At 39.5% G+C, this 57,671-nt stretch carries 39 protein-coding genes (2 of these 39 only partly in view); 20 read left to right on the top strand and 19 right to left on the bottom strand.

Translation table 11 applies throughout. The annotated features are described in order from the left end of the window. The 7 genes from D0T08_RS04035 to D0T08_RS04005 form a co-directional block, all read left to right on the top strand. Nucleotides 1-6,175, top strand: partial view of an S-layer family protein gene (locus tag D0T08_RS04035; RefSeq protein ID WP_116981288.1) — the 3' portion only. 8,396 nt of this gene lie to the left of the window's left edge; 6,175 of the gene's 14,571 nt are visible here — the last part of the coding sequence; its start codon lies beyond the left edge, outside the window; it ends in the stop codon at nucleotides 6,173-6,175. A 512-nt stretch (nucleotides 6,176-6,687) separates the two neighbouring features. Further along, nucleotides 6,688-7,038 (top strand): LytTR family DNA-binding domain-containing protein, encoded by a 351-nt coding sequence (locus D0T08_RS04030; RefSeq protein WP_116981287.1) that lies wholly within the window; start codon nucleotides 6,688-6,690, stop codon nucleotides 7,036-7,038. A 102-nt stretch (nucleotides 7,039-7,140) separates the two neighbouring features. Next, on the top strand, nucleotides 7,141-7,458 hold the full coding sequence (locus tag D0T08_RS04025; protein WP_116981286.1) for a hypothetical protein: 318 nt from the start codon (nucleotides 7,141-7,143) through the stop codon (nucleotides 7,456-7,458). A 49-nt stretch (nucleotides 7,459-7,507) separates the two neighbouring features. Then, on the top strand, nucleotides 7,508-17,245 hold the full coding sequence (locus D0T08_RS04020; RefSeq protein ID WP_116981285.1) for a choice-of-anchor Q domain-containing protein: 9,738 nt from the start codon (nucleotides 7,508-7,510) through the stop codon (nucleotides 17,243-17,245). Nucleotides 17,246-17,566: 321 nt separating this feature from the next. Continuing rightward, complete coding sequence (locus D0T08_RS04015) at nucleotides 17,567-19,621, top strand: tetratricopeptide repeat protein (RefSeq protein WP_116981284.1); 2,055 nt, start codon at nucleotides 17,567-17,569, stop codon at nucleotides 19,619-19,621. Between the two features lie 23 nt (nucleotides 19,622-19,644). Continuing rightward, the gene (locus D0T08_RS04010; RefSeq protein WP_116981283.1) at nucleotides 19,645-21,849 is read left to right on the top strand and encodes a tetratricopeptide repeat protein; all 2,205 of its coding nucleotides are present in this window, start codon (nucleotides 19,645-19,647) and stop codon (nucleotides 21,847-21,849) included. A 23-nt stretch (nucleotides 21,850-21,872) separates the two neighbouring features. Further along, nucleotides 21,873-22,220, top strand: a complete 348-nt coding sequence (locus tag D0T08_RS04005) for a hypothetical protein (RefSeq protein ID WP_116981282.1) — start codon at nucleotides 21,873-21,875, stop codon at nucleotides 22,218-22,220. A 101-nt stretch (nucleotides 22,221-22,321) separates the two neighbouring features. Here the strand turns inward: D0T08_RS04005 and D0T08_RS04000 are convergent, their stop codons facing one another. From D0T08_RS04000 to cas6, 4 genes are all read right to left on the bottom strand, one after another. Beyond that, nucleotides 22,322-22,789, bottom strand: a complete 468-nt coding sequence (locus tag D0T08_RS04000; RefSeq protein WP_116981281.1) for a lipocalin family protein — start codon at nucleotides 22,787-22,789, stop codon at nucleotides 22,322-22,324. 24 nt (nucleotides 22,790-22,813) lie between these two features. Continuing rightward, the gene (gene cydB, locus D0T08_RS03995) at nucleotides 22,814-23,848 is read right to left on the bottom strand and encodes a cytochrome d ubiquinol oxidase subunit II (RefSeq protein WP_116981280.1); all 1,035 of its coding nucleotides are present in this window, start codon (nucleotides 23,846-23,848) and stop codon (nucleotides 22,814-22,816) included. Continuing rightward, on the bottom strand, nucleotides 23,848-25,218 hold the full coding sequence (locus D0T08_RS03990; RefSeq protein WP_116981279.1) for a cytochrome ubiquinol oxidase subunit I: 1,371 nt from the start codon (nucleotides 25,216-25,218) through the stop codon (nucleotides 23,848-23,850). Before D0T08_RS03990 ends, cydB begins: the two co-directional genes overlap by 1 nt. Nucleotides 25,219-25,372: 154 nt before the next feature. Next, a complete protein-coding gene (gene cas6 / locus D0T08_RS03985; RefSeq protein ID WP_116981278.1) occupies nucleotides 25,373-26,167 on the bottom strand; it encodes a CRISPR-associated endoribonuclease Cas6 in 795 nt (264 codons plus the stop codon). Nucleotides 26,168-26,447: 280 nt separating this feature from the next. Here cas6 and D0T08_RS03980 point away from each other — a divergent pair, with 280 nt between their 5' ends. The 3 genes from D0T08_RS03980 to D0T08_RS03970 all read left to right on the top strand — a co-directional run bounded on the left by D0T08_RS03980 (nucleotide 26,448) and on the right by D0T08_RS03970 (nucleotide 31,136). After that, the gene (locus D0T08_RS03980; protein ID WP_116981277.1) at nucleotides 26,448-27,185 is read left to right on the top strand and encodes a LytTR family DNA-binding domain-containing protein; all 738 of its coding nucleotides are present in this window, start codon (nucleotides 26,448-26,450) and stop codon (nucleotides 27,183-27,185) included. 37 nt (nucleotides 27,186-27,222) lie between these two features. Further along, complete coding sequence (locus D0T08_RS03975) at nucleotides 27,223-29,871, top strand: TonB-dependent receptor (RefSeq protein ID WP_116981276.1); 2,649 nt, start codon at nucleotides 27,223-27,225, stop codon at nucleotides 29,869-29,871. A gap of 200 nt (nucleotides 29,872-30,071) precedes the next feature. Further along, nucleotides 30,072-31,136, top strand: coding sequence for a hypothetical protein (locus D0T08_RS03970; RefSeq protein WP_116981275.1), 1,065 nt, complete (start codon nucleotides 30,072-30,074; stop codon nucleotides 31,134-31,136). Between the two features lie 52 nt (nucleotides 31,137-31,188). On the opposite strand, the gene D0T08_RS03965 is transcribed toward D0T08_RS03970, so the two are convergent. After that, nucleotides 31,189-31,722, bottom strand: a complete 534-nt coding sequence (locus D0T08_RS03965) for a nuclear transport factor 2 family protein (RefSeq protein ID WP_116981274.1) — start codon at nucleotides 31,720-31,722, stop codon at nucleotides 31,189-31,191. Nucleotides 31,723-32,126: 404 nt separating this feature from the next. Here D0T08_RS03965 and lysM point away from each other — a divergent pair, with 404 nt between their 5' ends. Next, nucleotides 32,127-32,585, top strand: a complete 459-nt coding sequence (gene lysM, locus D0T08_RS03960; RefSeq protein WP_116981273.1) for a peptidoglycan-binding protein LysM — start codon at nucleotides 32,127-32,129, stop codon at nucleotides 32,583-32,585. A 58-nt stretch (nucleotides 32,586-32,643) separates the two neighbouring features. Here the strand turns inward: lysM and D0T08_RS03955 are convergent, their stop codons facing one another. The 7 genes from D0T08_RS03955 to D0T08_RS03925 form a co-directional block, all read right to left on the bottom strand. Next, complete coding sequence (locus D0T08_RS03955) at nucleotides 32,644-35,160, bottom strand: T9SS type A sorting domain-containing protein (protein ID WP_158561185.1); 2,517 nt, start codon at nucleotides 35,158-35,160, stop codon at nucleotides 32,644-32,646. Between the two features lie 161 nt (nucleotides 35,161-35,321). After that, entirely contained in the window at nucleotides 35,322-38,693 is a 3,372-nt protein-coding gene (locus tag D0T08_RS03950; RefSeq protein WP_116981271.1) for a PAS domain S-box protein, read from the bottom strand. Between the two features lie 98 nt (nucleotides 38,694-38,791). Then, entirely contained in the window at nucleotides 38,792-39,802 is a 1,011-nt protein-coding gene (locus D0T08_RS03945; protein WP_116981270.1) for a hypothetical protein, read from the bottom strand. Then, nucleotides 39,799-40,497, bottom strand: a complete 699-nt coding sequence (locus tag D0T08_RS03940) for a hypothetical protein (RefSeq protein WP_116981269.1) — start codon at nucleotides 40,495-40,497, stop codon at nucleotides 39,799-39,801. Before D0T08_RS03940 ends, D0T08_RS03945 begins: the two co-directional genes overlap by 4 nt. A gap of 4 nt (nucleotides 40,498-40,501) precedes the next feature. Continuing rightward, the gene (locus tag D0T08_RS03935) at nucleotides 40,502-41,038 is read right to left on the bottom strand and encodes an RNA polymerase sigma factor (protein ID WP_116981268.1); all 537 of its coding nucleotides are present in this window, start codon (nucleotides 41,036-41,038) and stop codon (nucleotides 40,502-40,504) included. Nucleotides 41,039-41,318: 280 nt separating this feature from the next. After that, nucleotides 41,319-42,185, bottom strand: a complete 867-nt coding sequence (locus tag D0T08_RS03930; protein ID WP_116981267.1) for a hypothetical protein — start codon at nucleotides 42,183-42,185, stop codon at nucleotides 41,319-41,321. Between the two features lie 109 nt (nucleotides 42,186-42,294). Continuing rightward, nucleotides 42,295-42,975 (bottom strand): OmpA family protein, encoded by a 681-nt coding sequence (locus D0T08_RS03925; RefSeq protein WP_116981266.1) that lies wholly within the window; start codon nucleotides 42,973-42,975, stop codon nucleotides 42,295-42,297. Nucleotides 42,976-43,148: 173 nt separating this feature from the next. Here D0T08_RS03925 and rsmA point away from each other — a divergent pair, with 173 nt between their 5' ends. Genes rsmA through dtd form a run of 3 tightly spaced genes read left to right on the top strand, consistent with a single transcriptional unit; the run spans nucleotide 43,149 to nucleotide 45,750 of the window. Continuing rightward, nucleotides 43,149-43,928, top strand: a complete 780-nt coding sequence (gene rsmA / locus D0T08_RS03920; RefSeq protein ID WP_116981265.1) for a 16S rRNA (adenine(1518)-N(6)/adenine(1519)-N(6))-dimethyltransferase RsmA — start codon at nucleotides 43,149-43,151, stop codon at nucleotides 43,926-43,928. Nucleotides 43,929-43,938: 10 nt separating this feature from the next. Then, entirely contained in the window at nucleotides 43,939-45,294 is a 1,356-nt protein-coding gene (gene mgtE / locus D0T08_RS03915; protein WP_116981264.1) for a magnesium transporter, read from the top strand. Between the two features lie 3 nt (nucleotides 45,295-45,297). Continuing rightward, nucleotides 45,298-45,750: a D-aminoacyl-tRNA deacylase gene (dtd, locus tag D0T08_RS03910; protein WP_116981263.1), complete on the top strand. Its 453-nt coding sequence runs from the start codon at nucleotides 45,298-45,300 to the stop codon at nucleotides 45,748-45,750. Nucleotides 45,751-45,919: 169 nt separating this feature from the next. On the opposite strand, the gene D0T08_RS03905 is transcribed toward dtd, so the two are convergent. Further along, a complete protein-coding gene (locus D0T08_RS03905; RefSeq protein ID WP_116981262.1) occupies nucleotides 45,920-47,284 on the bottom strand; it encodes an aldehyde dehydrogenase family protein in 1,365 nt (454 codons plus the stop codon). Between the two features lie 163 nt (nucleotides 47,285-47,447). Beyond that, nucleotides 47,448-48,053: an FMN-dependent NADH-azoreductase gene (locus tag D0T08_RS03900; protein ID WP_116981495.1), complete on the bottom strand. Its 606-nt coding sequence runs from the start codon at nucleotides 48,051-48,053 to the stop codon at nucleotides 47,448-47,450. 122 nt (nucleotides 48,054-48,175) lie between these two features. On the opposite strand from D0T08_RS03900, the gene D0T08_RS03895 reads away from it, so the two are divergent. Further along, on the top strand, nucleotides 48,176-48,547 hold the full coding sequence (locus D0T08_RS03895; protein ID WP_116981261.1) for a helix-turn-helix domain-containing protein: 372 nt from the start codon (nucleotides 48,176-48,178) through the stop codon (nucleotides 48,545-48,547). 10 nt (nucleotides 48,548-48,557) lie between these two features. Here the strand turns inward: D0T08_RS03895 and D0T08_RS03890 are convergent, their stop codons facing one another. Both D0T08_RS03890 and D0T08_RS03885 read right to left on the bottom strand, forming a co-directional pair. Next, on the bottom strand, nucleotides 48,558-48,866 hold the full coding sequence (locus D0T08_RS03890; RefSeq protein WP_116981260.1) for a hypothetical protein: 309 nt from the start codon (nucleotides 48,864-48,866) through the stop codon (nucleotides 48,558-48,560). A gap of 141 nt (nucleotides 48,867-49,007) precedes the next feature. Then, nucleotides 49,008-49,235: a hypothetical protein gene (locus tag D0T08_RS03885; protein WP_116981259.1), complete on the bottom strand. Its 228-nt coding sequence runs from the start codon at nucleotides 49,233-49,235 to the stop codon at nucleotides 49,008-49,010. A 134-nt stretch (nucleotides 49,236-49,369) separates the two neighbouring features. On the opposite strand from D0T08_RS03885, the gene D0T08_RS03880 reads away from it, so the two are divergent. After that, nucleotides 49,370-49,669: a helix-turn-helix domain-containing protein gene (locus tag D0T08_RS03880; RefSeq protein WP_116981258.1), complete on the top strand. Its 300-nt coding sequence runs from the start codon at nucleotides 49,370-49,372 to the stop codon at nucleotides 49,667-49,669. A gap of 155 nt (nucleotides 49,670-49,824) precedes the next feature. Beyond that, on the top strand, nucleotides 49,825-51,963 hold the full coding sequence (gene scpA, locus D0T08_RS03875) for a methylmalonyl-CoA mutase (RefSeq protein WP_116981257.1): 2,139 nt from the start codon (nucleotides 49,825-49,827) through the stop codon (nucleotides 51,961-51,963). A 142-nt stretch (nucleotides 51,964-52,105) separates the two neighbouring features. On the opposite strand, the gene D0T08_RS03870 is transcribed toward scpA, so the two are convergent. From D0T08_RS03870 to D0T08_RS03860, 3 genes are all read right to left on the bottom strand, one after another. Then, nucleotides 52,106-52,705, bottom strand: a complete 600-nt coding sequence (locus D0T08_RS03870) for a hypothetical protein (RefSeq protein WP_147322700.1) — start codon at nucleotides 52,703-52,705, stop codon at nucleotides 52,106-52,108. A gap of 8 nt (nucleotides 52,706-52,713) precedes the next feature. Then, entirely contained in the window at nucleotides 52,714-53,862 is a 1,149-nt protein-coding gene (locus tag D0T08_RS03865; RefSeq protein WP_147322699.1) for a T9SS type A sorting domain-containing protein, read from the bottom strand. Nucleotides 53,863-54,191: 329 nt separating this feature from the next. Next, entirely contained in the window at nucleotides 54,192-55,496 is a 1,305-nt protein-coding gene (locus D0T08_RS03860; RefSeq protein WP_116981254.1) for a TolC family protein, read from the bottom strand. Between the two features lie 454 nt (nucleotides 55,497-55,950). Between D0T08_RS03860 and D0T08_RS03855 the strand changes: the two genes are divergently transcribed. From D0T08_RS03855 to D0T08_RS03845, 3 genes are all read left to right on the top strand, one after another. Beyond that, complete coding sequence (locus tag D0T08_RS03855) at nucleotides 55,951-56,370, top strand: hypothetical protein (RefSeq protein WP_147322698.1); 420 nt, start codon at nucleotides 55,951-55,953, stop codon at nucleotides 56,368-56,370. 211 nt (nucleotides 56,371-56,581) lie between these two features. Next, the gene (locus tag D0T08_RS03850) at nucleotides 56,582-57,451 is read left to right on the top strand and encodes an aldose 1-epimerase family protein (protein ID WP_116981252.1); all 870 of its coding nucleotides are present in this window, start codon (nucleotides 56,582-56,584) and stop codon (nucleotides 57,449-57,451) included. 177 nt (nucleotides 57,452-57,628) lie between these two features. Next, nucleotides 57,629-57,671, top strand: partial view of an alpha/beta fold hydrolase gene (locus tag D0T08_RS03845; protein ID WP_116981251.1) — the 5' end (the start) only. Its footprint extends 722 nt past the window's final position; 43 of the gene's 765 nt are visible here — the first part of the coding sequence; its start codon is at nucleotides 57,629-57,631; its stop codon lies beyond the right edge, outside the window.

Here is a 57,671-nt window from a genome sequence, read left to right as displayed (position 1 = left end):
CCCATCAGTATGTGGTGGAACAAATGGAAAAATAGCTTTTACAACAGCGTTAGGTAATGGATCATATTCGATTACTTTTACAGGTTCAGGAAGTCCGAAAACGATTAATGTGGTGAATGGTACATTTGAGTTAACCGGGTTATCAGCAGGTACTTATAGCGATTTTGCAATCACGACCTCAGGTTGTATAAGTAGGGACGCAACAAGTAAATCTATTGCAGACCCAAGTGCGCCATCGGCACCAGTCATCAACGCACCAGGTCCAAGAGTAGTTTGCTCTCCAAATACCCTTACTTTGACAGCCAGTGGATGTGCCGGAACCATCAGGTGGTCGAATGGTAGCGGTGGTACAAGCCTGACGCTTTCATCGGTTGGTACTTATGCCATCTCAGCAACTTGTACAGTCAATAATTGTGTTTCTAATGCCAGCAATTTAGTAACAGGTTTAGAAATTCTCGCTCAGCCTTCTGCACCAACCATTACAACTCCTAATTCAAAAGTAGTGTGTGCACCAAATACTTTAACTTTAACAGCCAGTGGATGTGCCGGAACAGTGAACTGGTCAACGGGAGCAACAGGTACAAGTTTGGTTTTATCAAGTGTGGGAACTTATAGTATTACTGCCACTTGTACAGTGGGTAGTTGTACCTCTCCATCAAGTATTGCAGTGACAGGTTTGCAGATTGTGACTCAACCATCTGCGCCAATAATTACGGCACCTAATCCAAAAGTAGTGTGTGCACCAAATACATTGACCTTAACAGCCAGTGGTTGTGGCGGAACAGTGAACTGGTCAACGGGAGCAACAGGTACAAGTCTGGTTTTATCAAGCGTGGGTACCTATAGTATCACAGCTACTTGTACAGTGGAAAATTGTATTTCTCTAGCTAGTTCAGCAGTAACAGGTCTGCAAATTGTTGCTCAGCCTTCTGCACCAACCATTACAGCTCCTAATCCAAAAGTAGTATGTGCGCCAAATACATTGATCTTAACAGCCAGTGATTGTGCCGGAATAGTGAACTGGTCAACCGAGGGGACAGGCACAAATATCACACTTTCGAGCGTAGGCACTTATAGCATTACAGCAACCTGTACAGTAGGTAGTTGTACGTCTCCGATAAGTCAGGCTGTAACAGGTTTACAGATTGTTACTCAACCATTAGCACCAACTATTATCGCCCCAACTCAGAAAGTAGTGTGTGCACCAAGTACATTGACTTTAACAGCGAGTGGTTGTGGTGGAACAGTGAACTGGTCAATGGGTGCGACAGGAACAAGTTTGATTTTATCAAGCGTAGGCACTTATAGTGTTAGTGCCACTTGTACAGCGGGTTCTTGTACTTCTCCCGCAAGTGCAGTTGTAACAGGTTTACAGATTATGACACAACCAAGTGCTCCAACTATTGTTGGTCCAAATCCAAAAGTAGTTTGTTCCCCAGGCACATTAACTTTAACAGCCAGTGGATGTGGAGGAACAGTGAACTGGTCAAATGGCGGAAGTGGCACAAGTATTACACTTTCGAGTGTGGGTACTTATAGTATTACTGCCACTTGTTTAGTGGGTAGTTGTACCTCTCCATCAAGTATTGCAGTGACAGGTTTGCAGATTTTGCCTCAACCATCAGCACCAACCATTACCGCCCCTAATCCAAAAATAGTGTGTGCTCCAAATACATTGACTTTAACAGCCAGTGGCTGTGGTGGAATAGTGAACTGGTCAACCGGAGCAACAGGTACAAGTTTGGTTTTATCAAGCGTGGGTACTTATAGCATATCAGCTACCTGTACAGTGGGTAGTTGTACATCTCCGGTAAGTCCGGCCGTAACAGATTTGCAGATTGTAACTCAGCCAAGTGCGCCAACTATCACAGCACCAACACCAAAAGTTGTATGTGCCCCAAACACATTGACATTAACAGCTAGTGGATGCGCAGGCACTGTAAACTGGTCAAATGGTTCATCAGGTACAAGTCTGACGCTTTCAAGCGTGGGGACTTATTCAATCTCTGCTACTTGTACAATCGGCAGTTGTACTTCTCCAGCAAGTACCGCAGTGACAGGTTTGCAAATATTCACTCAACCATCTGCGCCAACTATTACAGCTCCTAATTCAAAAGTAGTGTGTGCACCAAGCACCTTGACCTTGACAGCCAGTAGTTGTGCTGGAACAGTGAACTGGTCAACGGGAGCAACAGCTACAAGCCTGGTTTTATCAAGTGTAGGTACATATAGCATTACAGCCACTTGTACGGTTGGAAGTTGTACATCTCCAGCAAGCTCATCCGTGACAGGTTTACAGATTGTGACCCAACCATCTGCCCCAACCATTACCTCGCCAACACCAAAAGTAGTATGTGCCCCAAATACATTAACCTTGACAGCCAGCGGTTGTGCCGGAACAGTGAACTGGTCGAATGGTGGAAGTGGGACAAGTATCACACTTTCTTCGGTGGGAACTTACAGCATTACGGCCACCTGCACGGTTGGTAGTTGTACTTCATCTTCGAGTCAGGCTGTAACAGGTTTACAGATAGCAGCACCGCCAACGGTTACCATTACTGGAAATATTAATTTATCATGTAATATCGCTTCTGTGACCAGAACAGCTAATGGGAGTGGCTCATCACCTACCTATCAATGGTCAAATGGACTAGGTACTGATGCCACAGCTACTATTTCCTCTCCAGGTACATATACAGTTACAGTAACTAGTGATAATGGTTGTACATCAACATCGACCACTTCGGTAACTCTTGAAAGTTCAGTGCCGTCTGCCCCAACTATCACAGCTCCTAATCCAAAAGTAGTTTGTGCACCAAATACATTGACCTTAACAGCCAGTGGTTGTGCAGGAACTGTAAACTGGTCAAATGGTGGAAGTGGCACAAGTATCACACTTTCAAGTGTAGGAACATATAGCATTACAGCAACCTGCACAGTAGGTAGTTGTACATCCCCTATAAGTCAGGCAGTGACAGGTTTGCAGATTGTAACGCAGCCAAGTGCGCCAACTATAATTGAGCCAACACTAAAAGTAGTTTGTGCACCGAATACATTGACTTTAACAGCTAGTGGTTGTGCAGGAACAGTGAATTGGTCGAATGGTGCAAGTGGCACAAGTCTGACACTTTCATCAGTTGGAACTTATAGTATTACAACCACTTGTACGATAGGCAGTTGTACATCTCCTATAAGTCAGCCTGTAACAGGTTTGCAGATTGTGACTCAGCCATCTGCACCAACCATTACAGCGCCGAATCCAAAAGTAGTGTGTGCACCAAATACATTGACTTTGACAGCTAGTGGTTGTGCAGGAACAGTGAATTGGTCAACAGGTGCATCGGGTACAAGCTTAACACTTTCAAGTGTAGGAACTTATTCAATTTCAGCTACTTGTATAGTTGGAAGTTGTACTTCCAATGCAAGCGCAGCAGTAACAGGCTTACAAATCGTAACCCAACCATTAGCACCAACTATCACCGCTCCAAATCCAAAAGTAGTCTGTGTCCCAAACACATTGACATTAACAGTTAGTGGATGCGCAGGCACTGTAAACTGGTCAAATGGTTCATCAGGTACAAGTCTGACGCTTTCAAGCGTGGGGACTTATTCAATCGCTGCTACTTGTACAATCGGCAGTTGTACTTCTCTAGCAAGTACCGCAGTGACAGGTTTGCAAATCATCGCTCAACCATCAGCACCAACCATTATAGCGCCAACACCAAAAGTAGTGTGTGCACCGAATACATTGACTTTAACAGCCAGTGGTTGTGCTGGAACAGTGAACTGGTCAACAGGAACAACAGGTACAAGCCTGGTTTTATCAAGCGTTGGCACTTATAGTATTACAGCAACCTGTACAGTGGGAAGTTGTGCTTCCCCAGCAAGTTCAGCAATAACAGGTTTACAGATTGTAACACAACCATCTGCGCCAACTATTACATCCCCTAATACAAAAGTAGTGTGTGCCCCAAATACTTTGACTTTAACAGCCAGTGGTTGTGCTGGAACAGTGAACTGGTCAACGGAAGCAACAGGTACAAGCCTGGTTTTATCAAGCGTGGGTACTTATAGCATTACGGCTACTTGTACGATTGGTAGTTGTATTTCTCCAGCAAGTTCAGCAGTTACTGGGTTAGAAATTGTATCCCAACCAAGTGCGCCGACTATTACAACACCAAGTCCAAAAGTAGTTTGTTCACCTAATACATTGACTTTAACAGCCAACGGTTGTGGTGGAACTGTAAACTGGTCGAATGGAGCAACAGGGATAAGTTTGGTTTTATCAAGCGTGGGTACTTATAGCATTTCTGCAACCTGTACAGTTGGTTCTTGTACAAGTGCAGCCAGCCAAACGGTTACAGGCTTACAGATTGTGACTCAACCAAGTGCGCCAACCATTACCGCTCCTAATTCAAAAGTAGTATGTGCACCGAATACTTTGACCTTAACAGCTAGTGGTTGTGCAGGAAAAGTTACTTGGTCAAATGGCTCATCTGGAACAAGTTTAACACTTTCAAGCGTGGGTACTTATAGCATTACGGCTACTTGTACAGTGGAAAATTGTACATCTCCAGCAAGTCAGGCAGTGACAGGTTTGCAGATTGTGACTCAACCTAATGCGCCAACCATTACCGCTCCTAATTCAAAAGTAGTATGTGCACCGAATACTTTGACCTTAACAGCTAGTGGTTGTGGTGGAACTGTAAGCTGGTCAACAGGAACAACAGGTACAAGCCTGGTTTTATCAAGTGTGGGTACTTATAGCATCACAGCTACTTGTACAGTGGGAAGTTGTACATCTCCAGCAAGTTCAGCAATAACAGGTTTACAGATTGTAACACAACCATTAGCGCCAACCATTACCGCCCCAACTCAGAAAGTAGTATGTTTACCAGGCACTTTGACATTGACCGCCAGTAGTTGTGCTGGTACAGTAAATTGGTCAAATGGTGGGAGTGGTACAAGTTTAACACTATCAAGTATTGGCACTTATTCAATCTCAGCTACTTGTACAATTGGTAGCTGTACAAGTGTGGTAAGTACAGTTGTAACAGGTTTACAGATTACATCTCAACCTATCGCTCAAGCAACTAATACCGGACCTTATAATATAGGTCAAACGATTCAATTAAATGCATCTGGCGGTACCTCTTACAATTGGACAGGGCCAGCTTCATTTTCCAGTTCGATTCAAAATCCTGCTATTCCTAATGCAATAGAGAGTAATGGTGGAATTTATACAGTCACTGTTTCTAACAATGCCTGCTCTGCTACCGCTACAACTCAGGTTATTGTCAGTGGTATAGACCCTTGTATACAGGTGGTTGATTTGCAGTATGTAAAATCAGGAGACCCTTACCAGAATATGTTCTCCTTGAAAGATGGCATGATTATCCAGCAAATTCCTGAACAGGTCTCAATTATTGCCAAGCCCATATGTCCAACTACTTCAATTGGAAGCGTTGATTTAACTATCACAGGCCCTGAAATTAACTGGACTATCTTACAGAATGTAGAACCTTATGCAGTTTTTGATAATTTGGGCGTCAATGTATATGGTCGCAACCTGATACCAGGTACTTACACGATGACCGTAACAGGCTATACAGAAGATAACCGGATAGGAGGAACAGTCTATGGCCCGGTGGTAACAACCTTTACAGTGGTGGGTACAATGGCCGTGATTCATGCACCGACTGTTCCTAATAACCGTTTGTGTGCTGGTAGTACAGTTGATGTGACCTTCGGGACAATAGGTGTATTCGACTCAAGTAACAGGTTTAATATTCAATTATCAGACTCAACAGGTGGCTTTACAAATCCTATTATGATTGGAACAACGTCTATAGCCGGAACCATTACCTGCCAATTACCACAGAATTTATCATCGACCGGCCGTTATCTGATTCGGGTAGCTTCCTCTAATCAAGTGGTTGCCAGTAATCCAACCTTGCAATACTTGTCTGTTGTGCCAGCTACGAAGAGCCTGACAGCAAATGTCAATACAGGTACAATTACCGAACAGGCATCTATACTGATTAATGCAAACAATAAGATTACTTCTCCAGCGAATGTGACATACAATTCAGGGAAAGCTATTTTATTAAATCCAGGATTTGAATCAAGAGAGGGTAGTGTTTTTAAAGCCCAGATACAGAGTTGTAATAATTGATATGAAAACTTAACGTTTTTTTCTGAGGCAATTCAAAAGACAGAGTTTAGTAATTTTTATCTTGCTAGACTCTGTCTTTATAATATGTAATGACACCCTATGAATGCAGACGACATTGCAGACGAATTTCTTTTACTAAGCTTAACTTATTTTACTTTTTTCTTGTGTCAAGAAAGTTCTGTTTCCCGGCGAGGTCACTCTTCATTAAGAATAGAAGTTTCCTGAACTTTAGATGCGGGCGGGACATGCAGTCCGGGGACACCCCGTCACAATCACAATATATATTACTTCCACAATAGCTAATTCAGATCTATAATCAGAACAAGAAAGGGTTTATAAAATTTAAGCCACTTTCGCTATTTATCTCCGTTTATTCATATTTTACCTTGTAAACGAAGTTTTCTTCTATCTCAAAGTTCAAAATGAGTAAGAGAATGTTCAAAATGCGCTAACCCTCACCAGGGGTTGCGACGTAGTTTTGTCTCAATAAATCATCTATTGAACTTTCTACCATGAACAACGAATTACTTATTACCATTGACAAACACCTGACCATCCGGTCGAGCCAGATATTAATGCTCAAAGCAGATATTAATTATACGCACATCGTAATGGAAGATGGCAGTTCTGTACTTTCTTCCCGAACACTCGGAATCTTCGAACGACGTTTATTCAATCAATCTTTTTTCAGACCTAATCGCTCCGTTATTATCAATCTCAATTACATCGTTGATTTTCAGCAAGAGGCTTCTACTATCAGAATGGAAAACGACGAATCTATTACTATTTCAAGAAGAAGAGTAAAGGGCTTTTTGAAAAAATCCAGAAATATCAGCTATACAAATAAAGACCTTTCGTGGTAGAAAGATTTGGAGGGATTTCCTGATGAAGTTTCTCTGATAGATTTCTCTCCTCTTTTATCCTGTTACGGTCTTCAAAAAATATACAAATTAAGTCATACTACCATGAAAAAACTTTTATGTATTATTCTGATAAGCATAATCACTTATGCTATTGCGCAGGAGCCTGAAAAAATAGTCCAGAATTTAACTTCCAACAATCACTTATGGGTAGCTTCTCACACTCAAGCCCATATGATATGTGGCACCTGGATAATGCCTGAAACGAAAAATACCATGTGGACAGTAACTATTGGCAATGATATATATACAGAGCAATCGCTGCCAAATACAACAAGGACTTATCGGTTAGATGGAACTACCTGCGATAATCTTGCAATAGCTGAGATTCCTAAAAGGCCATATACGCCTGAGCAAATGTAGCTATCTAAAAATATACTCATTCTTACATGACTTTAAACAATTTCTACCAATGAAAGTTGCAAGTTTTACCATCAAAAAAGTATTAAAAAATCTTTATCTATTACTTATTCTGTTCTGCTTAAAATTAAGCTCTATACAGGCCCAATGTACGGAGGCAGAACTTGCTACATCTTATGAATCTAATAACGGAGGTAAAGGTGTTATGTTTAATATTGTTACAGGAGCCAATCCTGTAACAATCACAAGTTTTGATGTAAATCTCATACTAGGAAGCGTCGGACAGTATGAGATTTATTACAAATCCGGCACTTTTATAGGCTCAGAAAATAACGCTGCCGCGTGGACGTACGCAGGCATAACTTCTATGACTCTGTCTACAGGTCTTGATTACCCTTCACCAATACCTCTGGCACTCAATATTACTATACCTGCCAATTCTACTTATGGCTTTTACATTACAACTACTGATAATAGTAGCACAGCTGGGGTTCGCTATACTAACAACTCTTCTCCTACTACAATTATCGCCAGCGATGCCAATATTTCGATTATTGGTGGAAAAGGAAAGGCCTATCCATTTTTTACGACATTTGAAAACAGGTCTGTTAATTGTACACCCCATTATATTATTGGTAGCCGACCTGATGCCCCCACAAGTGTTTCGGTTAGTCAAACTTCTGTTTGCAGCGGATCTGATGTATCATTATCTGCTACTTGTGCATCAGGTACAGTAAAGTGGTATAATCAGGCATCTGGCGGAACAAGCATTGGCACAGGAAGTGGGCTTGTTCAAAATCCAACCAGTAACACAACCTATTATGCTGTTTGTGAAAGCGGCAGTTGTGAGAGTATCAGAGTAGGCACCAGTCAGGTAACTGTATCAGCCACAACTTTCACGGTTTCAAACCTGAATAATTCGGGCACAGGTAGTTTAAGACAAGCTATTATTAATGCCAATGCGAGCACTTGTGGCAGTATTATCAATGCCACAGGCATTACAGGTACTATTAATTTGTCAAGCGCATTACCTGTTATTAATGCCAATACGACTATCAACGGGCCAACTACAGGAAATCTGATAATTACCAGAAATAGCTCCAGTAATTTCAGAATTCTGTCTATAAGTTCGGGTAGAACGGTAACTATTAATGACCTGATACTTACTAATGGAAATGATAATCAGGGAGCAGGTATTAATAATGCAGGGAATCTGACCTTAAACAGGTTAATTATTGCTGGAAATACTTCCACTGCCAATCAGGGTGGGGGGATTCAGAATGATGCTACGCTGGTGATGAATAATTGTTTGCTAGCGAATAATGGTAATTACAGTTATGAAAGCTATGGCACCACCAATGTTTTTAACAATTGTACGATTTCTGGTTATGTACAACTTAGTGGTGCTAACGCAACTTTAACACTAAAAAATTCTTATTTACAAAGTATGCCTGATGACCGTAAACTGAATCCGGCATCAGCTAATTATTTATTTGAAAACTCATTCTCACCACTACCACCACCTGCCGGAAGTTTTATCAATGAAAAGGCACAGTTTATTAACCCTGACGATGCGGATGGTGCGGATAATATTTACAGGACAGCTGACGATGGATATAATCTTTTAAGCTGTTCTCCGATGATTAATGCCGGAAATAATAGTGGAGTAACCGGAACTGATATAGCTGGTAATACCCGCATATTTAATACAACTGTTGATATAGGTGCCTATGAATTTCAGAATACAACTTTTATACCTCTGGTCAAAGCAGCAAGTCCCTATATTAACTCAGAGACAGAAATATGTTATTTTAGTTCATCAGACTTAACGGCTAGTTGCCAGACCGGACAAGTGCAGTGGTATAATGGAAATACTCTTTTAAGTACAGGTACCTCTTTTAATGTACAATCTCAACTTCCGGTACAGAGGTCTTATTTTATTGATATTTATTGTTCCTCATCAGATCCCTCATGTCAGAGTATTAAACAGAATATTCCTGTTTTTTTGCCAAATCCTCCCTCTAATGTAAGAGCAGACAAACTTGTGTATTGTGCAGGAGAGAATATCGTATTGCAGGCAAGCTGTGATAATAATAATACCGTTAGATGGTATAATCAGGCAAGCGGTGGGAGCATAATAGGTACAGGAGGGAGTTTAACCATAACGGGAGCTTCAGCCTCTGCTACTTATTATGCGGGCTGCCTTGTCGTTAATTGTGAATCAGTCCGTAAACCTGTTCTTGTAAAAGTAGGTACACCTACCCGCAAATATGTAAAGTATAACGCCGCTGGTACTAATGATGGGTCAAGTTGGGCAAATGCTTATACCACACTTCAGCCTGCGCTGGATGCTTCCTGCGATGGAGCAGAAATATGGGTGGCTAAAGGTACTTATTACCCGACAACTATCCCTTTCGATAGCATAGGTAATAGACACAGGACATTTTTTTATACAACAAATTTGCAGATATATGGCGGATTTGCCGGTATTAACGAAACTTCACTTGCCGAAAGGGATATAGAGGCGAATCCTACAATTCTGAGTGGAGACTTTAATAATGATGATGTTATCTCAGGCGAGGGAAACACACTCAGCATTACAAATAATGATGAAAATGCTTATCACGTGTTGCTAATTCTGGCAAATCCTTTGGCCGGAATAATAGATGGGTTTACGATAAAAGGAGGTAATGCGGATAACACAAGAGGGACTGCACTAAGAGAGGGTGGAGGACTTTGGTTCATTAATTATACCGATTCTCCTGCAGGAGAATATGGGATAAAACTCAATAATATCATTTTTACCGCAAACAACAGTAGCTACGAGGGCGGAGGAATGTTTAGTGTAGGAAGAGCACAAATCACTCATTCAAAATTTATTAAAAATAGTGCATTTGCGGGTGGTGGGTTAGACAATAGGGAGGTAGTGGATATATCTGATGTAGTTTTCGAAGGTAACCACGCCTCGTCTAAAGGAGGAGGATTAAGTGTAAACTCCGCCCAGGTTAGTCTCAATAGAGCGTATTTTAAAAATAACTATGCGCAACATTTAGGCGGGGCTTATTCACACGAAGGAGGCATTGGAAGTGTCAATAATGTAGTGTTCACTGGCAACTCTGCAAGTTATGGAGGTGCTATTTTCAATAGTGTTAGTTATTTAACTATTACGAATAGTACTATTGCACACAATACAGCTACGAATGGCGGAGGATTGGTTTATAGTAATTCATCTACAGACAGCCTCAGAAATACAATTGTATGGGGTAATACGGCTTCTACTTCGACTAATAATGTGGGTTACTTCGAACATCCTTTTGTTACTTTGGATAATGGAACGCCAACACTTACCCCAATCAATTCATTGATTCAGGGATTTGGAAGCGCCAATGGTAATATAGATGCCAATCCTCAGTTCAGGAATGAAAATGATGCCGACGGTACAGATAATACTTTATTTACGATCGATGATGGATTTAATCTGACTAAGTGTTCACCAGCCATCAATGCCGGAACTAATACAGGTGTTCAACCAACAGATATTCTCAACAATCCTCGCCCTTATACCGGAGGAAATGTCGACATTGGTGCCTTTGAATATTCAGTGATGCCACTTGCTACCAATGTATCAGCCAGCCAGACAGCTGTTTGTGTGCCTACTACTATTGCTTTAACGGCTTCTTGTGCAGTGGGTACTGTAACCTGGTATAATCAGGCAATCAGAGGTAATGCTATTGGTACAGGTTCACCATTAAACCAGAATGTTTCTGCTACAACTACATTCTACGCTTCATGTAAAGATGCCTGTGATGAAAGCAGCAGAACAGCCACCCAACAAGTTGTTTTCGGAGGTATTGCTGCCCCAACAATCACTGCCCCAAATCCAAAAGTAGTTTGTGCACCAAGTACATTGACATTAACAGCTAGCGGTTGTGCAGGAACAGTGACTTGGTCAACAGGTGCATCGGGTACGAGTTTGACGCTTTCTAGCGTAGGCACTTATTCTATCTCTGCAACTTGTACGGTTGAAAGTTGTACTTCTCAAGCAAGCGCAGTTGTCACAGGTTTACAAATCGTCAATCAACCATCAGCACCAACGATCACAGCACCGAATCCAAAAGTGGTGTGTTCGCCAAGCACTTTAACCTTAACAGCAAGCGGATGCGCAGGAACAGTAAACTGGTCAACAGGAGCATCAGGCACAAGTTTGACTCTTTCGAGTGTCGGTACTTATTCGATAACTGCTACTTGTACAGTAGGCAGTTGTACATCTCCTGCAAGTACTGCAGTGACAGGTTTACAAATAGTCACTCAACCATCAGCACCAACGATTACCGCCCCGAATCCAAAAGTAGTGTGTGCACCAAGTACTTTGACACTAACAGCAAGCGGTTGTGCAGGAACAGTGAACTGGTCAACAGGAGCATCAGGCACAAGTTTGACTCTTTCGAGTGTCGGTACTTATTCGATAACTGCTACTTGTACAGTAGGCATTTGTACATCTCCTGCAAGTACTGCAGTGACAGGTTTGCAAATCGTTGCTCAACCATCAGCACCAACCATCACAGCCCCGAATCCAAAAGTGGTGTGTTCGCCAGGTACTTTAACACTAACAGCAAGCGGTTGTGCGGGAACAGTGAACTGGTCGAATGGTTCATCAGGTACAAGTCTGACACTTTCGAGTGTAGGCACTTATTCAATCTCAGCGACTTGTACAGTTGGAAGTTGTACTTCCCCTGCTAGCAGTGCTGTCACAGGTTTGCAAATCGTTGCTCAACCGAACGCACCAACGATTACCGCACCGAATCCAAAAGTGGTTTGTGCGCCAAGCACTTTAACCTTAACAGCAAGCGGATGCGCAGGAACAGTGAACTGGTCTAATGGTTTATCAGGAACAACTCTGACTCTTTCGAGTGTAGGCACTTATTCAATCTCAGCCACTTGTACAGTAGGCAGTTGCACTTCCCAAGCAAGCGCAGCCGTAACAGGCTTACAGATTGTAGCTCAGCCATCTGCCCCAATCATTACAGCCCCTAATCCAAAAGTAGTTTGTGCACCAAGTACTTTAACACTAACAGCAAGCGGTTGTGCAGGAACAGTGAACTGGTCGAATGGTTCAACAGGGACAAGTCTGACACTTTCGAGTGTGGGCACTTATTCAATCTCAGCCACTTGTACAGTAGGCAGTTGTACATCTCCTGCAAGCGCAACAGTGACAGGCTTACAGATTGTATCTCAGCCATCTGCCCCAACCATTACCGCACCGAGTCCAAAAGTAGTGTGTGCGCCAAGTACTTTAACACTAACAGCAAGCGGCTGTGCAGGAACGGTGAACTGGTCTAATGGTTCATCAGGTACAAGTCTGACACTTTCGAGTGTAGGTACTTATTCTATTACGGCAATCTGTACAGTAGGCAGTTGTACATCTCCTGCAAGTACTGCAGTAACAGGTTTACAGATTGTAGCACCGCCGACGGTTTCCATTACAGGAAATATTAATTTATCATGTAATGTGGCTTCGGTAACCAGAACTGCCAATGGAAGTGGGACGACACCTACTTATCAATGGTCAAATGGATTGAGTACTGATGCCACAGCTACTATTAGTACTCCAGGAACCTATACAGTTACGGTAACTGGTGATAATGGATGTACAGCAACGGCTACAACTTCAGTAACTATTGAAAGTTCAGTGCCGTCTGCCCCAACGATCACAGCACCCAATCCAAAAGTAGTATGTGCACCAGGTACTTTAACACTAACAGCAAGCGGATGCGCAGGAACGGTGAACTGGTCTAATGGTGCATCGGGTACGAGTTTGACGCTTTCAGGTGTAGGCACTTATTCAATAACTGCAACTTGTACAGTTGGCAGTTGTACTTCCCCAGTAAGCGCAGCAGTGACAGGTTTACAGATTGTTACACAACCATCTGCCCCAACGATTACCGCACCGAATCCAAAAGTGGTTTGTGCACCAAGCACTTTAACACTAACAGCGAGTGGCTGTGCAGGAACAGTGAACTGGTCAACAGGTGCATCGGGAACAACTCTGACACTTTCAAGTGTTGGTACTTACTCAATATCGGCTACATGCACAGTTGGATCTTGCACAAGTGTCGCAAGTCAAGTGGTAACAGGCTTACAGATAGTCAATCAACCATCTGCCCCAACCATTACCGCACCGAATCCAAAAGTGGTTTGTGCGCCAAGTACTTTAACACTAACAGCAAGCGGTTGCGCTGGAACAGTGAACTGGTCGAATGGTTCATCGGGTACAAGCTTGACACTTTCGAGTGTAGGTACTTATTCGATAACTGCTACTTGTACAGTTGGAAGTTGTACTTCCCCTACTAGCAGTGCTGTCACAGGTTTACAAATAGTCAATCAACCGAGTGCGCCAACGATCACAGCACCTAACCCAAAAGTGGTTTGTGCACCAAGCACGTTAACCTTAACAGCAAGCGGCTGTGCAGGAACGGTGAACTGGTCGAATGGTTCATCGGGTACAAGCTTGACACTTTCGAGTGTAGGTACTTATTCGATAACTGCTACTTGTACAGTAGGCAGTTGTACATCTCCTGCAAGTACTGCAGTAACAGGTTTACAGATTGTTACACAACCATCTGCCCCAATCATTACAGCCCCGAATCCAAAAGTGGTTTGTGCACCAGGTACTTTAACTTTGACAGCAAGTGGTTGTGCGGGAACAGTGAACTGGTCGAATGGTGCATCGGGGACAAGTCTGACACTTTCGAGTGTAGGCACTTATTCAATCTCAGCCACTTGTACTGTTGGCAGTTGTACATCTCCTGCAAGTACTGCAGTAACAGGTTTACAAATAGTCAATCAACCGAGTGCCCCAACGATTACCGCACCTAATCCAAAAGTGGTTTGTGCGCCAAGTACTTTAACACTAACAGCAAGCGGCTGTGCAGGAACAGTGAACTGGTCTAATGGTTCAACAGGGACAAGTCTGACACTTTCGAGTGTCGGTACTTATTCTATATCTGCTACTTGTACAGTAGGCAGTTGTACATCTCCTGCAAGTACTGCAGTAACAGGTTTACAGATTGTTACACAACCATCTGCCCCAATCATTACAGCCCCGAATCCAAAAGTGGTTTGTGCACCAGGTACTTTAACTTTGACAGCAAGTGGTTGTGCGGGAACAGTGAACTGGTCGAATGGTTCATCAGGAACTAGCCTTACTCTTTCGAGCGTTGGTACTTATAGTATCTCGGCTACTTGTGTGGCAGGAAGTTGCACATCCCCTGCGAGCGCAGCAGTAACAGGCTTACAGATTGTATCCCAACCAAGCGCACCAACGATCACAGCACCGAATCCAAAAGTAGTGTGTGCGCCAAGTACTTTAACACTAACAGCTAGCGGTTGTGCGGGAACAGTGACTTGGTCAACAGGAGCATCAGGGACAAGTCTGACACTTTCGAGTGTAGGCACTTATTCAATCTCAGCCACTTGTACAGTTGGTTCTTGTACGAGTGTTACTAGTGCTGCTGTCACAGGTTTACAGATTGTTACACAACCAAGTGCTCCAACCATCACAGCACCAAATCCAAAAGTAGTGTGTGCGCCAAGCATTCTAACTTTGACAGCCAGTGGTTGTGCAGGAACAGTGAACTGGTCGAATGGTTCATCGGGTACAAGTCTGACACTTTCGAGTGTAGGCACTTATTCAATCTCAGCCAGTTGTACAGTAGGCAGTTGTACATCTCCTGCAAGTACTGCAGTAACAGGTTTACAAATAGTCAATCAACCGAGTGCCCCAACGATTACCGCACCGAATCCAAAAGTAGTGTGTGCACCAAGTACATTGACTTTAACTGCCAGTGGCTGTGCAGGAACAGTGAACTGGTCTAATGGTTCAACAGGGACAAGTCTGACACTTTCGAGTGTCGGTACTTATTCTATATCTGCTACTTGTACAGTAGGCAGTTGCACATCCCCTGCAAGTTCCGCAGAGACAGGTTTACAAATAGTCAATCAACCATCAGCACCAACGATTACCGCACCGAATCCAAAAGTGGTTTGTGCACCAAGCACTTTAACACTAACAGCGAGTGGCTGTGCAGGAACAGTGAACTGGTCAACAGGTGCATCGGGAACAACTCTGACACTTTCAAGTGTTGGTACTTACTCAATATCGGCTACATGCACAGTTGGATCTTGCACAAGTGTCGCAAGTCAAGTGGTAACAGGCTTACAGATAGTCAATCAACCATCTGCCCCAACCATTACCGCACCGAATCCAAAAGTGGTTTGTGCACCAGGTACTTTAACACTAACAGCAAGCGGTTGCGCTGGAACAGTGAACTGGTCGAATGGTTCATCGGGTACAAGTCTGACACTTTCGAGCGTTGGTACTTACTCAATATCGGCTACTTGTACAGTTGGAAGTTGTACTTCCCCTACTAGCAGTGCTGTCACAGGTTTACAAATAGTCAATCAACCGAGCGCACCAACGATCACAGCACCGAATCCAAAAGTAGTTTGTGCACCAGGTACTTTAACACTAACAGCAAGCGGTTGCGCTGGAACAGTGAACTGGTCGAATGGTGCATCGGGTACGAGTTTGACGCTTTCAAGTGTAGGAACTTATAGTATTTCGGCTACATGTACAGTTGGCAGTTGCACTTCTCCTTCAAGCGCAGCAGTGACAGGTTTGCAGATTGCAGCTCCACCTATAGCTCAAGCAACTAATACCGGACCTTATAATATAGGACAAACGATTCAATTAAATGCTTCTGGTGGTAATTCTTATAGCTGGTCAGGCCCTGCTGCTTTCAGCAGCATAAGTCAGAATCCTACTATTGAGAATGGTTTGGCAAGTAATGGAGGGATTTACACAGTTACAGTAACTAATGGTGCTTGTTCAGCTACTGCTACTACTAATGTGATTATCAATGGCATTGATCCTTGTACACAGATTATTGATTTACAATATGTAAAATCAGGTAACCCGTATGAATTGATGTTTTCTTTAAAAGATGGTATGGTGATTCAGCAAATTCCAGAACAGGTATCAATCATCGCCAAGCCTATTTGTCCGACTATTCCAATAGGAAGTGTTGATTTGACTGTCACAGGCCCTGAAATCAACTGGACAATTTTGCAGAATGTAGAGCCTTATGCGGTTTTTGATAACTTAGGAGTAAATGTGTATGGTCGTAATTTAATACCGGGTACTTATACCATGACCGTAACAGGCTATGCAGAAGATAACAGAGTAGGGGGAACAGTCTATGGTCCGGTGGTAACTACCTTTACAGTAATAGGCACAATGGCAGTGATTAATGCTCCAACTATACCAAATAATCGTTTGTGTGCAGGTAGTACGGTTGATGTTACTTTTGCTACCACAGGGTCATTCAGCCAGAATAATACTTTTAATATTCAGTTATCTGATTCAACCGGAGGGTTTACAAACCCAACGCTGATAGGAACAAGTGCAACAGCAGGAACAATTACTTGCCAATTACCACAGAATTTAACAGCAACCGGAAAATACCTGATAAGGGTAGCATCATCCAATCAGGTGGTCGCCAGTAATCCAACCATGCAATACTTGTTAGTTACCCCTGCAGTGAAGACCCTGACAGCTAATATTAGTACAGGTATAATCACCGAGCAGGCATCTCTACAAATTAGTGCAGCTAATAAGATTACGTCTCCGGCCAATGTTACCTACAACGCAGGCAAAGCTATCATCTTAAACCCTGGATTTGAATCTAGAGAGGGTAGTGTCTTTAAAGCACAAATCCAAAGTTGTAATTAAATAAATAGAAGAGGTTGGCTTCTGGTCAATCTAAAATATCGAGTTTAGTAGAGTAAAATTTACTAAGCTCGATATTTCATTCTTTTCAAATTTTCTTATCTACCTCACAAGTTTACTGTAAGAATTTTTTTATTAATGTATTTAATAATAAATAGGCATCGGTATCAATTTTTTTTAGGTACCTTAGAATAAGTATTTATTGTATTTTCAATTATTTATCTTCTCCTTTAGTTCCTCATACCATTGTCTTCCTTCTGAATTCTCGATAAGTAATGTTTTTTATTTTTTGAGCTGAAAATAAACCTCTTTTATAAGCAAGCAATGAAAAATATTCTATTCATAATCTGTATTCTCTTTTCGTTTGGTTCGTTGGCGCAAGGGCAAAAAATTGATGCTACAATAGCGGGTAATAATAATATAATTAAGGTTCTGCAAAACAGTAAAAGCAAAGATCAGAATACTGGTATAAATGTAAAAGGGAGTAATAATACTGTAATAGTTATTCAATATGATTTAGATAAAACGGCTGATTATCAGAACTTCATAACTTATCTTACTATTAATCTGAAAGAAGTAAGAGTTGCAAACGATGTTGCCGCCTTAACTCAGAAGAATACTGAACTTATAAAAGCCTTAGTGGCTAAATCTAAGGAGTCCGGATTCTTTGATCCAAACAAGTTTTTAGCAGAATTTGATAACTTGAAAACAGAAAATAATAAACTCAAAAATAAAGTTGCAATATTAATTAAACAATCAAAAGAGCCTGAATTTATTGCTGTATTAAGAAAAGCTAATACGGCATTGGAGAGGTTCGACCATAAAGCATATCAAGATATTTTACAGCAATATAAGGTAAAGAAAAAGAAAGAAATAGCCAAAACAAGCTATTTGCAAGCACAGGATAGCCGAATAACATTTTTATTTGATTCTGCATTAGTGCAGATAGATGAAGCCTTGGTAATTGAACCAAATAATCCAGGCTATTTGACAGAGAAAGGAGATATTTATTATCAAAAAGGAGAATTCAGATACGCTTTAACATACTATCAAAATGCTTTGAAGGTTAGGGCAGAGAAAGCAGAAAACGAAGACCTGGATGTGGCAAAATCTTATAACAATATTGGTCAGGTTTATAGTAATTTGGGCGAGCTTGATTCTGCTTTGTTATTTTATGAGAAAACTTTGGCCATCTATAAAAATAAGCAAACTGATGATCAATCCATCGCAAATGCTTTCAACAATATAGGCTCTGTTTATAATGAGAAAGGAGAGTTTAATAAAGCTTTAGACTATCACAAACGAGCATTGATAATTGAAAAAAAGAATTCTGCTAAAGAAAAGGAAAATATAGCAATTTCGTATGGTAATATGGCAATGGCTTTTAATAACAAAGGTGAGCATGATAAAGCAATTGAGTATCTTACAAAAGCCCTGACAATTCAATGGAAGGTATTTGGAAAAGGACATCCTGATTTAGCTATCTCGTATAATAACATAGGATTTGTTTATAAAATCAAAGGAAATAATGCTAAAGCCTTAGAAAATTATAAAAAAGCAATGTCGATAGAAGAAAAATTGCTAGGGCAGGGCCATTTAAATACTGGTATTTCTTATCATAATATCGCAGGGGTTTACAGTGATATTAAAGAGTACAGCAAAGCAATAGAGTACTATGAAAAAGCTTTGAAAATACGGGAATTTACATTAGGAGAAAATCATCTGGATGTAGCTGCCTCCAGTAATAATATTGGATTAACGTATAGCAGGAATGGAGAATATAACAAAGCCTTGAAAGAGTATCAAAAAGTTTTATTGATACTAAGTAAACAACAAGAAAAACATGAATCAGAGGAGGCTACAACATATAACAATATTGGTTTACTTTATGACAATAAAGGAGATTACGAGAAAGCTATAGAGTATTATCAGAAAGCCTTGGAGATTCGGGAAAAGATTTTTGGTAAGGAACATCAGCCTCTGCTTGACCTATATAAATCTATCGGGATGGTATATATAGCAAAGGGTGAAACAGAAAGAGGAAAAGAATGGTTGAGTAAGTCTTCGTTTGTTAAAGAAACAGATTCCAACAAGGCCATATTGCTCAATAGCGAAGGTATGAATGCCTTCATAGTAAAGCAATATTCTGCAGCTATCCGGTTTTATGAATTCGCATTAGAGTATCTGGAAGAAAGTCATGCCCCCCGTACAGGCCAATTATGGGTTATTTTTTATAACAACCTTGCCAAAGCCTATTGTCAACAGGGCAATAAAGATAAGGCTTTGTCACTATTTGAAAAAGCTATCGACTTAGGTACGCAAAATGCCCTGAATATAGAGCAAGTAGTTAATAATTACGAAGAATGCAAGAAGAAGTAAATAATTGAATATAATTGAGCTTTATGAAAACTAACCTCTCTATACTCTTTTTCATCCTCTCTTTTTGCGCAAGGGCACAATCGCTTGTGAAAGAGCAAAAAGCTGACATAAGAGTTACCGGGAATAACAATGTAATCAAGGTTATTCAGGGTAACATAATTAAAGAGTATGACTTAAATAAAGATCGAGACTATCAGAAGTTTATTTCTTATCTACTGGGTATTCCACAAATGGCTAAGGACTTAAAAAGTATTGAGAGACTGATAAAGAATACTAATCAAGGCTTGAATAAAATAGATCGGATTTTTAATGAAACAAACCAGCTAGTTATAGGCTTAATAGACAAATCAAAAGAATCGGGCGTATTTGATCCCACTAAATTCCTTAAAGAGTTTGGTAAGTTAACCGTAGAAAACAGTAAACTTAAAGAAGAGGTTGAAATCTTAAGAAAGCAAACGACTGATACAGAGTTATCTGAAGTATTATTGAAAGCGAATAGAGCATTAGATAAATTTGATAATGAGACTTACCAATACATTTTAGAGGAATACAAATTAAAACGTAAAGCAAAAATTGCAAAAGAGAAAAAAGAGATAGCACAGTTGAGTTATCTGCAAGCGCGGAATAACAGAATAAATTATTTATTTTCTAGAGCATTAATGCAAATAGAAGAATCATTAACCCATGAACCTGGCAATACATATTATCTGGCAGAAAAAGGGCTTATTTATTATAAGCGAGGAGAGTATGATGAAGCCTTAGTATATTATCAAAGAACTTTGGGGATTCGTGAAAAAGTATTAGGCAAAGAGCATCCTGATGTGGCTAGTTCCTTCAATAATATTGGATTGGTGTATAAAGATAAAGCAGAGTATGATAAAGCCTTAGAGTATCTGAAAAAATCTCTGGAAATCCGCGAAAAGGTATTGGGCAAAGAGCATCTGGACGTGGCTTGCTCTTATAGTATGATTGGGTTAGTTTATAGTGAAAAAGGAGCATTTGATAAAACCCTGGAATACTATCGGAAGGCATCGGTGATTGAGGAAAAACGCTTAGGTAAGGAACATCGTGATGTGGCAGATTCTTATAAAAATATTGGATTAGTTTACAAAGATAAAGGAGAGTATAATAAAGCTTTAGAGTATTTGCAAAAAGCGTTGATAATTCGTGAAAAATTGTTAGGCAAAGAGCATCCTGATGTAGCTAGTTATTATAATATAATCGGATTGATTTATAAGGATAAACGAGAATATAACCAAGCTTTAGATTATTTGCGAAAAGCGTTGATAATTCGTGAAAAGGTATTAGGTAAAGAGCATCCGGATGCTGCTACTTCTTACAATAATATTGGACTGGTTTATGAAGATAAAAGGGAGTATGACAAGGCGTTAGATTACCTTGAAAAAGCATTAAGAATCCGAGAAAATGTGTTAGGCCAAGAAAATCCGGATGCTGCCGATTCGTACAACAATATAGGCCTAATTTATTTATATAAAGCAGAATATGGGAGGGCTTTAGAATATCACCAGAGAGCATTGATAATCCGAGAGAAAGCTTTAGGAATAAACCATCCCAATGTAGCGACCTCGTATAAAAATATCGGATTAGTTTATAAAGATAAGGGAGAGTATGATACTGCTATAATTTATCAGAAAAAAGCCTTAATGATTCGGGAAAAATCATTGGGTAAAGAGCATATTGATGTGGCTAATTCTTATAACAATTTAGGCTTGATATATAATGCTAAGAGTGATTATGATAAAGCGTTGGAATATTATCAAAAGGCGTTAATAACTCGAGAAAAGATATTAGGCAAGGACCATCAGGATATAGCTAATTCTTATAATAACATTGGCTTTGCTTATATAGCCAAAGGAGAAAAAGAAAAAGGAGAACAGTTTCTAAACCGAACTTGGTTTGCAAAAAAAAATGACTATGAAAGAGCAGAAATGATAACCAAGGCTGGTATAAAAACTTTTAAATCACATCAGTATTTGGCAGCTATTAATTACTACGAATTCGCTCTGGAAGTAATAAGGAATAGCAAAAATTTCCAAACAATCAAATTACAAGTTAACCTCTATCAAAACCTTGCTGAAGCCCATTGTTATCAGGGCTTTAAAGATAAAGCACTGCCATTTTTTAAAAAAGCTATTGCGCTTGGTAAAGAAGCTGGCATAGATATAAGTGGTGTAATTAGTAACTATGAGGAATGTAATAAGAAGTAAAACTATCTAAATTTTTATAAAATATGAAGAATGCATTTATTAGTTTAATTTTTTTATTAATCAGTTTATACTCTGTAGGGCAAATTTCTGAAATTACATCTGATACATCAGGTAAAAATAAGTTAAGAGTTCATCAAAGCGGAAAAGATAGTATTCAGAAGTCGAAGATTCATCTTAGTAAAAGCGATAGTAATGATATACAGGTTGTACAAGGTGCGCCAATTTCGGAAGAAGCAAACGATAGTGGGAGTTTTTCAGATTGGGTAGGTAAAACGGATAATCTTTTTAAAATGCTAATAACAGTTGGATCTTTTATTGGCTTAGCTTGGGGTGGATGGACAGCCTGGACCAATAGGAAAAAGACAAAATAAAGCAGATTTAAATATTCAGGATTTAATCTTAAAGTCAAAATCACTTTAAGATCAAACCCTGAATATTTACTATATAAATAATTTATTGAATTATGTTCTGATTATTTTCTCTTTACCTTCTTAATACTTTTCAGGTATCTTTTCAATTCTATATCTTTCTCAATCAAACCAATGATTTCTTTCATGGTATTATCAGAAATCTCAGGTGTTCTACTAATAATATCTACACCCTCAGGAGTGAATAAAGTCTTTGAAAAGACAATCACCGCCCATTGGCCTTTTGGGTCTATTAGAGCCACCCGCCATTGGCTTTTCAATAAACCTAAAATGCCTTTTCCTCTCCAGGTAAAAGCCGCGCTATCTTTTTCGTCCTGGTAGTCATAGCCTATGATAGTTTTCTCTTTACTTTTTTTGAGATACTTTACTTCATCTAGAAGTACTTTTTCACCTTTGTGGGTGGTAATGGTATAATTGAAAGTTGGATTGGTTTTGTCGCCTTTCAGCCACATCGGGAAATTAGTGTAGCAAATAAACCAGGTGCCTACCAGAGTTGTGAAGATACTGTGCATGAATAGGTAATTTTTTAATTTGGATTAATAACTAGCATCATCCAGTTTTACTTTTCCTCTGAATGTCCAGAAAACGAAAGTGGTATAAGTAGCTACAATAGGCACACCTATTACGGCGAATAACAGTATAATCTTCAAAGATTTATCCGTTGATGAACCATTATGCACCGTTATGCTATAAGCAGGGTCAATGCTTGATAAAATGATATTTGGAAAAAGTCCAACTGCCACTAATACCATCAATAAAGCCGTAACAACTGCCGAAGAAATAAATGCATAACGATATTTACGTTTAGTGATTTGTCGGGTAATATTAGCAACCGCCAGAATAGCTAAAATCGGAAAAGCAAACATATAAGGTACTTCTTTATACCGCTCGGCCATATGGGGTACATATAGCAATGTTACTACAGAAGTAACCGCAAACATTAATACAAAAAAGATGGTGGTGTTTTTAACTATCACCGTCAATTTAGCATATAATCGGTTTTCAGTCTTCATCACCAGATAAATAGCCCCGTGCATCATAAATAAAGATAACGTTGTAAAAGCTATCAGAATGGCGTAAGGGTTAAAGAAATCGCCTAAAGTACCTCTGTAAACAAAATTCTCGTCGAGCGCTAGGCCTTGTATAATATTGCCCAGTATAAGTCCTAGAGATAATGTCAGAATAATGCTTGATACACTATAACTAATATCCCATGTTTTGCGCCACCAGAGCATGGGCTCTTTTGACCGGAACTCAATAGAAATAGCCCTGAAAATCAGCATAACCAGAAATATCATAAAAGGCTCATAGAAAGCTGAAAAAATAGTAGCATATACCACAGGGAAACCCGCAAATAAAGCTCCGCCACCAATCACCAGCCAAACTTCGTTGCCATCCCATACAGGGCCAATGGCATTGAGTGCTTTCCGTCGACTTTCTTCTTTATTAAAAAATAGATGCAATGCGCCTGCGCCTAAGTCAAACCCATCCAGAATGGCATATCCGCTGAAAATGCCACCAATTACCAGAAACCACCAGGTGGCCAGATTGAGTCCAAGTATTGTTTCCATTATTTTATAATCGGGTTATCACGTTTTGAATACTCAGGAATCAGTTCATCATTGCCTTCCAGCCCGTGTTTTATTTTCTTGTTGAGCAGATACAAAAACAACGCAAATAACAGGGCATATACTAAAGTAAACATAATTAACGAAAAGAGTACCTGTTCAGCCTTAAGCGATTGCGACAGAGCGTCAGAAGTTCTTAATAAATTATATACTACCCAGGGTTGCCGCCCGACCTCTGCTGAATACCAGCCCAATTGATTGGCTACCTGAGGTAACAAGACAGACCAAGCAAAAATATGCATTAGCCATCGCTGCTCAAATAATTTGCCCCGCCACCATAGAAAAGAAGCCAGTAGGGTCAGTCCGATTAAAGCCATGCCAATCGCCACCATTATATGAAAGGTCTGAAAGACAAAATTTACTGCCGATGGCTGGTCATCTTTTTTGAAAGCGTTCAAGCCCTTAACAGGTGTCTTGGTATCATTATGCACCAGAAAACTTAGTCCTTTGGGAATGCTCACACCTGTTACTTTCTGATTTTTTTTGTCAACCCAACCCATCAGATATAAATCGGCTATACTTGATGAATCAAAATGTCCCTCAAAGGCAGCTAGTTTGGCAGGCTGATGTTTGGCTACCCCAACTGCTGAATGATGCCCCGTAAATAACTGTAAGAGAGAAGAGACGGTGGCAACAACCAAAGCTATTTTAAAACCAGGCTTCGCAATATCCAGATGTCGCCCACGCAGAATATAATACGCGTTGACACTCAAGACCAGAAAAGAACCCGCCAGAAATGCCCCGATGAGCACATGCGAAAGCCTGTCCATGCTTGATGGATTAAATACCATTTCCCAGAAATCGGTGATTACAGCACGGGCTTTCATTCCCTCACCCTCAATTTTATAACCTGCAGGGGTTTGTTGCCAGGAATTGGCTACCACAATCCAGATAGCTGAAAACATAGAACCTAAGGCCACCATCAGCGTAGCAAAGAAATGCACCCGTGGACTCACCCGATTCCAGCCAAAAATCAGGATCCCTAAAAAGCCAGATTCCAGGGCAAAAGCAAAAATTCCCTCTGCTGCCAGAGCACTCCCAAAAATATCACCAACATAGCGTGAATAAACTGCCCAGTTGGTGCCAAACTCAAACTCCATCACGATGCCTGTAGCCACACCAATACCAAAAATGAGGGCAAATATGCGTATCCAGAAACGGGTCATTTGTTCGTAGATAGGTTTACCAGTGCGCAGGTAAAGCCCCTCCATAATAACCATGACCACACCTAAACCGATACTTAAAGGAGGATATATATAATGAAAGGCGATAGTAAACGCAAACTGTATGCGAGAAAGCAGTTCAGTATTCATAAATCATTGTGTTAGATGTAGCGAATTTCAGCCCCAGATGAATATGAATCAAGGAAAATCTACTTTATTTTCAATAAGAAAAAATCTTAGCCTTTAGGCATATATTTATCATATTTTGAAGAATTTTTTCAAACATTTGGGTGTTTTATAAGTTTTAGCCCACTATTTCGCAGAACCCGCAACCCTCTGAACAATAGCGGCCAAAGCCACCCAGATAACCCACTTCTATTACCTCCTTTGGACCTGTTAAGGTGAACGTAAAATCTCTATACCCCTTTATTGTTGTTTCTGCTTTCTTATTCTCCTTGATGGTTATTTTTCTTGACTTCATCTTCGAACTCTCTAATAACTTAAAATGAATTTCCTGGTCAATCAAATTGGTATCTATTATCTCATTTCGTTCTTTAAGAATACTCAGGTATTTATCAATCAAACCCGAAACCAGCAGTTGTCCGAATCGGGGGTCTGTAGGTTCGAGATATTGGTCATTATTGTCCTTTTTTTCGGCCACAACCATTAGAGATGTGGCTTTGAAATGTGTGGTTGTATGATGAATAAAAGCCGGTTTAGTTTCCAGGCTCTCGACCTTAAACGAAACCTTGTATTCATGATTAAAAATATCGACAGTTTTTTCGTGTAAGAGCCCGGCAATGAATTTTTCAGCAATCTGGTCGATGTAGAAAGAGATTGTCCATTGTATAGTGGGCGAAATAATCTGAAATCCTGAGCCGCCATTCTGATAGCTGATTTTGGCCTGCAAATCAGAAAAAGTAAAGTGCTTGAAAGTTTTTCCTTGTTTGATAGGAAACCCTTTCTCATGTAGAAAATTAGAATATTGAGTATCAGCTTTGGCAATGACACCGTACAGCCATGACGCAAGTGGATAATGATAGTTCCACATGAGATGAGGGGTAGCTGTAAGTGGTTTTAAGGTAAGTATTAGTCGCATGCAAAAGGTTTCGATAGTGAATCGGGGCCTAAATGTAGATGGGGTATTGACGAAATGGAAATTTTAATGGATAAATTTATTTTTCGGTCACTTTTTTAGTTCAATATTGCTAGAAGTAATGATTTAGGGCAGAAACAACAGATATGTAGACAAATTTTGAGTGATATATCAGTAGTAGCGTTATTCTAATTTGTTCTCTGTAATTTTGTGACGCAAATTTTTTTTCGCCAAGACCGAGATATTTCGCCTGAAAGTGGAAATTCCAACACCGAAATAGCCGATGACTATTCTGATTGTAGAAAAAACAGAAGAGAATGTGAAGCTGATAGCCGAGTTATTAGCCGAATATTATCCGATGTCAGAACTGGTTCATTGCCAAAGCATTCAAGAATCTTTGGCTTATCTGGCTATGCATGAGGGTGTGGGTTTAGGTTTTTTTGAAGTAGAACTGAAAGATGGATTAAGTTTTGAAATTTTTCAGCAGATAAACATCGTATTTCCAGTCGTATTTATGTCGGCCTACGACAAATACTGGTCACAGGCCATGCCACTAAATGCCATTGATTATTTGAGGAAACCTATAGAAAAGACCGAGATAATCAGGGTATTAGATAAATACGAAACTTTGAGAAAGCATTTTCTCCTAAACCTTAAGAGCCCTGATTATAAAACGCTTCCTGCCAAAGACCGATTAATTGTGAAGAAAGGCACAAACTATTACGTCCTGAAAACGGATGAGGTAGGCTTTATCTACACCGAATCAAGAGTGGTTTTTCTTATAGATAAAACAGGAGAGCGGTACATTATAGAAAAGAACCTGAGCGAACTGGAATTGGAATTGCCTGGCCGACAGTTTTTCAGAGTAAACCGAAAATTTATTGTAAGCATTGATGCCATCAGAAGCTTTAAGCCCTCATTCAAAGGGAAAATCGCTTTAGAACTCATGCATCTGTCAAAAGCCGAAGTAAGTATCAGTCAGGAAAACGCAGCACAATTCAGGAAGTGGATTGAAGGTTAAGACAAAACAAAACCATTATATAAACCAAAAGAAAACCATGAGAAGAAAGCTTTACTTAATCGCTTGTTTAGTCACACAATGGGCATGGGCACAAGAAACTCCAACAGATAGTGCCAAAGCATTGAATGAAGTAGTGGTGTCGGCATCAAGAATTGAAGAAAGTATTTTTAAAGCTCCCGTATCTGTTACTAAAGTATCTGCCCTGCAACTGCAACAATCGCCCGGCATAGAGTTGATTTCTTCTTTATCCCGCTACAAGGGCATTGATGTAAGCCAATCGAGTTGGTTTGTAACAAGTTTAAGTACCAGAGGATTCAATAGTTCAAAGGCTGAACGCATTCTGCAATTGGCCGATTACGTTGATTTTATGTCTCCAACTTCTTCTTTATACGGAGGCAACTGGATGGGTACACCTGATTTGGATATAGATAATATTGAAGTAATCTACGGAGCAAACTCGGCTCTCTATGGCTCGGGTGCTTTCAATGGCGTGATATTGATGCACTCAAAAGACCCTTTTAAACATCAGGGATTAGCCGTTTCGGTACGTGGTGGTTCAAGGTCATTATTAGACGGACAAATCAGATATGCCCAGACATTCGCCAAGCGTTTTGCCTTTAAACTGAATGCCAATTTTACCCAAGGGGAAGAGTTTTTGGGTGAATCAGACGCCGCCATTAAAGCCGTAACAGCAGGTGGATTGGCTGGCTCTGATGCAGCCAATAATGCCTATGGCTCACCTTTCGGTTGGAATAAATTGAATTATTTTGGCGATGTAGGCTCAACGGTATCAGATCCAAAATACACCCAATACAACAATAACCAGCCTTACCGTATTTATATGCCCGGTTTCAAAGAGGGAACTATTATTGGTACTAATGCAGGAGACAATTTTATCAATCTCAATACTTTTCAAGCGGGTAGCATACGTCTGAACCCATCATTGCATTTCAAGATAAACGAAAAAACACAGGCTTCTTATGAATATCGCTGGTCGATGGGAAACGGTATTTTTCAGAGTACCAGCCGCTTTGCCTGGCGCGAAATGCAATATGATTTGCACAAATTTGAGATAAAGCATAATCGTTGGTTTGTGCGGGCCTATTCCATGTTTGATTATGGCGGGAAAGCCTACGAGATAGGAGGGGTAGCCAATGCCCTGCAGAATGTACGCATGACTGACCCAAAAAATGGTAACTTCCCGACTATTTCGGCCAATTATTTCAATGCCTGGAATCAGATATTTGCTGCTGCACGTGGTAGCGGCTTTGGTGGAGGTAACTTATCAGGAGTTTATACGCCTGACCAGATAAATGGAGGTATTCCAACCGCGTTTTCAATACCTGTTATTCAGGGTGGGCAATCTATTCAGGATGCGGCTAAGTTAGCTTTTAATCTTACGCAAAACCTGCAATTGAGCCCAATGCCTGCAGGAGCATCTACTTCACAATTCGACCAGATAACGGATAAAGTAGCGAATGGGGTGGGCGATTTAGTGATTAATGGCTCAACCGTAAAAGGTGCAGCTTTTGCCAATACCGCCCGCTATACCGATTTATCTGCCCAAAGAGAATTTAAATTTAATACAACAGATATTGTAGTAGGAGGAGCTTATCGTAGTTATTTGCTGAAATCAAATGGCACTTTGCTTTCTGATGGTAATTTTTCACCATTAACCGGAGAAAAAAGAGATGGTATTACCAATTGGGAATCGGGTGTTTATGGACAAATCCAACAAAAGCTATTAGATGATAAGCTAACCTTAGCGGCCGCAGGTAGGGTAGACCTCTTCCAGAATTTTGATACCAAGTTTTCACCACGTATTTCGGCGGTTTATTCGGTAGGTCGTCATAATTTCAGGGCTAATTTTGCTACGGCTTTCAGAGCTCCAGCACAGCTTGACCAATATATTTACCTTGATTATGGCAGCATCTTGCTGATTGGGAATGTTGAAAACGGTTTTAAAGGATTAAATTCAGCAGGTACACAGCCTTATGAAGTAAAGAAACTGGCACCTGAAAAAATGAATAGCTGGGAATTGGGTTATAAAGGATTATTGACCAAAGATTTACAGATAGACCTGAGCTATTACCGCAGCTTATATAATGGTTTTATAGGCATTGTCCGTTTTCAGGGACGTGAAGATGGAAAAGCACCAGAAGGTAACTTCCAACAAAAAACAGGTGATTGGGCAAAAACTGCACCCGACCGTACGAGAGGAAGATTTATCCAGACCTGGGCAAACTTTGATAAACCTGTTACCACGCAAGGGACATTTATTAGTCTTGACTACCGCGTAAACAGCAAACTCAATGTATATGGCAATCATACCTGGGCTAAAATCTCAGATATCAAAGACCTGATAGCGGGCTTCAATACACCGGAACATAAGTTCAATATAGGGGCCAATGGCTTAATAACGAAAAACTTCTCATATTCAGTGAATTATCGTTGGAGTAGCACTTATATGTATTTTATGCCTTTCGATGAGGGAGAAATAAAGGCTTATGGTACGCTAGATGCCCAGTTGAATTATTATCTGAAAGACTTCCATTCTACTATAAAAGTAGGTGGCACAAACCTCACGAATGCCAATGCCATAACAGTCTATGGCTCAGCACCTATCAGCCGTATCATCTACGCCGGAATTGTTTGCGACCTGAATTTCAATAAAAGCAAGAATTAATCGTTGAGAGTAGGAGTTGAGTGATTGAGTGATTGAGTGATTTTGAATTAGGGAACAGAAGTCAGTATTTGCTGGTTTTATAATTAATCGTGTTACATTGTATTTTGCGAACATGTGACAAATTATTCGCTAATTAACTATTAGTCATTCATGATTAATCACTAAATCACTCATTCGTTCAATTACTCAATTATTTATCCATGCGCACGATTGCCATACTAGCCTTTTGCTGGGCTATTATGCCAACAGTATTGGCTCAGCATTCAATAACACTACGCGATACACGGATTGATATAAAACCCGTTGGCTACCATATTGCCGATGTGAAAGACGGACGACCTCAGAAAAACGGCATTGGTACCATCATTACCTCTCTCAACGATAAATCTTCTATTACTATTACAGGTGGTGTGAAGAATGGTATACAGAATTTTATTGCTAAAAATCTGGCGAAAGATGTAAATACTGTTCCGATTCTGTACAATCTAAAAACATTGACAGTCGCCGAATCAAGAAAAGAAGGAGCAGTCAATGGCAAAATGACACTATCCGTAAGTTTTGAGCGAATCGGGAAAAACGATACGGTTGCATTGGTTACTTCTGATGTGTTTATGGATTATAAGCGGTCGATCGTCGCTTCGCCTAATATGAATAACCTTGAATCGGTACTAAATCAACTAATTGTGCAGACACTCGACTACTTTACTGATTGGATGCAAATCAACAATGAAAAGCATGAGGCCTTAAACAAAGGAGTTGAGATATTTATCATGCCAGATTTTAAAAAGAATGATAAGGATACTATCTATTATGAAACCAGAAAAATAAACTGGGATGATTTCAGGGGTAAACCTAATTCCATGAGATATGGTGCAGCTATTTTCAGCAATTTCGGTTATCATTCTTCTTTTAAAGTATCCAAAGGATTAATTCAGGCTTTTGTGGAGACCCGAACTTATATGGTAAGAGGCATGTCGTGGGCTAATGAGTCGGCTAAAACTGATTATTCACTGGCGCATGAGCAATTGCATTTTGATATTACCAAATTGGTGGTAGAACGCTTCAAGAAAAAAGTAAAAGCCATGCACGCCGAAAGCATAGAAGACCTGAATAGTATGATTCAGTATGAATATCTGGAATCGTACAGAGAAATGAACCGGCTACAAAAAGAATACGACGACGAATCCCGCCATAGTCTAGATACTTTCAAACAAGCCGAATGGGTCCAGAAAGTAAAGATGTGGTTGAGTGAGGTAGTGGGGTAAAAAAAGAAGCCTTTCCAGAAAGAAAGGCTTCTTTTTTTATACTTAAATCTTCTCACCAACCATCATCAGATGGTTTTGGTTTGGCGGCTGGTTTTTTTCCGGCTGGAGTGTTGCCCGCTTTTAATGTGCTTGCGGCAGGAGCGGCAGTAGTGCCATTGGCAGCTACTAAGGTGCCTTTATCAACTTTTGAGAAGACACGGCTAACAATCTTCCACTCTCCGTTTATTTTTAATAGATTCAGAAAATCTACGTATTTAAAAGTATCAAATTCTTCTTCAGTTACTGCTGTTCCGGCTGTTCCGGCGTAGCTGTAGCTTACAATATTACTCTTCCATTTAGCACCTCCGGCAGGTACCGATGCAATGAATCTTTTTACCGGAATTTCGGCGATGCGCCCGTTAGATAAGCTACGTAAATTGGCAGCATAGTGGAACGCACGGTTCAGTTTAGCTGAGTCACCCGAGGCACCACCATCTAAATAGTTGTACAGAGTTTCTTTGATAGCGTCGTCGTCCGATTGTGCACTGACTTTCACTGAAAAGCCAAGCATTAGTATACATGCGAGTAGTAATTTGTTACATTTCATCGGTATAATTGTTTTAATCTTCTCCTCAAATTAACGAAAATAATACGGGAGTATTGCAAGCTTTTTTTGCATTATTTGCGAATTTCTTAATATATTTTTAATGTAATTCACTATATACGAAACTAAGCTATACCGACTCAATGCTTATAAATCACTTAAAAATCTACGATTTCTGTGGTATTATATCCTTTAATAGAATTTTAAAATGAAATTTTAAAAATAGTTAAGTATTTCTGTTACTTTAGCAAGCGGATACGTCTAAAAACCGACTACCGATGGAAACCAGATTCAAAATCTATTGATACTCAAATAATTATTCCAATTTTTGTTGCAGGTAGCAGGATTTTGATACATTTGCAGTGCTTATTATTTATCTAATCATTAACAAAAAAACAATTACGAAAATGGGATTAATGTCATTTTTTAAAGGGGTAGGTGAAAAACTTTTCGGCCACAAAGAAGAAGCAGCACCAGTTGAGAAAAAAGAAGAACTGAAAGCCAGTGTTCTTTTAGCTCACGTTCAAAAACTTGGCTTGTCTTTTAATACATTAACTATTAAAACTTCGGGTGATACTGTAACTTTAGTAGGTGATGTAGATACACAGGAAGAGTCAGAGAAAATTGCTTTGGCAGTTGGTAACGTTGAGGGTGTACACGTAGTTGACAACCAGTTGACTGTAACTACTCCTGAACCGGAGGCACAATTCCATACGGTAGAAAAAGGAGATACTTTGTCTAAAATCGCTAAAACTTACTACGGCGATATGATGAAATACCCTGTTATTTTTGAAGCTAACAAACCGATGTTGACTCACCCGGATAAAATTTATCCAGGTCAGGTATTAAGAATTCCAGCTCTTTAATATATGAGAAAGGCCCTTTTCCAAGGGCCTTTTCTATGTTTATACTTCCTGACAAATTCTATTTATCTATTATTACTTTTCTGTTGATTATCTTTTCTCCTACTTTAATTCTGACAATATAATTACCTGTATTATAAGGGGCCAGATCAATAAATTCCTGCTTGCCCTGATTAACTTTTGAAACATTTTGTTGCAATACTTTGCCTGACATATCTACCAGAGAAATAACAGAGGTAGCAGGCTGAGATGAAAGAAACTCTACCGTGAGTTGCTCACGCGCAGGATTCGGGAATAATCTGATGCCATCTTTCACAGTCTCTTCCGTTGCCAGGGGCTCCAGAATAATGATTCGGGCACTACCAGATACTACTCCTGCGCCGCAGGTATTTTTTACTTCAGTAAGCTGGTAAGTAGTAGTTGTAGCAGGTTTTACGCCCAATACAAACGGATTGGCGCTGATAGCAAAGTTTTTTCCGTTTGATAACGTCACTGAGGCAGGGAAGCCTCCGGTAATATTTACTTTCAATGCCGTGCTATCCCCTAATAATATTGTATTATCTCCGCTCAGAATTGCCGTTGGAACTGCCTTGATATTTACATCTACGCGGGCCTTATTACTCTCACAACCATTGCTATTGGTCTGGGTTACGTAATAGGTAAACGTACCCTCTTTGGTAGTAGACGGAACCAGCGAATTATATGATTTCAAATCAAATTCATCGACATACCACTTGATATTTGTGCCAGTTGCCTTTAGAACCTGAGGCGTACTATTCTGACAGATATTAACTACCGGACTAACAGACGGTGGATTAGGTGGAGAAACAATGGTTAAGGGCCCAATAGCCGCACTGAATAAAGGTGAATTTTTAGCCACTACTTTCAAACGATAACCCGAACCTGTTTTGAAATCAGCAGGAATCTGGGCTGAAAGATTGAACAAGGAAACCTGCGTTGGTAAATCAACGAAATTTTGTCCGGACTGGTCAGAAATCTGAATACTCAATTGGCTGTCGAAAGATAAACCTCCGGTAACACTTATTGCAAGTTTGACCGATTGCCCCTGACAAATGGTTGTATTATTTAGGCCTGTAGCACTTATTTGTGGTTGTGCAACTGTAATAGCTACTCCACCATTTCTTTGGCCGTCGCCACACATATTACGAACAGACGACACGGCAAAAACCGTAGTCTCATTCAATGTTTTACGAAATATATGAGTAGTCTGGCGTGTATCTTTCATAGAAGTGCCATCTGATAGATCAAAAGACCAGGTTCCGCTACCTCCTAAACTAAGGGTGAAATCAACCGTTTCTCCTGCGTTGATTGAAGTTTTATTTGGAATGAGATAGGCAGTAGGGTAGGTACGAATCGCAAAACCTTCGCTGATTGGGCTCATCGTTTGAGGGCCTGTAGCTGTTAATCTGATATGATAACTTTCGCCCTCAGGTAAATCATCTGGCAGTTTTAACAGGACTTTACTGCCACGTCTTTTCGATTCAATGGCTTTGTAGTTTTTACCCAATCCATCTGATAGTTCAACATTTATCTGGTTATGGTCTTCAAATAAACCCTCTAAGCCATAACTCACCTGTACCGAATCTCCTACACAATACACATCCTTATTCAAGCTCTTGATAGAAACAAAATTAGAAGAACCTTGTCCGACAATCTGGTATTCAGCTGACGGAGAAAAGCGAGTACTAAACGACGCCTGCATTTTTAGGTATTGTTGTTCTGTAAAAGCACTCCCGCAATTCTGATAATAGGCCATGAAATTATTCGTGGCCGGTGCAAATCTATCTCCATTGGCATCAATAACTGTTGATGGGGCAGGGTCAGTACAATTAAATGCAGAAGAAATAGGCAATCTCTCAAATGGGTCGGCCGGGGTATCAGATATCTGGTCACCTGCTATGGCACTATTTGAACCTGCTCCTCTGGTAACTAATTCCCGTTGTGATATTACGGGGCTATTGCTATCCTGAAAGGTATGTAGCAAACCAAAATAATGACCTAATTCATGCAGGAAAGTTTTATTTTTAAGGCTCTGAATATCGTCGGTTGTACGCTCAAAATACGAGTAAAATACACGGTTACTACTGGAAGCTAAACTTGGCAAGGTTGCATAGCCGCTTAGTACAGTTAAATCGTTCAGGCTGATATTTTTGGCAAAATAGATATTGATGGCATTCTGCACATCATATTTTTTACGGAGCTCAACCTCATCTTTTATTTTAAACTCAAAGTATTTATCATCTTTAATCGGATATACCTGATTATTGAGCAGGTATAATTCTACATTGACATTTTTCAGGTAAGTATTGGCGTGAGCAATGATTTCTCTTATATCTGCCTCATTCAATACAGAAGCAGCAGGCGTGCTAATGCCCGAAATGATATTGACCTTTATGGCGACTCTATAGTTAGTAATACGCGCTTTGCCGGAAGATTTTTGCTGAATAAATTGCTGATATTGAGATAAAAGAGCCGTTTTTTCTTTTGTGGATGGTGCAGGCATACCACAAGTCCACTGGGCGAAAAGATTCTCACTTTGCCCAAGTAAAAATAGCAAAATTATAAAAGGCCAATGGGTCTTCATTCTTAAAGATACACTCTTCAATAGCGTTAAAAACAATTACGGGATTCAGGTAATTGGAACCGGGTACTGTTCAGGCTGAATTGGCCAGCCTGGATTATATGCGTGCAGCAAAAGTAGATTGACTTAAATAGTTGCTATGCTAATACCTTATGATATTCTGCGCGAAATTTAGCAAATTCTTCTTCTAAAACCATCATTTTTTCGATGAAATGCGTTAAATCACCTGTTTTTGACGGCACTTCTATCAATTTAGTGATTTCGTGTATACGTGATAAGCCAATTGTACCTGAATTGCCTTTCAAAGTATGCAATTCGCTCTGGATAGTTTTTACGTTATCAGGATAAGCTTCTTTGGTATTTTGAATCTGTTCCAGTGCCTCTGTCTCGAAATCTTCAAATACGGTCAACAGCATTTCTTCACCTACCATCTCCTTTAATTGGTTCACCACTTCCATATCAAACATAGGCATATCGACAGGCACACTAAAATCAAGTGTAGACTGACTTTTATTCACTTCAATAGTTTCAGACACAATCTTTTCTGTCACTTGCTGAAAAGGTACATGGGTTGTTTCTGGTTTAGCAGTTGAATTTATGATAGGTGAAGCACTATTTGCTTCTCTTCCCTCTGTTTTCACCAATTCATTTACCTTTTGTACCAGAACAGCAGCTCTGATAGGTTTGGGCACATAATCATCCATGCCCTCGCTTAAGAAACGCTCACGGTCGTGTTGCATCGAATAGGCCGTCATAGCCACTACTTTGGGTAAAGAAGTGCTATATAACGCTCTCATTCGCTTAGTAGTTTCGATACCGTCCATCTCCGGCATCTGAATATCCATAAATATCAAGTCGAAAGATGAATCATCACCAAAAATTTCAATGGCTTTGGCACCACTTTCGGCAGTGGTTACCTTGCAACCAGATTTCTGCAATATCTCTGAGGCCACTTTCCTGTTTACCTGATTATCGTCTACCAACAGGATTTTAGGCGAATAGGTATGGAAGAAATTGGTCAGTTGAATTTCGTTTTCACTGGCTTCTGATACGCTCGGACTGATGCTTGTTGAACGTACCTCAATCGTAAACCAGAAGGTACTACCTTTACCCTCGTTTGAAACAACGCCCATATCTCCTTTCATCAATCGGCATAATTCTCTTGAAATAGCCAGACCTAAGCCTGTACCACCGAATGATTTTTTGGTAGAATTATCTAATTGCTGGAATGCGCCAAACAAAAGTTTCTGGTCTTCTTCTGAAATACCGATGCCCGAATCTTTTATTTCTCCTTTTAAAACATGGATTTTGCCATTAGAAGAAACCTTTGATAAAGATACAATTACACTTCCGTTCTCGGTAAACTTGAGGGCATTAGAGGTCAGATTCGAGAAAATCTGCAATAAACGGGTCTGGTCTGCTATCAGATAAGCAGGTACATCTTCACCGATTTCATAGGTCAAACGATTGTTTTTCTCAATGGCACGTTGGCGGAATAGGGCTACCAATCGTTCCAGTAACTCCTTAATATCAAGCGGGGCATTGTGCAAATCCATTTTACCTGCCTCAATCTTCGAGAGGTCAAGAATATCATTCAGAATCGTCAATAAAGTCTCTGACGATTTCTTAATGGTTTGCACATAATCTCTTTGCTCAGGATTGAGTGGCGTTTCGTACATCAGGTCAATCATCCCAATCACTCCATTCATTGGTGTACGAATCTCGTGACTCATATTAGCCAAGAAGCGCTCTTTTACTTTCAATGAGCGTTCTGCTTCGTCTTTAGCAATCAGTAAATCTTCATTGGCATTCTTCAATTCCGAAATATCACGTGCTACCCCTTCCACCTCTACCGGTATCCCCTTGGCATCTTTAATCATCCGGATATTGAGCATAAACTGCCGCAATTCTCCATCCTTTCGCTTTACTACTACCTCAAAATTAGTAATACTACCAGCTTTCAGCAGTCCTTTGATATTCTTTGAACTATCAACCGCATTTTCAAAAAATTTATCCACCTTGTTCCCCATTACTTCTTCAACGGTATAGCCTGTGTGAGCTAAGACTGATGGAGAAATCATGCTGATATTTCCGGCCAAATCGGTACGGTAATAAATATCAATGAATGATTCAATCGTATCACGGAATTTCTGTTCGCTTTTCTGGAGGGTAATGGTAGAATTTTTCTTCTCGGTGATATTCTGCGCAATGCCCGAAATCTCTTCAATCTGTCCGGTTGAGGATGATAGAATGGGGTTCAGATAAAATTCATACCAATCATCGCCACCGTCTATTTTACCCCAGTGCATTTCAAAATATTGGGGTTTGCCTTTAAACGCCTCATTGTATTTCTCTCGGAGAATCGGCCGGTCTTCCGGTGCTATCAATCGCCAGCCGATTTTCTCGGTACTTGAATTGAGTTGCGGAGGAAAACCCAGATTTTTCTTAATCAGTTCTTCATAATTCTTGTTAAAAGAACTTAACTGACGTTTCAGGTTAACCGTCCAGATAACATGCGAACTACTATCAAAAACGGCATTCAGACGGGAAGTCTGACGAAGCAAATCTTCCTCATTTTGCTTTCTAACCAAGGCCGCAGCCACCTGACCCGAAATAAACTCTAATAATTCTAAATCTCTGATATTAAATTTATTACGGTCGCTATACGATTGTACACCAATAACCCCGGTGGTGTTGGTATCTACTTTCAGCGGTACGCACAGCATAACTTCCGGTAACGATGAACCGTAGAGTGTTAAACGTTCGGTTTCTGAGAGTTTCTCAATATCTTCTTTATAAAGAAAGAGCGGTTTATTTTGCACCATTGAGTATTCAATGATACCATTGCCCAGTTTACGGCGCAAAAAATTATCACTCGTTTCGGCATACTCATCCACTACATAAGGGTAGTAAATAGTGCCGTCTTCCGGTTCAAAAAGTGCTACGAAGAAGTTGTTGGCCTGTATTTTCTTTTGCAGTTCTTCATGTACCTGAGTCAGAAAATCTTTGAGGCTAAGGGTATTAAGGTTAAGCTGCGCAATAGTATAATACAATTGCTGAGCTCTTTCAGCCCGACGGCGTAGCGTAATATCTCTGAATAAACAACGGAAAGCGGTAGGAACGCCATTTTCAAAGCGACAACTGATGTCTCCGGAGAGGTAGACACGTTTGCTCTCTTTATTGCGCATCACGGTCTGGTAATCCACAATTTGTTTATCAGTCTTTATTTGCTCAAGGGTATCGAGCATATCTTCGGCAAATTGGGGGTGCAGAATATCCTGTAAAGAAAGTCGGGCCAATTCTTCGCTGGTATAGCCTAATACTTCTCTGAAAGCCTTATTTACAAACAAAAACCGGCCACTTAATGAAATTAGCATAATAATTTCGGAAGTATTATCAACTAAATCCTGTAATTGGTCTATGGCATCGCTATGTTCAGCTTCTTCGAGCTTACGTTTGAGTTTTTCTATCTCAAACAATAATTCTTCCTGGGATTTCTCAACCGTCATCGTTCTGGTAGTATTTATACAAAGCCAAATCTACAAAGAAAGATGAAGATTTTACGAAACTGATTAAGCTAATCTTATTTATTTACCGAAGCGTAAACCTAAGGTATAAGTAGAAGCACTGATTTGGCGCGGACTATCAAAAGGGAGTAGATATTCGTCTGTGCAGAGGTAATGACAATATTATTAGGCATCATCTGGAAAAATAAATTAATAAACTTGTATCCCACATTGGCTATGAATCCGGTTTGCAGTGTTCTGTATTTGATGGGTACAGGTGCTCCGTGTTCGAGATATAAGAATTTGCCGTTGGTGGCTATTTTATTATTCATACTGTTTAATCCTGCAGCCATTTTTACCCCAACTCCAAAATTAAAAGTTCGCTCTCCTTTTCTATTGATAAAAGTAATGCCCAGTAGTGCCTGTAAATAGAGATTTGCTGAATTTACTTTGGCTGTAGGATACTCTTTGGCTTCATAATAAGTGGGTTCTTCTTTCTCAGTCTTAGGGTCAAGAAGCATGCTGGAAACCCTTTTGATTCTTAGTTTTGAACCAAGTAAATCGAATCCTGCACCGTATCTTAATGAAATCGCTGTTCGTCCTTTTACAGCCAGGGTTTTATCAAAGAATCCACCTATACCCACCATTACGGCTCTTTCGCCTTCTATTCTGAAAAAGTCTTTTTTAAGTGTATTATCACTCGCTTTATAATTATTCCCTGCGAAATGACTATCGTAATATGGTGTACCAACACCCGACCGCACCCAGGTATTAGTAATAAATGCCTGATTTGCGCCTATAAATAAATTCAGGTTCATTTTGTTGAACCATCTTTTGGGTTTAACAGCTGTATTGGCATCACGATTTTTAAATTCATCTGCCTCTTTCAATGTTACATCTTCACTCAACGAAAAGTTTTTTTCAGAGCGTTTTTTCAGCTCTTTAAATAAAAGATTCAAATCATATTTTCCGATTTCCTTAAAATCTTCCGGTTTATCGGCATAGAAAACGATTTTTGCTTTTTTCCCGATGCGGGCAATGAGAGAATCTTCTTTAGCGTAAGTGGCAGAGGTTATCAGAACAGTTACAATTAACAGAAAGAGCTTTTTCATGGTTTAAGCGGCTTTGAACTTATTATTTTGGTTGTGTCATGAAAAAAACTCCTTTCGAGATAAGCCCATACATTTCTCGGTTCAATATTCAGTTCGCGCAGGTCTATTTTTCCCTCAGTATTGAAATGCTTGATTTGCCTTAATGCCCGCTTGGCAAAGGACTCACGTTCCATCATTTGATCAGGAATAACCGGGAAATTCAGTGAAGTAACGCGTTGCGCTTTAAAAACAACAGGATACTGAAGTATATCTTTAAAGTTTGTGGATTCAATAGGTTTAGCAATAGCACTGAGCGTTTCCACATCAGTGCTTAGTAATCTTTCATTTAATTCATACGATTCAACACTATCTTTCATTACTGCAGGGGGAATAGTGCTGTTTTTAACAGGCAAAACTTTTGGAATAAGTGTCTTTGTCCGAATAACAATTTCGGGCGTAAGTTGAGGGGTGGAAGTAGCGGTACTTTTAGTCGTAGCAATATCTACTGGTGGAATAGTGGGCGATAAAAAGAAATAAAACGATAAACCTATAGCTATACTGGCTGCTGCCCAGTATAAGGCAAGGATGTTTTTACGACTTTTTTTTTTGTCTAATTTTCCCTCAACACGTTTCCAAAGATCTGAATCGTTGAAAAAAAGGTCAAGGTCGCTCAAGTTGTCAATTTTACTCTTAATGTCTTTTTCTTCTGGTGTCATTTGGCTACACTACTTTTTTCGTTATAAGCGTTTTTTTTAGCAGCATTTTGGCTTTAAACAATTGCGAGCGCGAAGTACTTTCGGTAATATTCAATATGTCGGCTATTTCCGTGTGCGAATATCCCTCAACGACATACATATTAAAAACCGTCCGGTAACCATCAGGAAGCGATATAATGAGATCGAGTATTTCCCTACCACTCATGTCATCTTCTATACCAATGTCGGTTGCTTCCACTTCATTGTCTGCCTCTAATGCCTGAAAAAGAAAACTGCGGTTTCTCCTCAATATCTTTAGTGATTGATTCACTACGATACGTTTCATCCAGGCTTCTGTTTGTGCATCTGACTGGTAATCAAATGTTTTCAGCCCCTCAAAGATTAGTGTAAAAGCTTCTAAACAAGCATCTTCAGCGTATTGTCGGTCGTTGAGATAACGAAAACCCAAGCGCAGAAAACTTTTAGAAAACAAATCAAATAATGCTTTCTGTGCTTTTCTATCCCCAACTTTACAATGCTGTATAGTTACGTTTAAATGCATTTCTATTGACAATAATCCGGATACCTGGGCAAACGTTGCCTGATGAAATAATTTTTTTATTTTTTTTAGATGGGTGGGATTTTGTGTGTTGGTGGATGCTATTATCTAATATAATAATTCATTTTCGTAGAGACGACATGCTGGCGTCTCCATTGGCCTTTGAATATAAGATAAACTATCTATTAATTTTATCTGGCCAAACCAAATTTATTGGATTGGATATGCCTTAGGAGACGCCAGCATGTCGTCTCTACGTAATAGGTTTTTATTTTTAGTAGACTTATTCACTAACCACCAACGCCAGTTTGTTATTATCTTTATTCACGGCCATACGGGTAATTTTCGTGAGCATAGGCAACTCTTTTGTGTCAATGACCTGCCACACTTTGCTTGATTGGGGTTTATAGGCATACAGCTTTTCGCCGTCGCTGGTTAGAATATAGCCATTGGCAGTCCAGCATATATCTTCTGACTTTCCAACTGTATTCACAATCTTACTTACGGCTTTTGTAGCAGGGTCAAACTGATTAATTACCCATTGCTCAGGATTCGATTTATCTATAAAACTAAAAGCCTGCTGACTCGGGATTTTGTGTAGCGAACGTCCGGGTTTTGGGGCAATAATGGTGTTCTCTTTCGTTGAAAGATTATAATAATGCAAATTGTTTGTTGAATCTGCCAGTACGAATAATAGCAGGCTACTGGCATCAATCCATGTGTGGTATCCTACTTTCAGGTTATTAATCAGAACTGTTGCTCGGCCTCCACCAATCAGATATTGTCCTAAATCCTGTTTTCCATTATCACGTTGAATAATACAAGAAAAATAATATTCATTGGGGGTTATAGTAGGAGAATACTCTCTTTCAGAGGTATTGGTTATCTGGCGGCTAATGCCTTTTACATAATCGTACGACATAATATCTGTGCGCCCGCTATCGTTGGCCGAAGCATAATAAACAATAGGCAAAACCGGATGAAATGAGGGTTGATTATCGTAGCCTTTATGATTAGTAATGTTGACAGGGTTCGATAAGGTGAATTTGCCGTTTCTGGAATTTATATCAAACAAGTAGATTTCTGAACCTCCCTGAGCTAAGCCTGTGAATGGGAGTAGTAGATATAAGATAGTAAGGATTCGTGTCATTAGGTATAAGAAAAATCAAATTTACCACAAAAATCGTTATTCCGAAAACAAAAAAATCGGAGCAGCCAAGTAGCCACCCCGATTACGGTTTTGGTAAGATAGTTATATATTATCTTATTGAACCTGTATTTATTATATATTCCCGAGTGTCGTTATCGGCTACTATGATAAAGTCAACTCTTCGGTTTTTATCTCTGCCTTTATAATTTTTATTTGAATACTTAGGGATTTTCTCTCCATATCCGTCAACTAAGAGTCTTTTTTCATCAACACCTGCACCTTTCAAATAATTAGCTACCTGAACCGCACGCATTCTTGACAATTTTTCATTATGCGCTTTGCTACCTGTAGCATCTGTATGCCCGTTTACTACAACATAAGTATTAGGCATTTGTCTCAAAGAATAAGCTACTCTTCGCAAATCTTCTTTGGCTTCTTCGTTAATCATAAAGGAATTAACATCAAAAAGATTGCCTTTATTCATGGTTACGATGAGCCCTTCGTCATAAATCTCTACCATGGCTATGTCACCGAGGTTTTCGTTCAATGCAGGTACATAATCGGCCATCATTCTTTTAATTTCTTCTCCTGATGTTCCCCCTAAGGATACTGTCGAAATAGCGGCTTGTTCGTCATGTGGCGGTGTCATCATAGTAGTCTGATTATCAGAGTTAACAGTCATATCTCTTCCTGACATTCCACCTGTTGATCTACAACTCATATTGGTATAACTAACTGCTGCTAATGCAGTAGCTAAAAAAAGCGATTTTGAAACAATGTTACGTTGCATGGCTATAAAGTTTTTGGTAATAATTTATTAATAGTGTCAAAAAAGCTGTTCCAAATGTTGTTTTTGTATAGAAAACCGTAAAAAATACCAGAAAGTAGGAATAAAATGTAGAGAATATTCAACAAAATCGATTATTTGAATGTCATTACAGGAAGAAACAGCTAATTTTGAGCATGCAAAAAGTCAAACCTAAAAAACATCTCGGGCAACATTTCTTAAAAGATATGAACGCCGCTGAACGGATTGTGAATTTGCTTTCACTCCATAAAAACTATACAAAGGTTCTGGAAATAGGCCCGGGTATGGGTGTATTGACTCAGTTTTTATTGAAAAAGACTGATTATCAGACCTCTGTTGTTGAGATTGATACCGAATCAGTAACGTATCTGAATACCCATTTCCCTGATTTAGGAGACCGTATTTTTTCAGAAGATTTTCTGAAAATGGACTTATCGAACCTAAAAGGATTCGACAGCACAGAGCCAATTGCTATTATTGGTAATTTTCCTTATAACATTTCCTCGCAAATATTCTTTAAAGTATTAGAGCATAAAGATACCGTGGTGGAAGTGGTGTGTATGTTGCAGAAAGAAGTAGCCAAGCGCATTGCTTCGCCTCCCGGAAATAAAGATTATGGGATTTTAAGTGTACTCCTACAGGCCTATTATGATATCAAGTATGAATTTACGGTTTTGCCAGGTGCATTTAATCCACCGCCGAAAGTTGATTCGGGAGTGATAAGTGTACGCAGAAATGGGGTTGCTCAATTAGACTGTAATGAGAAAAAGTTTTTTCAGGTAGTAAAGGCAGGCTTTAACCAGAGAAGAAAAACTCTGCGCAATGCTTTAAAACCAATTGGATTGAATTTTGAACATGAATTATTGAATAAACGTGCTGAACAATTAGGTGTAGCAGAGTTTGTACTATTGACAAAGGCATTTACTGAAAACTAAACGGGTAGATATGACTACTTTTGAGCTAACCAGAGAGTATATAGAAAAACTAGAGGCTGCCATTGAGCAGAAGGATGAAAAACTGCTCAAAGCCGAAATGGACGAGTTGTACCCGGCCGATATTGCCGGGGTGATACTCGAACTCGATGGTGAGCAAGGGCATTATCTGACTACATTGCTTGATACAGAAACAGGGGCAGAGATACTATCGCATATAGAACCGGAAACCCGCAAGAGTTTTATCAAAGAACAGTTCACGGTTGAAGAAATTGCCAAATATGTAAACCTGTTTGATTCGGATGATGCTGCTGATTTGCTGAACGAACAGACGATTGAGGTACGAGAGAAGGTAATTGCCTTATTGGACGACCGCGAACAAGCTCGGTTTATCATCGATCTGATGTATTACCCCAAAGACATTGCCGGGGGCTTGATGCAGAAAGAGTTGGTAAAGGTAAATTCTAACTGGACGGTGAGTGAGTGTGTGGAGGAGATCAGGAGGCAGGCAGAAGATGTAGAAAAGGTATTTGCCATTTATGTAGTTGATGATGACCAGAAATTGCAGGGGATAGTATCCTTGAAGCAGATTGTACTGGCTCGAAAGAATACCAAGATTGAGAATATTCTCGACGATGATATTGTATTTGTAGAAACCACAGCGCCAGCCGAAGAAGTAGCCGACAGAATGCAGAAGTATGACTTAGAGGCGATTCCGGTAGTGAATACTCTGGGAAGATTATTAGGAAGAATTACAATCGATGACGTGGTCGATTTTATTACGGAGAAAGCCGAAGAAGATATTCAGGTGATGGCCGGTATCACGGGAGAGGCCGAAGAAGATGATAGTGTTTGGCAACTGGCAAAAGCCCGCTTACCCTGGTTGGTGGTTGGTGTAGCCGGTAGTTTATTGGCTGCAACGGTTATTAAAAGTTTTGAAGCTGAGTTTCAGAAAGTAGCGGCTTTGGCTGCTTTTATTCCGATTATGGGTTCGACTGGTGGCAATGTAGGTATCCAGACCTCTTCACTGATTGTACAAAGTTTGGCCGAAAAAACAGGGATTACTACCAGCTTATGGCAACGTTTGTTGAAAATTATTTTGGTAGCGCTTGTCAATGGTCTGGTAATTGGGGCATTGGCTGGTGCCTATATTTATCTCATAGGCGAGCCAGACCTTTTTCTTGTGGTTTGTTTTTCTTTATTATCGGTTGTGGTATTAGCCTCTTTTATGGGCACGGTTACCCCACTTTTATTAGATAGATTCGGGATTAATCCGGCCATAGCCTCTGGGCCTTTTATTACTACTGCCAACGATATCATTGGTATTGGTACATATTTAATTATTGCAGATTTATTGCTACATCTCTAAATTATGATTGCAGTTATACAACGCGTAAGCCAGGCCTCAGTAACGATTGACAGCGTCGTAAAAGGACAAATCGACACTGGTTTTATGATATTATTAGGCATTACTCATACCGATGCTCAAGAAGACCTGGAATGGCTTTCGAAGAAAATAGTCGGCCTACGGATATTTGGCGATGCTGAGGGGAAGATGAATCTAGATATATCAGCAGTGGAGGGAAATATCTTATTGATTAGTCAGTTTACTTTGCATGCAAACACCAAGAAAGGTAACAGACCTTCATTCATTGAAGCGGCTCGCCCAGAGGTAGCTATCCCTCTTTATGAAAAAATGATTGCTCAATTAACACAGGATTTAGGCAAACCCATTGAAACCGGAGAGTTCGGTGCTGATATGAAAGTTTCCTTATTGAACGATGGACCAGTGACTATAATTATTGATTCTAAGAATAGGATTTAGATAATCTAAAAACCACGTAGAGACGTAATGCATTACGTCTCCATTGGCCTGATAAAATCAGAAATTTCTTTTATGTTTTCAAAACCTCTAGCCAAAAACATTTATTGGGTTAGATAGACCTCTGAAGACGCAATGCATTGCGTCTCTACAAAACAACAAATAAATCTTCCTACCCCCTCAAATGCCAGGCCTTGGGCTTCACAAATGCCCTGATACCTGCATGTGAAAGTGTCGCACCAAAACCTGAGTTTTTGCGGCCACTCCAGGGTAAGGGAGCAGAAACGCGGTCGCAGCAATTCCAGTAGCCAGTTCCGGCATTTACCTGTTTTAATATTTTCTCTGCACGTTTCTTGTCTGCTGTGTATACTGCCGCTGTTAAACCATATTCAGTATCCTGCATCAGTTTAGTAGCTTCTTTATCATCTTTTACCTTCATGATACCAATGATTGGCCCGAAAGATTCATCTTTCATGACACTCATTTTATGGTTAACATCTACCAGAACCGTTGGCTCAAAGAAATACCCTTGTCCGGCCAGGCTTTTGCCACCAATCAAGAGTTTTGCCCCTTTTTTCAAAGCATCCTGCACCTGATTTTCGAGAAATTCTAACTGAGATTGGCGGCTCAAAGCCCCGATATACACACCGTCTTCTTTCGGCTGACCAATTTTATAACCATTCACCTCTTTCACAAATTCTTCTACATATTGGTCGTAGACTTTCTCATGTACATAAATTCGCTCTACTGCACAACAACTCTGGCCATTATTATAAAATGCGCCATCGGCCGTTCCAGCCGCTATGCCTTTAATATCAGCTACGTCGTCAGCCACATAAAGTGGGTCTTTACCACCTAATTCTAATTGACAAGGTACCATTTTATGTGCCACTTTTTCATAAATAGACAGCCCGGTACGATATGAACCTGTGAAGAAGTATCCATCTAAAGGGAGTTCTAATAGTTGTTCCCCAACTTCTCTTGCACCGATAGCTACCTGAAAAGCATCTTCGGGTATGCCTGCTTTTTTTAGGTATTTTTCAATTTTTTGCCCTGTTAAAGTCGAAAATTCAGAAGGTTTATAGAAAACTGCATTTCCTCCTATTAAAGCGGGAATAAACACGTTTACACCAACTAAGAATGGATAATTCCAGGCAGAGATATTACATATAACTCCAAGCGGCTCATAAGAAATTCTTTCAGTCAGATTGTCCTGACGGGTTACTACCTCATCTTTCAGGTATTTCTGAGAGTTTTCTACAAAATATTTGATTCTTGCTCTGGCGCCATTCACTTCGTTGCGGGCTTGTTGTAATGGTTTGCCCATTTCAGAAGTAAGCGTTGCCGCTAATTCTTCTATGTTTTCAGCGATTAGTTCTGAAAACTGAGCAATAATGCTGATTCGCTTTTTTAGCGGGACTCTTGCCCAGGCTTTCTGTCCTTTTTGCAGGGTTTTCAGTTTTGCCTGAAGACTTTCAGCATTATCTTCAACAAGCGTAGTAATAATTTCTTCGGTAGCCGGATTTATAACTTGCATATACTCTGATGAAACAAATGGATTGTGGGTGATATTGATAAAGCAAATCTACAAAATAATACAGTAAAAGATAGTATTCAGACTACTAACAGCTAAAAACAGAAGAAGGTTGCCTGGCAACCTTCTTCTGTTTTTACTATATATTTTGGCTCTATCACAATCATCAATCAATCGCAATACTTTCCACGCCCTTTGCAAAGGCTGTTTCTTTGATTCCGGCAATTCTTAAGCCCTCTGCCCGAATAAAGGTAACATCTGTAATACCGAGAAATCCGAGTAAGAATTTCAGGTACGGACTCACAAAATCAAATGATTGAAATTCACCCTCTGAATAAACCCCGCTGGATGAAGTGGCAATATATGCCTTTTTGTTTTTCAGGAAACCCTCAGGTTTACCCTCTTCATTATATCTGAATGTGATTCCTGGTCGGGCAATATGGTCTAAATAGGCTTTCAGGGTAGAAGGAATCGCAAAGTTATAGAAAGGTGCACCAATCACATAAATATCTGCTTCCTGCATTTCTGCAATGGCTTCATCTGAAATCTTAACAGCTTTTTCCTGCTCAGTTGAGCGGTTTGCGGCAGGCGTAAACCAGGAACCGATTTGTAGCTGGTCTAAATGTGGAAATAGATTGTTTGTCAGATTTCGTTCGTTCACAATGCTGTCAGGATACTTTTCCTGAATTTTTTCAATGATGGCATTTCCAAGTTTTTTGCTGACAGACGCTTCGCCTTGCGGGCTTGAAATAATGTGCAGTATTTTTTTCATGAGTTTTATTTTTCTTTGGTTTAAGAATTTTTTTGATGGCACAAACTTATGTATATTTGCTAATAAAAAGTTAGTAGTAAACAAAAGGTTAGTAGTAACAATTTTATTAGTATATCAGGAAAATGGGAGAATTATTAGCTAAAACAGTAGCATTTACTGAGCTGCAGTGTGGCAAAAATCTGGATGCCGCAGAAGATGCCTTATATGTGGTGGGCGGGAAGTGGACATTGCGGATAATGATTGCGCTACTGAGCGGGCACACCCGTTTCAACGATTTGCAACGGACGCTGAAAGGTATTTCGGCAAGAGTACTTTCGGGCGAATTGAAAGACCTGGAGATAAATGGTCTGGTAAAAAGGGTGGTTGATGCTAATCAGAAACCTGTGGTAGTTGAATATATGCCCACTGAATATAGTACATCATTAAAGGGTATAATTTCTTCTTTGACAGAGTGGGGTATCAAACATAAGAAGAAAATTACCTCTCAGGAATAGTCAATACTATTTAAGAGTCTTTATTATTTAATAAATAATCAATAGCATTGTTTATTTCATGAAATACTACGCCTTTTTTTATACTAGACCGTGGAATTTTCTTCACATAAATCTTATTTTCCCAATCCATATTCTCGATTATCGCAATTCTTAATTGCTTATCTCCATAAAATCCAACATCAAGACTCTTATTTCCATACTTAATAAGAAGTATATCTTCCTTTAAATAAAAAGAATCAATAGAGGTGCCAGTAAACAGATATGGTAAATCATTAAATTCAACCTGTCCACCTTTAAAATCAATAGTCGGTTGTTCCATTATATCTTGTTCTAAAAATCAATACAAGTTATCAAATAAAAATAGTATTTTAACTTTATTTGCTCCTCAAAACTTTCACCGGATTAGTCTACGCCACTTTCATCGAGTGTCGATATTGATAGCATAACCAGAAAACCCGGCTCAAAAATAGATAAGGTTGCCCGTGTTTGTGCCCATCACTTTGCGGATTCTGATTTCTTTCAGCAGAATTTCGGTACTGAAAGCCAGCATACCAAATAACTCTTTAGTGAAATAGTGATAGCCTGTATGGAAAGGAAATATTTTAGTAATAAGAGGATTACTGAATCTGTAAATGTTACCTCCATAACTATCAATAAAAAATCCTTTAAGAAATTTTAACAATTTCACAGCGTTCTAAAACTTTTAAACGTCTTATGTTTATAAAGACTGACTCGTTTAGTTGAGGCTTGCGAAAAAGGCAAGCGTATTAGCGTGGCAGGCTTTAATTATAGAAAAAGCACACTTCATTAACCACAAACTGTATGCGTTACGTAAGAAAAATAACTCCCGATCAGGTGGAGTTTCTGAGAGAAGTGTCTCGTCGTAGTCGTAATTACCGAGAACGTGAGCGGGCGAAAGCCATACTTTTAAGTTTTAAAGGGTATAACGTAACGACATTGTCAGACATTTTTGAAGTGAGTAGGGCAACCATCACCAATTGGTTGGACGCTTGGGAAGCAAGAGGAACGAAAGGTTTAAAAGATTTACCCAAGCAATCGCATAGTGTTCCTTTAGGAGAAGTGAGTAGAACGGCAAGAACAAAGGAGCTTATTTATCATTGAGAAACTTTTGAAACAAATCTACTTCTATTTTTATTAAAGTTTGTCTCTCTTAGAGGCAAACTTTTTTTGTTATTGCCCCTCGTAAATTTGATGAATCTTATTGCTTTCTTTTCAAAAAAGAGGATATTTACCACTGCAATTGTATTCAACAAATTATGAAACCTGATTTTTCTAAAATCAATCTTTTTGAAAAAAAGGAAAATACTTCTGAGTCAAACGGAACGAATACGCCTGTTTTCAAAACAGCAGAGGGAATAGGTATTAAGCCCAGATTTACGGCAGCCGATATCAAAGATGCTGAACATCTCCATTTTTCTGCCGGAATTCCTCCATTTCTGAGAGGGCCTTATAGTACTATGTATGTGATGCAACCCTGGACAATCCGTCAGTATGCAGGTTTTTCAACAGCTGAAGAATCGAATGCTTTTTATCGCAGAAATCTGGCAGGTGGGCAAAAAGGCTTATCAGTCGCCTTTGATTTGGCGACACACCGGGGCTATGATTCAGACCACCCTCGTGTGGTGGGCGATGTAGGTAAAGCAGGTGTGGCCATTGACTCGGTGGAGGATATGAAAATCCTTTTCGACCAGATACCTCTGAACGAAATGTCGGTTTCTATGACCATGAATGGGGCTGTATTGCCCATTATGGCATTTTATATTGTAGCGGCCGAAGAGCAGGGGGGGAGTCCTGAACAATTGTCAGGCACTATACAGAATGATATTCTGAAAGAGTTTATGGTGCGCAATACCTATATTTATCCACCTGAGTTTTCAATGCGCATTGTGGGAGATATATTCGCTTATGCTTCCCAATTTATGCCCAAATTCAATTCAATCTCTATTTCTGGTTATCATATTCATGAAGCAGGCGCGCCTGCGCATTTAGAATTGGCTTATACTTTAGCTGATGGTTTGGAATACATCCGCACAGGCATAGCCGCCGGAATGGATATTGATGATTTTGCCCCAAGGTTATCATTCTTCTGGGGTATTGGTATGAATCATTTCATGGAAATTGCCAAGATGCGCGCCGGACGTTTGCTATGGGCGAAAATAGTAAAACAGTTTAACCCTAAAAATCCTAAGTCTCTGGCTTTACGTACCCACTGCCAGACTTCGGGCTGGTCACTAACCGAGCAAGACCCATTCAATAATGTAGCGCGCACGGTCATTGAAGCAATGGCGGCAGCGTTGGGACATACGCAATCATTACATACTAATTCATTAGATGAAGCCATTGCATTGCCAACTGATTTCTCGGCGCGTATAGCGCGTAATACTCAATTATATATTCAGCATGAAACCGAAATCTGTCGGGTAGTTGACCCATGGGGAGGTTCTTATTATGTAGAATATCTGACTAAAGAACTGGTAGAAAAGGCCTGGGCATTGATTGAGGAAGTAGAAGCTTTGGGCGGGATGACCAAGGCCATTGAAACAGGCCTACCCAAAATGCGCATAGAAGAAGCTGCAGCGAGAAAACAGGCAAGAATTGATTCAGGTAAAGATGTGATTGTGGGTGTTAATAAGTACAAGACTAATACTGAAACCGATATAGAACTGCTTGAAGTTGATAACCAGAATGTGCGGAGAAAACAGATAGAAAGGTTAGATAGAATCAAAAAAGAACGAAACAACGAGGAAGTAGAACAGATTTTAAATAAAATTACTGAGGTAACGGCTAATGCTTCAGAAGTAGATAATTTATTGGCATTAGCTGTAGAAGCAGCGCGCAAACGTGCTACCTTGGGCGAAATATCTTATGCTATGGAAAAAGTCGTGGGCCGTCATAAAGCTACTATCCGCTCTATTTCGGGCGTATATCAGTCAGAAGTTTCTGATGATGAGAATTTCAGAATTGCTAAAGAAATGGCAGATAAATTTGCTGAACTGGAAGGTCGCAGACCTAGAATCATGGTAGCAAAAATGGGACAGGATGGCCACGACAGAGGTGCCAAAGTAATAGCTACCAGCTTTGCAGATTTAGGCTTTGATGTGGACATAGGCCCATTGTTCCAGACCCCTCAGGAAACAGCTCAACAAGCCGCTGAAAACGACGTGCATATTGTAGGGGCATCAAGCTTAGCCGCAGGTCATAAAACTCTGGTTCCTCAATTAATTGAAGAACTCAAAAAACTGGGTAGAGAAGACATTATGGTAATAGCCGGCGGAGTAATTCCCCCACAAGACTATCAGTTCTTATATGATGCTGGGGTGAAAGGTGTTTTCGGCCCTGGTACGGTTATTTCTATTGCTGCGCAGAAGATTTTGAAGGAATTGATGGGGGAGTAGTTAAAGGCGGGAGTTCTTTAACTAATAAAATCTTCGATATAACTACGGATAAAGTTACACTAAGGCAAGAGTAAGAGTTTTTCTGACAAAGCTATGCGCTGTAGCAATATAATTTGGTTTCCTTTCCTTTCCTGAGAAAACTTTACAAAAGGATAAAATAGTAACAAAGAAAAAATATCATTATCTGTAATAAGTAAAATGAATAGCCAACACCAAATGAAATTAAATCGACAGAGGACGTTGTAAAAATGAAATAATTTTTTTCATATTGATCAATAGGTTCTCTTGGCATAATCTCAATCAAAAATGGCATTAATATACCTCGCAAAAATATGCCTTTGGGTTTTCGCTGATATCGATACCCTATCTTAGGAATAAAATCTAAACCTAAAACTCTTGGATTATCGGGAGAACCTTCAAAGTTAATGGCACTATCAAATATTAAACTCATTCCTAAGTCAAGGTAATGAGTTTTTTTTCCTCTCAGAAAATCTACACCAATAAAAGCCGCTTTCAAATTTTTTGCGCTCGCACTGAGGGGCAAATAATAAAAACCGATATTAGCTATTGTCACCCAATTCTTTTGCCTTAAAGTTCTTTCATAATTCAAGCTATAAATACGGGTAAAAGCTGGAGCGTTCAGGCTTATTGCATTCTTTTTGAACCTTACGTTTTCTTCTTGTGAAAATGAACATACGTACGAATATAAGAATAACATAAATAAAAAGAACCGGATTTTCATAGTACTGGCTAATTTAAAATAATTTGTTCCTTATCAATATACTTACCGAAATCTAAATGGAGTACATAATTACCACGTTTAAATTTTTTAGTGTCGATTTTTAAAGATTTATTGTTCTTAAAATAAGCCTTATCTTTTTCATCTTTAAACTGAACACTATACACCATATTTCCTTTTAAATCTAGTAAATCTATTTTATTAAGTAGACCTTGTGCAAATTCTTTATTGTCAAAATCAATTGTTATATCAGTCTCAGAAGGATTGGGATAGATTTGATAAGAACGTGAACCACATTGAGATAGATAATAGAAATGTTCAGTTGCTCCGCAGGCATTTTCTTCTCTGACCTTTATCAGGAGAAAGTTGTTAGGGGTAGCATAGCAAATAGCGCCGTTCGGAGTAATTGTTCCGGTTCCGGCAATGACAGACCAATTGACAGAAGTAGTACCCGGTTGATAGTTCACAGTTAATATCGCATCACCAGTCGTACAATCATATCCTTGCGAAGGGCTTCCATTTACTTTTGGATCAAGAACCGGAGGACCAGAATAGACTTCTGCATAACCATAAGTATCTCCGGCAAGACCGCATTCCGACCATTTTGCTGCCACACTCAATAAACCCAAGTATCCTGTCGGAATCCCAGAGGCTAAAAGCTCTACCGGCTGATGTTGTGGTAGCACACGAATACTGTTTCCTTGAAAAGCACCATATTTTAAATTGACTCCGCTGGGTGCTGTCCAGATGTAATCACAATGAAACAAACAATTCATATATGCATTAGTGGTCAGGTTAACATTAGCTCCGTTAGGACAAACCAAAATCGTACCTCCATTAGGTGAGCTTGGAGAACTTACTGATAAGTGTACAAAGAAATCGGTATTGTCTACTGTCACTCCTAATACTTTAACCATTACATTAACCCAAGCATTAAAATCGGTTGAATTTCCATATTTCACTTTGAATTTTTTTGTGGTACTATTGATTGACTCTAGAGAAACGAGCGTATTACCAATACTTACTTCAACGGCAAAGTCTCCCCAACTTGGAAAATCATATACAATATATTCATATTGAGTATCAGGGCAACCATCTTTCACACCATCTACCCACATTGCTGAACTTTCGAAAGAAATAATAAATAAAAAGAAAACCAAAAGAAGTTTCTTACTAAAAAACAGGAAGAAGAAAACGAGCGGAATTGTTAGATAAAAGTTGCCATTTTATTATAAAAGTTTAGATGAAATTAAGCAATTCTAAATTGTACCATTAGAAAATATACGCAGAATTGTACTTTAATTTCTCAAGGAAGTTACTAAATTGAGGATTTTTTATTCACAGAGCTTTGTTGTTCTTTTAGTTCTTCCACAGCGAAATATTTAATCAAATTAAACTTATAATTTAATTAAAAACAAGACCGAACTAATAAATTTATGATTTAATGGCAGATTTTTTTCATTGTTACCACTCAATAATTTTTTAGTTTCTACAAATTCCCATTAGCCTTCTTATACCTCACACTGGCAATCAGAAAATTATAAATACTTGATAAATATTGATTCTCAGCACTTTGAAGGGCATATTCTGTATTCTTCAAATCCGATAAAAGAATAACCCCTTTCTCAAAACGGAATTTGTCAGTTTCTAAAATTCTTTGAGCCAGGGCAATGTTTTTCTTTGCCTCTTCCAGATTCAATTTCGATTGTTGTACGGTATTCCATGTACTTTTTGATTCGAAACTGAAGTCATTTCTTAATCGCTCAGTATTCAGGGTATTAATCTGCTGGCGTATTTTAAAATCATTGGCTGCGAGTCTGGCTTGTCGGCCATCAAAGATGGGTACGTTGGCTCTGATACCGACATAATTGGCAGGAAACCAGGTGCCTTTTTCAAAAGGATTAAAAGTTTCAGCTAATTGGAAGAAAGAATAATTGCCATAGGCAGAAACCATCGGTTTATTTCTTGCCAACTGCTTTTGCACATTCAGTTGGTTTAAACGCAGGTTCAATTCTTCTGCTTTTATCTCCGTACGTTTTTCAATATTCGATTGGTTTTCTATAATTTGTGAATAATTGAAAATAGCCTGTAAGTCTTCGGCCGGCTCAACTTTATCGGTCGTATTTAATTGATATTGCAAAGCAATCAACGCCAGGTCATAATCCTGCTGATTTTTGGTTTGTGCCAATCTGGCGTTGCTAACGTCTAGTTCCAATTTATCTAAATCATTCTTCAGAATAGCGCCCTGATCTAAACGGGCCTGACCTACTTCAAAATAGCTATTGGCTCTTTGTAAAGCTAATGTTGAAAGATTGAGCTTCTCTTTAGCAAACACTCCATTATAATAAGCCTCTGTAATAGCTTGTCTCAGGTTGACGCGTATCTGTGCAAGATTATTTTTCTGTACCTCTACCTGCGCGTCATTAACGGCACGATCAACCTTACGATTGGCATCATACACCTTTTGTTCAGCTTGTAGTATAAAGGTATTATTGAATGGGCGACCCAGTTTTATTTCAGTCTGCGATTCGCCTGAGCCCGGTAATGCAAAAGGCAATACCGTTGTTTGCAGTTGGGTGTTCCAGCGCAAATCTGCAGTACCGCTTACTTGTGGCAGCCATCTGGCTTTTACCTTCTCGTTTTCGGTAGAAGCAATCTGTACATTCAGGTTTTGTGATTTTAACTCAATCCGATTCTCCAAACCCCACTGAACTGCCTGTTCGAGTGTAAGATTTTGAGAAAATACCCCTGATAGTGGGAAACAGAATATAATCAATAGAATAGCTCGTGTCATACTTCGATTTTTTTTCAAAGGTATAGACTTATCAAAAGGGGCGTATAAATATTTTGATAAGACGGAAAAAAAGAAGTATCAAATCTCTTGATTTTGCAGTGAAGGTTGTCGGTTTTAGATGAGTGTTTAAGAAAAAACTCCAGACATGGTTCTAAAAAATGCGAAAGTTTAGAGGCAGGGCATTATCGTGTTTCTGCCAACTATAATAATGGAAGACAATCTCTGACTATTCAGACATTTAAAAATAATTGCATCTATCAGTTAAACCAAAATCCTACAAAACACTCTCAAATATAGGTTTAATCTGTTTATAGCTTCGTAATGTACTCATTTTCAGTCTATTAAATCCCTTAACGAATCATTAACAAATTGGCAATAAACCCCGGGCTATTCTTTTACATCTAAGATTCAAATAAGTTTAAAAAACAAAAAATAACATAACCAGAAATTCACTATGAGAAAGTTAATCATGATAGCAATGTTGGTGGCAGGAGCCATCGGTGCTAACGCGCAAAGAGGATATGATAAACGTGATGGTCGCTACGGAAGAAATGATAATGGGTATGACAGAGTAGATAGCTACCAACGTGAGGCACGCCGTCAGATTGCTAATGGAGTTGAAAGTGGAAGGATTACTTCAAGAGAAGCGAAACCTTTGATGCGTGAGGCAGAAAGAATTGAGGTGAAAGAAAATCGTTTCAAACGTGATGGTAGATTAGACCCGATGGAACGTCGCGAACTGGCACAGGATTTAGCGATATTGAATAGCTGGATTGCCCGCGAAAAACGTGATAGAGACCGTATTAGCTACAATGATTATAGCAGAGGATATGCTAGTGGCCGTTACAACGACCGCTATGGTAGAGGATTCTAACAGATGGTAGAAAAGATTAATAAATGAGTTTTATTAATAATGCTTTTTCGTAAACGACAGGGTAAGGTACTAACCTTACCTTTGTTTTTTTATATACTCCAGTTTAAACATTCAGTCACCATATTTGTTGAATCAGAAATAATCTCGCTCTTTTAGGTAAGAGTTAAGAGAGATATGTATCTTGCGCACCGATTATTCCTGATTCAATTGTATGATAAACATCACAAACGCTGTCATTAGTGCTACTATAAACCCTAAAGGAGCCGAACTAGTAAGCCTTGTCCATCAGGCTTCTCAAATAGAATATATGTGGTCGGCCGACCCTGCTTTCTGGGGTAAATCTTCACCTGTGCTGTTTCCTATCATAGGTTCTGTGAAAGAGGATAGCTTTATATATGAGGGCAAAAACTATAATTTACCTCGCCACGGGTTTGCCCGCGAGCGTGTATTTACAGTAGAAAACCAAACCGAAGAGAGTGTAACTTTCTTGTTGAAATCTGATGTAACTTCGCTCACTGTATTTCCTTTTTTATTCGAATTGCGCTTACATTATTCTCTGGATGGAAATCAACTATCTGTAAAATATGAAGTAACAAATACAGGTAATACAGAGATGTTTTTCTCAATAGGTGGACACCCGGCCTTTAAAGTGCCTGTGGTAGGAGGAACAAGCTATGAAGATTATTATCTGGAGTTCAATACTACTGAAGACCTGATGCGCTGGCCTTTGACTAAGGAGGGTTTGATTGAGGCAGCGCCAGAAAAACTTCCAGTAGAAAATGGTCGTATTCCACTAACCAAAGAATTATTTTATCAGGATGCACTCGTGTTTAAGCATTTACAGCCGGATCGTGTTACCCTGAAATCAGATAGAACAGCACATCAGTTAACATTTGATTTTAAAGGCTTCCCATTTTTAGGTATCTGGGCAGCCAAAAATGCTGATTTTGTGTGTATTGAGCCTTGGTGCGGAATCGCAGACAGCGCCAACCATAATCAGCAATTAACGGAGAAAGAGGGCATCAATCAATTGAGTGCCAATGAAATTTTTGAAAGAACATGGACGGTGGAAGTTAATTGAGTGAATGAGTGATTTAGTGATTAATCATTAGTCATGAACTCTGATTAACCTGATTTGAGGATTTCGTTGACTAAATTGAGATATGTCAAAATAAATTTAATCACTCAATCACTCAATCACTCAATCACTCAATTATTCCATATCTTTGCCAATAAATAGCTTAACTATAACCAACAGATGAAACTTTTTTACCGAAAAACAGGCGAAGGACAGCCTGTAT

The organism is Emticicia sp. C21 (assembly GCF_003418935.1).
Taxonomy (GTDB): Bacteria; Bacteroidota; Bacteroidia; order Cytophagales; family Spirosomataceae; genus Emticicia.
This window is presented reverse-complemented; position numbering and strand designations above follow the sequence as displayed.

Bases quoted from the DNA above. Each gene is read 5' to 3' on its own strand.
- D0T08_RS04030 (WP_116981287.1), top strand. From the start codon at position 6,688: ATGAACAACGAATTACTTATTACCATTGACAAACACCTGACCATCCGG.
- D0T08_RS04025 (WP_116981286.1), top strand. From the start codon at position 7,141: ATGAAAAAACTTTTATGTATTATTCTGATAAGCATAATCACTTATGCT.
- D0T08_RS04020 (WP_116981285.1), top strand. From the start codon at position 7,508: ATGAAAGTTGCAAGTTTTACCATCAAAAAAGTATTAAAAAATCTTTAT.
- D0T08_RS04015 (WP_116981284.1), top strand. From the start codon at position 17,567: ATGAAAAATATTCTATTCATAATCTGTATTCTCTTTTCGTTTGGTTCG.
- D0T08_RS04010 (WP_116981283.1), top strand. From the start codon at position 19,645: ATGAAAACTAACCTCTCTATACTCTTTTTCATCCTCTCTTTTTGCGCA.
- D0T08_RS04005 (WP_116981282.1), top strand. From the start codon at position 21,873: ATGAAGAATGCATTTATTAGTTTAATTTTTTTATTAATCAGTTTATAC.
- D0T08_RS04000 (WP_116981281.1), bottom strand. From the start codon at position 22,789: ATGCACAGTATCTTCACAACTCTGGTAGGCACCTGGTTTATTTGCTAC.
- cydB (WP_116981280.1), bottom strand. From the start codon at position 23,848: ATGGAAACAATACTTGGACTCAATCTGGCCACCTGGTGGTTTCTGGTA.
- D0T08_RS03990 (WP_116981279.1), bottom strand. From the start codon at position 25,218: ATGAATACTGAACTGCTTTCTCGCATACAGTTTGCGTTTACTATCGCC.
- cas6 (WP_116981278.1), bottom strand. From the start codon at position 26,167: ATGCGACTAATACTTACCTTAAAACCACTTACAGCTACCCCTCATCTC.
- D0T08_RS03980 (WP_116981277.1), top strand. From the start codon at position 26,448: ATGACTATTCTGATTGTAGAAAAAACAGAAGAGAATGTGAAGCTGATA.
- D0T08_RS03975 (WP_116981276.1), top strand. From the start codon at position 27,223: ATGAGAAGAAAGCTTTACTTAATCGCTTGTTTAGTCACACAATGGGCA.
- D0T08_RS03970 (WP_116981275.1), top strand. From the start codon at position 30,072: ATGCGCACGATTGCCATACTAGCCTTTTGCTGGGCTATTATGCCAACA.
- D0T08_RS03965 (WP_116981274.1), bottom strand. From the start codon at position 31,722: ATGAAATGTAACAAATTACTACTCGCATGTATACTAATGCTTGGCTTT.
- lysM (WP_116981273.1), top strand. From the start codon at position 32,127: ATGGGATTAATGTCATTTTTTAAAGGGGTAGGTGAAAAACTTTTCGGC.
- D0T08_RS03950 (WP_116981271.1), bottom strand. From the start codon at position 38,693: ATGACGGTTGAGAAATCCCAGGAAGAATTATTGTTTGAGATAGAAAAA.
- D0T08_RS03945 (WP_116981270.1), bottom strand. From the start codon at position 39,802: ATGAAAAAGCTCTTTCTGTTAATTGTAACTGTTCTGATAACCTCTGCC.
- D0T08_RS03940 (WP_116981269.1), bottom strand. From the start codon at position 40,497: ATGACACCAGAAGAAAAAGACATTAAGAGTAAAATTGACAACTTGAGC.
- D0T08_RS03935 (WP_116981268.1), bottom strand. From the start codon at position 41,038: ATGCATTTAAACGTAACTATACAGCATTGTAAAGTTGGGGATAGAAAA.
- D0T08_RS03930 (WP_116981267.1), bottom strand. From the start codon at position 42,185: ATGACACGAATCCTTACTATCTTATATCTACTACTCCCATTCACAGGC.
- D0T08_RS03925 (WP_116981266.1), bottom strand. From the start codon at position 42,975: ATGCAACGTAACATTGTTTCAAAATCGCTTTTTTTAGCTACTGCATTA.
- rsmA (WP_116981265.1), top strand. From the start codon at position 43,149: ATGCAAAAAGTCAAACCTAAAAAACATCTCGGGCAACATTTCTTAAAA.
- mgtE (WP_116981264.1), top strand. From the start codon at position 43,939: ATGACTACTTTTGAGCTAACCAGAGAGTATATAGAAAAACTAGAGGCT.
- dtd (WP_116981263.1), top strand. From the start codon at position 45,298: ATGATTGCAGTTATACAACGCGTAAGCCAGGCCTCAGTAACGATTGAC.
- D0T08_RS03905 (WP_116981262.1), bottom strand. From the start codon at position 47,284: ATGCAAGTTATAAATCCGGCTACCGAAGAAATTATTACTACGCTTGTT.
- D0T08_RS03900 (WP_116981495.1), bottom strand. From the start codon at position 48,053: ATGAAAAAAATACTGCACATTATTTCAAGCCCGCAAGGCGAAGCGTCT.
- D0T08_RS03895 (WP_116981261.1), top strand. From the start codon at position 48,176: ATGGGAGAATTATTAGCTAAAACAGTAGCATTTACTGAGCTGCAGTGT.
- D0T08_RS03890 (WP_116981260.1), bottom strand. From the start codon at position 48,866: ATGGAACAACCGACTATTGATTTTAAAGGTGGACAGGTTGAATTTAAT.
- D0T08_RS03880 (WP_116981258.1), top strand. From the start codon at position 49,370: ATGCGTTACGTAAGAAAAATAACTCCCGATCAGGTGGAGTTTCTGAGA.
- scpA (WP_116981257.1), top strand. From the start codon at position 49,825: ATGAAACCTGATTTTTCTAAAATCAATCTTTTTGAAAAAAAGGAAAAT.
- D0T08_RS03870 (WP_147322700.1), bottom strand. From the start codon at position 52,705: ATGAAAATCCGGTTCTTTTTATTTATGTTATTCTTATATTCGTACGTA.
- D0T08_RS03860 (WP_116981254.1), bottom strand. From the start codon at position 55,496: ATGACACGAGCTATTCTATTGATTATATTCTGTTTCCCACTATCAGGG.
- D0T08_RS03855 (WP_147322698.1), top strand. From the start codon at position 55,951: ATGAGAAAGTTAATCATGATAGCAATGTTGGTGGCAGGAGCCATCGGT.
- D0T08_RS03850 (WP_116981252.1), top strand. From the start codon at position 56,582: ATGATAAACATCACAAACGCTGTCATTAGTGCTACTATAAACCCTAAA.